This window comes from Lysobacter dokdonensis DS-58, assembly GCF_000770795.1.
GTDB lineage: Bacteria > Pseudomonadota > Gammaproteobacteria > Xanthomonadales > Xanthomonadaceae > Noviluteimonas > Noviluteimonas dokdonensis.
Genome location: NZ_JRKJ01000004.1, coordinates 56828 through 101616, shown reverse-complemented (window position 1 = coordinate 101616; position 44789 = coordinate 56828). Strand labels below are relative to the sequence as shown.

Annotated in this window: 39 protein-coding genes (1 of these 39 cut by a window edge); 29 read left to right on the top strand and 10 right to left on the bottom strand. The window is 67.4% G+C overall.

Annotated elements, in window-relative coordinates:
- A partial coding sequence (locus LF41_RS04410; RefSeq protein WP_036166419.1) for an acetyl-CoA C-acyltransferase occupies positions 1 to 831 on the bottom strand: 831 nt, incomplete at its 3' end.
- Entirely contained in the window at positions 828 to 1643 is an 816-nt protein-coding gene (locus LF41_RS04405) for an IclR family transcriptional regulator domain-containing protein (RefSeq protein ID WP_036166416.1), read from the bottom strand. The genes LF41_RS04405 and LF41_RS04410, both read right to left, overlap by 4 nt.
- A 123-nt stretch (positions 1644 to 1766) precedes the next feature.
- Here LF41_RS04405 and LF41_RS04400 point away from each other — a divergent pair, with 123 nt between their 5' ends.
- The 14 genes from LF41_RS04400 to LF41_RS04335 are packed head-to-tail and all read left to right on the top strand — an operon-like array spanning position 1767 to position 21603.
- Positions 1767 to 3104, top strand: coding sequence for an aminotransferase family protein (locus tag LF41_RS04400; protein WP_036166415.1), 1338 nt, complete (start codon positions 1767 to 1769; stop codon positions 3102 to 3104).
- Positions 3101 to 4669, top strand: a complete 1569-nt coding sequence (locus LF41_RS04395) for an aldehyde dehydrogenase family protein (protein WP_036166412.1) — start codon at positions 3101 to 3103, stop codon at positions 4667 to 4669. Before LF41_RS04400 ends, LF41_RS04395 begins: the two co-directional genes overlap by 4 nt.
- 5 nt (positions 4670 to 4674) lie before the next feature.
- On the top strand, positions 4675 to 5523 hold the full coding sequence (locus LF41_RS04390; RefSeq protein WP_036166410.1) for a CoA transferase subunit A: 849 nt from the start codon (positions 4675 to 4677) through the stop codon (positions 5521 to 5523).
- A complete protein-coding gene (locus tag LF41_RS04385; RefSeq protein WP_036166408.1) occupies positions 5520 to 6308 on the top strand; it encodes a CoA-transferase subunit beta in 789 nt (262 codons plus the stop codon). Before LF41_RS04390 ends, LF41_RS04385 begins: the two co-directional genes overlap by 4 nt.
- The gene (locus LF41_RS04380) at positions 6305 to 7642 is read left to right on the top strand and encodes an acetyl ornithine aminotransferase family protein (RefSeq protein WP_052116134.1); all 1338 of its coding nucleotides are present in this window, start codon (positions 6305 to 6307) and stop codon (positions 7640 to 7642) included. The genes LF41_RS04385 and LF41_RS04380 overlap by 4 nt, the downstream gene beginning before the upstream one ends.
- A gap of 20 nt (positions 7643 to 7662) precedes the next feature.
- On the top strand, positions 7663 to 10161 hold the full coding sequence (locus tag LF41_RS04375; protein ID WP_036166403.1) for a CehA/McbA family metallohydrolase: 2499 nt from the start codon (positions 7663 to 7665) through the stop codon (positions 10159 to 10161).
- Positions 10161 to 12149, top strand: coding sequence for a S9 family peptidase (locus LF41_RS04370; RefSeq protein ID WP_152599883.1), 1989 nt, complete (start codon positions 10161 to 10163; stop codon positions 12147 to 12149). The genes LF41_RS04375 and LF41_RS04370 overlap by 1 nt, the downstream gene beginning before the upstream one ends.
- Positions 12149 to 13333 (top strand): DmpA family aminopeptidase, encoded by a 1185-nt coding sequence (locus LF41_RS04365; RefSeq protein WP_036166400.1) that lies wholly within the window; start codon positions 12149 to 12151, stop codon positions 13331 to 13333. The genes LF41_RS04370 and LF41_RS04365 overlap by 1 nt, the downstream gene beginning before the upstream one ends.
- On the top strand, positions 13330 to 14658 hold the full coding sequence (locus LF41_RS04360) for a Xaa-Pro dipeptidase (protein ID WP_052116133.1): 1329 nt from the start codon (positions 13330 to 13332) through the stop codon (positions 14656 to 14658). Before LF41_RS04365 ends, LF41_RS04360 begins: the two co-directional genes overlap by 4 nt.
- On the top strand, positions 14648 to 15955 hold the full coding sequence (locus LF41_RS04355; protein WP_237577644.1) for an amino acid permease: 1308 nt from the start codon (positions 14648 to 14650) through the stop codon (positions 15953 to 15955). Before LF41_RS04360 ends, LF41_RS04355 begins: the two co-directional genes overlap by 11 nt.
- Before the next feature lie 9 nt (positions 15956 to 15964).
- Positions 15965 to 17290 (top strand): aromatic ring-hydroxylating oxygenase subunit alpha, encoded by a 1326-nt coding sequence (locus LF41_RS04350; protein ID WP_084073376.1) that lies wholly within the window; start codon positions 15965 to 15967, stop codon positions 17288 to 17290.
- Between the two features lie 22 nt (positions 17291 to 17312).
- Positions 17313 to 18509 (top strand): aminomethyl transferase family protein, encoded by a 1197-nt coding sequence (locus LF41_RS04345; protein WP_036166399.1) that lies wholly within the window; start codon positions 17313 to 17315, stop codon positions 18507 to 18509.
- Entirely contained in the window at positions 18506 to 20089 is a 1584-nt protein-coding gene (locus tag LF41_RS04340; protein WP_036166397.1) for a phytoene desaturase family protein, read from the top strand. Before LF41_RS04345 ends, LF41_RS04340 begins: the two co-directional genes overlap by 4 nt.
- On the top strand, positions 20089 to 21603 hold the full coding sequence (locus LF41_RS04335) for a phytoene desaturase family protein (RefSeq protein WP_036166394.1): 1515 nt from the start codon (positions 20089 to 20091) through the stop codon (positions 21601 to 21603). Before LF41_RS04340 ends, LF41_RS04335 begins: the two co-directional genes overlap by 1 nt.
- On the opposite strand, the gene LF41_RS04330 is transcribed toward LF41_RS04335, so the two are convergent.
- Positions 21604 to 22092: a MarR family winged helix-turn-helix transcriptional regulator gene (locus tag LF41_RS04330; protein WP_036166484.1), complete on the bottom strand. Its 489-nt coding sequence runs from the start codon at positions 22090 to 22092 to the stop codon at positions 21604 to 21606.
- A 79-nt stretch (positions 22093 to 22171) separates the two neighbouring features.
- Here LF41_RS04330 and hppD point away from each other — a divergent pair, with 79 nt between their 5' ends.
- From hppD to LF41_RS04280, 10 genes are all read left to right on the top strand, one after another.
- The gene (hppD, locus tag LF41_RS04325; protein ID WP_036166481.1) at positions 22172 to 23263 is read left to right on the top strand and encodes a 4-hydroxyphenylpyruvate dioxygenase; all 1092 of its coding nucleotides are present in this window, start codon (positions 22172 to 22174) and stop codon (positions 23261 to 23263) included.
- A 9-nt stretch (positions 23264 to 23272) separates the two neighbouring features.
- A complete protein-coding gene (gene hmgA / locus LF41_RS04320) occupies positions 23273 to 24571 on the top strand; it encodes a homogentisate 1,2-dioxygenase (protein WP_036166391.1) in 1299 nt (432 codons plus the stop codon).
- A 46-nt stretch (positions 24572 to 24617) separates the two neighbouring features.
- A complete protein-coding gene (locus LF41_RS04315; protein ID WP_084073374.1) occupies positions 24618 to 25298 on the top strand; it encodes a hypothetical protein in 681 nt (226 codons plus the stop codon).
- Positions 25299 to 25352: 54 nt separating this feature from the next.
- Positions 25353 to 26306, top strand: coding sequence for a sodium:calcium antiporter (locus tag LF41_RS04310; RefSeq protein ID WP_036166388.1), 954 nt, complete (start codon positions 25353 to 25355; stop codon positions 26304 to 26306).
- A complete protein-coding gene (gene nhaA, locus LF41_RS04305) occupies positions 26270 to 27496 on the top strand; it encodes a Na+/H+ antiporter NhaA (RefSeq protein ID WP_202594018.1) in 1227 nt (408 codons plus the stop codon). Before LF41_RS04310 ends, nhaA begins: the two co-directional genes overlap by 37 nt.
- Before the next feature lies 1 nt (position 27497).
- Positions 27498 to 28361, top strand: a complete 864-nt coding sequence (locus LF41_RS04300; RefSeq protein ID WP_052116132.1) for an NAD-dependent epimerase/dehydratase family protein — start codon at positions 27498 to 27500, stop codon at positions 28359 to 28361.
- A 23-nt stretch (positions 28362 to 28384) separates the two neighbouring features.
- Positions 28385 to 28762, top strand: coding sequence for a DUF5329 family protein (locus LF41_RS04295; RefSeq protein ID WP_036166381.1), 378 nt, complete (start codon positions 28385 to 28387; stop codon positions 28760 to 28762).
- A gap of 379 nt (positions 28763 to 29141) precedes the next feature.
- A complete protein-coding gene (locus LF41_RS16015; RefSeq protein WP_052116131.1) occupies positions 29142 to 32966 on the top strand; it encodes an RHS repeat-associated core domain-containing protein in 3825 nt (1274 codons plus the stop codon).
- Between the two features lie 10 nt (positions 32967 to 32976).
- Complete coding sequence (locus LF41_RS16660) at positions 32977 to 33393, top strand: DUF4279 domain-containing protein (protein ID WP_152599882.1); 417 nt, start codon at positions 32977 to 32979, stop codon at positions 33391 to 33393.
- 107 nt (positions 33394 to 33500) lie between these two features.
- Complete coding sequence (locus LF41_RS04280; protein ID WP_036166376.1) at positions 33501 to 34355, top strand: hypothetical protein; 855 nt, start codon at positions 33501 to 33503, stop codon at positions 34353 to 34355.
- Here LF41_RS04280 and LF41_RS04275 read toward each other — a convergent pair.
- From LF41_RS04275 to LF41_RS04265, 3 genes are read right to left on the bottom strand one after another with little or no spacing between them, the layout of a single operon-like run.
- Complete coding sequence (locus LF41_RS04275; RefSeq protein ID WP_052116130.1) at positions 34352 to 35269, bottom strand: DMT family transporter; 918 nt, start codon at positions 35267 to 35269, stop codon at positions 34352 to 34354. The two genes, LF41_RS04280 and LF41_RS04275, sit on opposite strands and share 4 nt — an antisense overlap.
- Entirely contained in the window at positions 35263 to 35748 is a 486-nt protein-coding gene (locus tag LF41_RS04270) for an Mpo1 family 2-hydroxy fatty acid dioxygenase (RefSeq protein WP_036166468.1), read from the bottom strand. Before LF41_RS04270 ends, LF41_RS04275 begins: the two co-directional genes overlap by 7 nt.
- 22 nt (positions 35749 to 35770) lie before the next feature.
- Positions 35771 to 36682: a phosphoribosylaminoimidazolesuccinocarboxamide synthase gene (locus LF41_RS04265; RefSeq protein ID WP_036166372.1), complete on the bottom strand. Its 912-nt coding sequence runs from the start codon at positions 36680 to 36682 to the stop codon at positions 35771 to 35773.
- Positions 36683 to 36751: 69 nt separating this feature from the next.
- Between LF41_RS04265 and LF41_RS04260 the strand changes: the two genes are divergently transcribed.
- From LF41_RS04260 to LF41_RS04245, 4 genes are all read left to right on the top strand, one after another.
- The gene (locus LF41_RS04260) at positions 36752 to 37096 is read left to right on the top strand and encodes a J domain-containing protein (RefSeq protein WP_036166369.1); all 345 of its coding nucleotides are present in this window, start codon (positions 36752 to 36754) and stop codon (positions 37094 to 37096) included.
- An 11-nt stretch (positions 37097 to 37107) separates the two neighbouring features.
- A complete protein-coding gene (gene rpe, locus LF41_RS04255; RefSeq protein ID WP_036166365.1) occupies positions 37108 to 37782 on the top strand; it encodes a ribulose-phosphate 3-epimerase in 675 nt (224 codons plus the stop codon).
- 117 nt (positions 37783 to 37899) lie between these two features.
- Positions 37900 to 39375, top strand: a complete 1476-nt coding sequence (gene trpE / locus LF41_RS04250; protein ID WP_036166465.1) for an anthranilate synthase component I — start codon at positions 37900 to 37902, stop codon at positions 39373 to 39375.
- A gap of 104 nt (positions 39376 to 39479) precedes the next feature.
- Entirely contained in the window at positions 39480 to 39917 is a 438-nt protein-coding gene (locus tag LF41_RS04245; protein WP_036166361.1) for a PepSY domain-containing protein, read from the top strand.
- A 3-nt stretch (positions 39918 to 39920) separates the two neighbouring features.
- On the opposite strand, the gene LF41_RS04240 is transcribed toward LF41_RS04245, so the two are convergent.
- Positions 39921 to 40688, bottom strand: a complete 768-nt coding sequence (locus LF41_RS04240) for a hypothetical protein (RefSeq protein WP_036166358.1) — start codon at positions 40686 to 40688, stop codon at positions 39921 to 39923.
- Between the two features lie 122 nt (positions 40689 to 40810).
- Here LF41_RS04240 and LF41_RS04235 point away from each other — a divergent pair, with 122 nt between their 5' ends.
- Positions 40811 to 42454 (top strand): mechanosensitive ion channel family protein, encoded by a 1644-nt coding sequence (locus LF41_RS04235; protein ID WP_052116129.1) that lies wholly within the window; start codon positions 40811 to 40813, stop codon positions 42452 to 42454.
- On the opposite strand, the gene LF41_RS04230 is transcribed toward LF41_RS04235, so the two are convergent.
- The 3 genes in view from LF41_RS04230 to LF41_RS04220 are tightly spaced (at most 16 nt apart) and all read right to left on the bottom strand, a layout consistent with a single transcriptional unit that may run on beyond the window.
- Positions 42451 to 43350 (bottom strand): DUF2950 domain-containing protein, encoded by a 900-nt coding sequence (locus LF41_RS04230; protein WP_036166355.1) that lies wholly within the window; start codon positions 43348 to 43350, stop codon positions 42451 to 42453. The two genes, LF41_RS04235 and LF41_RS04230, sit on opposite strands and share 4 nt — an antisense overlap.
- The gene (locus LF41_RS04225) at positions 43347 to 44690 is read right to left on the bottom strand and encodes a DUF3300 domain-containing protein (protein WP_161786914.1); all 1344 of its coding nucleotides are present in this window, start codon (positions 44688 to 44690) and stop codon (positions 43347 to 43349) included. Before LF41_RS04225 ends, LF41_RS04230 begins: the two co-directional genes overlap by 4 nt.
- A 16-nt stretch (positions 44691 to 44706) precedes the next feature.
- On the bottom strand, positions 44707 to 44789 hold the final stretch of the coding sequence (locus tag LF41_RS04220) for an OprD family outer membrane porin (RefSeq protein ID WP_161786913.1). The gene runs 1240 nt beyond the window's last position; the window shows 83 of its 1323 coding nt (coding positions 1241–1323); its start codon lies off the right edge, out of view — the gene reads right to left on this strand; the stop codon is at positions 44707 to 44709.

The window sequence follows — 44789 nt, the reverse complement described above, 5'->3', positions numbered from 1 at the left end:
GAGGACACGCGCGCGGGGCGTCAGTCCGTGGCGTTCGACCGCCGCTGCGGACGCCAACAACAGCGCGCATGCGCCGTCGTTCAGCCCGGACGCATTGCCCGCGGTCACGGTGCCGCCTTGGCCGAGGAGCGGCGCGAGCGTCGCGAGTTTCTCGCGCGAGGTGTCGCTGCGCGGTTGTTCGTCGGCGACGCATTGGCCGACCGGCATCAGTTCATCGGCGAAGCGGCCATTCGCGATGGCCCGCGCCGCGCGCTGTTGGGAGCGCAGGGCGAATGCATCCTGGTCTTCGCGCGAGATCGCGTGTTCGCGCGCGAGGATCTCCGCCGTCTGCGCCATCGACTCCACGCCGTGCAGCGCCCGCATTGCGGGATTGACCAGGCGCCAGCCCAGGGTCGTGTCTTCGAGGGTCTGTTCGCGCCCGAACGGCGCATCGGCCTTTGCCATCACGTACGGCGCGCGCGACATGCCTTCCACGCCGCCAGCGACCACGACATCGGCTTCGCCGAGTGCGATCGCCCGCGCGGCTTGCCCGACCGCCTCCAGGCCCGACGCGCACAGGCGATTGACCGTCACGCCGGGCACGGAGACGGGCAAGCCCGCGAGCAAGGCGGCCATGCGCGCGACGTTGCGGTTGTCCTCGCCGGCCTGGTTCGCGCAGCCGAGGAGGACCTCGTCGATGGACGCAGGATCGAGCCGTGGATTGCGTTCCAGCAACCAGCGCAGCGGCAGCGCGGCCAGATCGTCGGTGCGGACCATCGACAGGCCGCCGCGGTGGCGGCCGAAGGGCGTGCGCACGCCGTCGCAGAGAAAGACGGCGCGCGCGGTGTTCATGCAGCGACCGCCGGGAGCCGATGCGATGGCGCGCAGCCTTCGATGGCCGCGGCCGTCAGTTTCAATTGCGGCAGGATCGTGCGCGTGGCGTCGCGTTCGACGTCCGGGTAGTACGGCATGCTCACGTTGATCGCCGCGGCCACGCGCCCGTCGCCGTTGTGCACGGGGACGGCGATCGAACACAGGCCCATTTCCAGTTCCTGTTCGACCCACGCATGCCCCTGCCGGCGCACGTCTTCGACGATGCGGCGCAGCCGCCGTACGTCCGTGACCGTATGCGCAGTGAGCTTGGCCGGCTTGCAATGCGTCAGCCAGGCGTCGAGCGAGTCTTCGTCCAGCCCCGAGAGCAGCACGCGGCCCATCGAGGCGGTGGAGGCCGGTAGCCGCGCGCCGACGCCGAGCGTCACGCTCATGATCCGGCGGCCGGGCGATCGTGCGACGTAGACGATGGACTGGCCGTCGAGCACCGCCATCGAGCTGCTCTGGTTGACGGTGCGCGCGAGTTCTTCCAGCAGCGGCTGCGCGAGGTCGGTGAGATTGAGCGAACCCAGGTAGCCGAACCCGAGTTCGAGGACGCTCGGGCTGAGCACGTATTCACGCCCGCTCAGGCGCACATAGCCCAGGTGCTCGAGCGTCATGATCAGGCGTCGCGCGGCGGCCCGGGAGGTCGACGCGCGGTGCGCGATCTCCGCCAGGCTCAGGCGGGTGTGTTCGGCGTCGAAGGCGCGCAACACCGCCAGTCCGCGGGCGAGGGACTGGACATAATCGCGGCTGTCCTCGAAGGCCGGTTGGGCGCGTGCCGACTTCGCCATGCGTCTGTCGTTCGACTGTTTGGACGGATTGACGTCGAGGGTAAGTGCTTCATAGAGTGGTGCGCAATACGCACATTGCGTGCGCATAGCGCACAAATGCGAGTCCCCCGGGAGAGGTTCGCGATGTCGATCGACGAACGCCAATCGGTGTTGCACAGCTGGTCGGTCCAGGCCGACTGGCGCGCGCCGACGGTCGTCGGTGGCGCAGGCGCATGGTTGCGGTTGTCCGACGGGCGCCGCGTGCTCGACATGAGCAGCCTGGCCGAATGCAGCAACCTCGGGCACCAGCATCCGAAGCTCGTCGAGGCGATCCGCGCGCAGGCGCAGCGCCTGTGTTACGTCAGCAATGCGTGGGGCGCGGAGCCGCGGGCGCGGTTGGCGGACATGCTGCTGGAGCGTTCCGGCTTCGAAGGCGGCCGGGTGTTCTTCACCCTCGGCGGCGCGGACGCCAACGAAAACGCGGTCAAGATCGCGCGGCAGGCGTCGCGCAAACCGCGCGGCACCATCATCGCGCGCGATCGCTCGTACCACGGCGCCACGCACCTGGCGATGGCGTTGTCGGGGGATTCGCGGACGCAGGCGCAGGTCGATGCGCAGGGGATGGGCGTCTCGCACGTTCCGCCGCCCTATGCGTATCGGTGCCCGTTCGACAGTGCGGACGCGGACGACTGTGGCCGCCGCGGCGCAGACGCCGTCGCGCGACGCATCGACGAAATCGGCGTCGACCGCGTGGCCGCCGTGCTCATGGAACCCAACGCGGGCACGAACGGCATCGTCGCGCCCGATTCGTACTGGCCGGCGTTGCGCCGCGCGACCGCGCAACGCGCCGTGTACCTGATCGCTGACGAAGTGATGAGCGCCTTCGGCCGTTGCGGCGAATGGTTCGCCTGGCAGCGGCATCGCGACACGTGCCCGCCCGACATGATGACGCTCGCCAAGGGCCTCACCGGCGCGGCGGTGCCGCTCGGCGCGGTCGTGCTGTCGCACGCCATCGCCTCGCGCCTCGAACACGAAATGCTCTACACCGGCCTGACGTATTGCGGCCATCCGCTCGCGTGCGCGGCCGGCGTCGCGGCGCTGGAGGCGTATGCCGACGAGAACCTGATCGAACGTTCGCGCACGCTCGGCGCGCAATTGCTCGCGCAAGCCAAACGCTTGCAGCAACGGCACGAGGTCATCGGCGACGTGCGCGGCGGACACGGCTTGTTCGTCGTGATCGAACTCGTCGCCGATCGCGACACGCGCGCACCGCTCGCATCGTGGCCGCACACGCCGCCTGCGCTGAAGGCGCTGGTCCACGAGGCGATGGCCGAAGGGGTGTCCTTCGCCACGCGCGGCAACCTGATCCTGCTCGCGCCGCCGCTGGTCATCGAGGAAGACGCGCTCGACCACGCGCTCACGCTGCTCGATCGCCTGCTCGAACGCCATTTCGCATCGACCCCCGTCGAGGTCCACCCATGAGTTTCCGCCTCACCTACGCGACGATGTTCAACCCGCCGGCCGAAATGCACGTGCAATTCGAAGACGCGCTCGCGCGCCTCGAAGCACGGTTCGGGCAGCGGCATCCATTGTTCGTCAATGGCGCGGATCGCGCGCCCGCGCATTGGTCCGCCAAGCGCACGCCGATCGACACCGACGTGATCCTCGGCGAGTTCCCGTTGGCCGATGCCGGCGACGTCGATGCCGCGATGCAGGCCGCGCACGCCGCGTATCCGAAATGGCGCGCGCTGCCCGTCGCGCAACGCGCCGCGTTGCTGCGCAAGGCCGGCGACTTGATGCAGCAGCGCGTGTACGACATCGCCGCCGCCCTGACGCTGGAAGTCGGCAAGAACCGGATGGAGGCGCTTGGCGAGGCGCAGGAAACCGTGGACTTCTTCCACCACTATGCCGACGACTTCGAGCGGCACGCGGGCTTCGAAAAGCCCTTGCCCGACGATCCCATCGAAGGCATGGCCTCGCACAACCGCAGCGTGATGCGGCCCTACGGCGCGTGGGTGGTGATCGCGCCGTTCAATTTCCCCTTCGCGCTCGCGGGCGGGCCGGTCGCCGCGGCGCTGGTCACCGGCAACACCGTGGTCTTCAAGTCGGCGACCGACACGCCATGGTCCGGGCGCCTGCTTGCGGAAGTGTTACGCGACGCCGGCTTCCCGGCGGGCACGTTCAACTATCTCTCGGGCAGCGGCAGCGAAGCGGGTGACGCACTCGCCAAGCATCCGCTCACGGCGGGCATCACCTTCACCGGCTCGGTGCCGGTGGGCCGCAATCTCATGCAGCAGATGGCGGGCGGTGCGTACCCGCGGCCGTGCATCGCGGAGATGGGCGGCAAGAATCCCTGCATCGTCACCGAGCATGCGGATCTCGACCGCGCGGCGGCCGGCATCGCGCGTTCGGCGTTCGGCATGGGCGGGCAGAAATGTTCCGCGCTCTCGCGGCTGTACGTGCACGAATCGGTGGCCGATGCATTGGTCGGGAAACTCCTGCAACAGATCGATGCCATCCGCATCGGCGATGCGCGCAAGCGCGAGCATTGGCTCGGGCCCGTCGTCAACGCCAGCGCCTACGCCAACTACGCGCGCTACGTGCTCGACCTCGAAGCCGGAGGCGCGCGCCTGCTGCGCGGCGGCAAGCAGTTGCGCGAGAACGGTGGCGGCAAGGGCTATTACGTCGAACCTGTGCTCGCCGAGGCCGACGTCTCGCACCCGTTGTGGAAGCAGGAGATGTTCTTGCCGATCGTGATGCTGCATCGCTACCGCGACCGCGACGATGCGATGCGCCTGGCCAACGACACCGACATGGGCCTCACTGCGGGCTTCTACGGTGGCGCCGACGAAGTGCCGTGGTTCCAGGACCACATCGAAGCCGGCGTGACCTACGCCAATCGCCCGCAGGGCGCGACGACGGGGGCCTGGCCCGGCTATCAACCCTTCGGCGGGTGGAAGGGTTCGGGTTCGACGGGCAAGGCGATTGCGTCGTTCTACTACCTGCAGCAATACCTGCGCGAGCAGTCGCGCACGGTGGTGGAGTAACGCACGTGCACGCGGCGTCGCTCCATGACGCGATCGCCGCGCACGTCGACGACGGCGCGAGCGTCGCGCTGGAAGGCTTCACGCACCTGATCCCATTCGCCGCAGGGCACGAATTGATCCGGCAGGGCAAGCGCGAGTTGCACCTGATCCGCATGACCCCGGACCTGATCTACGACCAGCTCATCGGCATGGGCTGTGCGCGCAAGCTGACGTTCTCGTGGGGCGGCAATCCCGGCGTCGGTTCGCTGCATCGCTTGCGCGACGCGGTCGAGCACCAATGGCCGCGGCCGCTCGAACTCGACGAACACAGCCACGCCGGCATGGTCGCCGCGTTCTGCGCCGGCGCCGCGCGCCTGCCGTTCGGCGTGTTGCGCGGGTATCTCGACAACGATCTCGACCAGGCGAACGCGCGCATCCGCCGCATCGAGTGCCCGTTCACCGGCGAGCGCCTGGCGGCGGTGCCCGCGTTGAATCCCGACGTGACGATCCTGCACGCGCAACGCGCGGATCGCGCGGGCAACGTCGCGCTGCACGGCATCGTCGGTGCGGCGCGCGAAGCGGCGATGGCGGCGTCGAAACTGATCGTCACCGTCGAGGAAATCGTCGATGCCCTGCCGCCCGCGATGAACGGCATCGTGCTGCCGCACTGGGTGGTCACCGCCGTGGTGCATTGCCCGGGCGGCGCGTATCCGTCGTACGCGCAGGGCCACTACGCGCGCGACAACGGGTTCTACCAGCGCTGGGACGCCATCGCGCGCGACCGCGACACGTTCCGCGCGTGGATGCAGGGCAACGTGCTCGACACCGCCGACCACGCGGGCTTCCTCGCGCGCCTCGACAGGCAGGCCGCATGACGGCCGCGACGCGCGACGAGTGGATGACCATCGCCGCCGCGCGCATGTTGCGCGACGGTTGCGTGTGTTTCGTGGGCATCGGCTTGCCGAGCGCGGCATGCAACCTCGCGCGCCTGACGCATGCGCCGGACATCGTGCTGATCTACGAATCGGGGACGATCGGGACGAAGCCCGACGTGCTGCCCTTGTCCATCGGCGACGGCGAGCTTGCGGAGACCGCGGCGTTTGTCGTACCGATGCCGGACGTGTTCGCGTACTACCTGCAGGCCGGGCGCGTGGATGTCGGCTTCCTCGGTGCCGCGCAGATCGATCGCTTCGGCAATCTGAACAGCACGGTCATCGGCCCGTACGATGCGCCGTCGACGCGCTTGCCCGGCGCGGGCGGCGCGCCGGAGATCGCCGCGCATGTGCGCGAGACCTTCGTCCTGTTGAAGGCCACGCCACGCAGCTTCGTCGAAACGCTCGACTTCCGCACGACGGCCGGCTTCGGCGACGGCAACGGCGCACGCGCCCGCAGCGCCGCGCAGGGCGGCGGCCCGCGCGCGGTGATCACCGACTTCGGCATCCTCGCGCCACACGCGCAAACCGACGAGTTGCAGCTGACCGCGTTGTTCGAAGGCGCGAGCGTCGAAGAAGCGCGCGCGGCCGTCGGCTGGCCGCTCGCCGTGGCAGATGTGATCACGCAAGTGGCCCCGCCGACTTCGCACGAACTGACCACCCTGCGCGCCTTGCATGCGCGTACCCGCGACGCCCACGCACGCGCCGTCGTGCTGCCGACGCCATGAACGGAACCGCCATGGACATGAACCACATCCGCATGCCGCTCCCCGGCCCGAAGGCGCAAGCGATGCTCGCGCGCGACGCCGAGGTCATTTCGCCCTCGTATCCGCGCGACTATCCCTTCGTGATGTCGCACGGCCGCGGCACGCAGGTGTGGGACGTCGACGGCAATCGGTTCCTCGACTTCGCCGCGGGAATCGCGGTGTGCAGCACGGGACACGCGCATCCGCAGGTCGTCGCGGCGGTGCAGGGCGCCGCCTCGCAGTTCCTGCACATCTCGAGCGATTACTGGCACGAGGAGATGATCGGTCTGGGCGAGCGTCTTGCGCGCATCGCGCCGATGGGCGAGCCGGCGATGAGCTTCCTGTGCCAGTCGGGCACCGAAGCGGTCGAAGCGGCGATCAAGCTGGCGCGTTACATCACCGGGCGTTCGCGGTTCATCGGCTTCCTCGGCGGTTTCCATGGGCGCACGATGGGCTCGCTCGCCTTCACCTCGAGCAAGTACACGCAGCAGAAGGGCTTCTTCGCCACCATGCCGGGCGTGGTGCACGTGCCTTATCCGAATCCCTATCGCCCGTTGTTCGCCGGCGACGACCAGGGCGTGGCGGTGCTCGATTACATCCGCATGTTGTTCGAACGCAGCGTGCCGCCGTCGGAAGTCGCCGCGATCCTGGTCGAACCGATCCAGGGCGAAGGCGGCTACGTCGTGCCGCCCGACGGCTTCCTCGCCGGCCTGCGCGCACTGTGCGACGAACACGGCATCCTGCTGATCTTCGACGAAGTGCAGTCGGGCACTGGCCGCACCGGGCGCATGTTCGCCAGCCAGCACTGGGGCGTATCGCCGGACATCATGACGCTCGCGAAGGGACTGGGCTCCGGTCTCCCCATCGGCGCGATGGTCGCGAAGAAGCGCCTGATGGCGCAGTGGAAGCGCGGCGCGCACGGCAACACCTACGGCGGCAATCCGATCGCATGCGCCGCGGCGAACGCGACAATCGATCTCGTCGAAGGCGGGATGGTCGGTAACGCGGCCACGGTCGGCGCGCATTTCATGAGCGCGCTGAACGACTTGGCCCGCGACTACCCGTGCATCGGCCAGTTGCGCGGCAAGGGCCTGATGATCGGCATGGAGCTGATCGAGGCCGACGCGGCGCGCACGCCGGCACGGGCGCTGTGCGATGCGGTGGTCACGCGCGCGTTCCACAACGGATTGCTGCTGTTGTCCTGCGGCGCGAGCACGGTGCGCTTCATGCCGCCGCTCAACGTCACGCGCGAGGAGATCGACGAGGCGATGGGGCTGCTGCGCACGAGCCTCGACCAAGCGCTGGCCGGGGCCTGAGGCCGATGCGCACCGGGGGGATGCGCATCGCCTGTGTGTTCGGCGTGCTGGCGCCGTTGGCCGTCGTGGCGGGTGGCCGCGAACCGGTGCTGAAGCAGGTGGACCTGCCGCACAACTATTACTGGCGCGAGTTGTACCTGCCGCAACCGACGACGGGGCCGTCGTCCGTCGGTTTCCTGCCCGACAGCGAGACGCTCGTGTACAGCATGGGCGGGTCGTTGTGGCGGCAGCGCGCTGCCGACGACGAAGCCGTCGAGCTCACGCACGCGCAAGGCGTGTACGACTACCAGCCCGACGTGGCGCGCGACGGCCGCAGTGTCGTGTTCACGCGCTACGACGGGCGCGGCATGGCGTTGTGGCGGCTCGACCTTGCGAGCGGCAAGACGCAGGCGCTCACCTCGGGCGCCGATGTCGATGTCGAACCGCGCCTGTCGCCCGACGGCAAGCGCATCGCATGGGTGTCGACGCAGGGCACCGGCCATTTCAATCTCTTCATCGCCGACATCGACGCGGCCGGGTTGCACAACGCGCGTCCGCTGCTCGGCGAACGCCGCAGCAAGCTCGATCGCTACTACTACGCGCCGTTCGACCACGCGATCAACCCGGCCTGGTCGCCCGATGGCAAGTCGCTGCTGTACGTCGGCAACCCGGAAGTCGCGTGGGGCACGGGCGATCTGTGGATCGTGCCGGTGGATGCACCCGCGCAACGCCGGAAGCTGGTGTCGGAAGAGACGAGCTGGAGCATGCGGCCCGAGTTCGCACCCGATGGCAAGCGCATCGTGTTTTCGAGCTACCACGGCCGACAGACGCACCAACTTTGGCTGACGACGCCGCAAGGTGCAGCGCCGCTGCCGCTCACGTTCGGCGATACCGAGCGCCGCAACGCACGCTGGTCGCCGGACGGCAAGCGCATCGCGTACATCGGCAATGCGGGCGAGGGCGGCAACACCGAGCTGGTCTTGCTGGAACCGCTGGGCGGCGCGCACCAGGTGCTGCGCGCGAAGACGCTGCGCCCGCTCGCACCGGCCGCGCGCCTCACACTCGAGATCCGCGACGAACAGGGCAAGCCCGTCCCCGCGCGTGTGTCCGTGCAAGGCAGCGACGACCGCGCGCATGCGCCGCGCGATGCGTGGATGCATGCGGACGATGGATTCGACCGTGCGCACCGGAAGACCGAAGCGCACTACTTCCACTGCGCGTCGCGCTGCGTGGTCGACGTGCCCGCAGGCGCCACGCAGGTCGTCGTGCAGCATGGGTTTGCGTACAAGCTCTGGAATCGCACGCTCGATGCGGCCGCCGGACGCGAGGCGAAAGTCGATGTCGCCCTCGTGCCGAACGCGCTGCCCGACGAATACGGCCAATTCACCAGCGCCGACCTGCATGTCCACATGAACTACGGCGGCCACTACCGCAATACGCCGGCGCATCTGGCATGGCAGGCGCAAGCGGAGGACCTCGACGTCGTCGAGAACCTGATCGTCAACAAGGAAGAACGTATTCCGGATGTCGCGTGGTTCGGCATGCCCGGCATCGCGACGCGGCCGCGCGTGGCGCACGCGCAGGAATTCCACACGAGCTTCTGGGGACACCTGGGGTTGCTGAACCTGCGCGACCGCCTGGTCACGCCGGATTTCTCGGCCTATCGCCACACCGCGCTGGCCAGCCCGTGGCCGCATAACGGCGTGGTCGCCGATCTCGCGCATGCGCAGGGTGGGCTGGTGGGGTACGTGCACCCGTTCGATACCGTGCCCGACCCTGCGAAGGACGCATCGCTCACGCATCAACTCCCTGCCGATGTCGCGCATGGCAAGGTGGATTACGTGGAAGTGGTCGGCTTCTCCGACCACAAGGCCACTGCGTCGGTCTGGTATCGCCTGATGAACCTCGGGTTTCGACTGCCTGCGGGCGCGGGGTCGGACACGATGGCGAACTACGCGTCGTTGCGCGGCCCGGTGGGATTGAACCGCGTGTTCCTCGACACGGGCGGACGCATCGATGACGGGACGCTGTTCGCCACGTTGAAAGCGGGCCGCGGATTCGCGACGAACGGGCCGATGCTCGGCTTGCAGGTCGAGGGACGCAAACCCGGCGATACCATCGAGGGTGCGCATCGTGCGTCATATCGCATCGCGCTGCGTTCGCCGGTCGCGGTCGATCACCTCGAACTGGTGTGCAACGGTGCGGTGGTGAAGCGCTTCGACCTCACCGGCGATCGCATGCAGCTCGACAGTGCGGGCATGCTCGACCTTCCGCAGGGCGGTTGGCTCCTCCTGCGCGCATGGAACGACAACGCCGATCCGCGACTGCTCGATCTCTACCCGTACGCGACGACCAACCCTGTCTGGATCGACGGCCCCACGCCCGACGCAAGCGCCGACGCCGACTACTTCATCGCCTGGCTCGATCGCGTCATCGAAGCGGCCAGTGCGCGGGACGACTACAACACCGCCGCGGAGAAGGACGCGACGCTCGCGTACCTGCGGCAGGCGCAGTCCGTATTCCGCGGGAGGGTCCGCTGATGCGCATGCTCTGGCTGCTCGCATTGCTCAGCGCTTCGGCGCATGCGCAAGCGCCGTTCACCGCGGACGACCTGTCGCAACTGGTCGACCTCACCGAGCCCGCGTTCTCGCCCGACGGCCGCACGATCGTCTACACCGCGACCGCCGCCGACATCGCGGACGACGCGAGCCAATCCGACCTCTGGCGCGTCGAGTACGCCACCGGCAAACGCACGCAACTCACGCACACGCCGAAGAAGGACGAGTCGCGCCCGCAATGGTCGCCCGACGGCAAGTCCATCGCCTTCCTCTCCGACCGCGGCGGCGAGGAAGCGAAGACGCAGGTGTGGCTGATGCCTGCGCAGGGCGGGCAGGCCAGGCGCATCACGCGCTTCGGCGAGGACATCAGCGACTTCGTCTGGTCGCCCGACGGCAAGCGCATCGCCTTCATCGCGCGCGACCCGGAACGGCCGTTCGGTGCAAAAGAACCGAAGAACCCGCCGCCGATCGTCACCGAGCGCTATCAACTGCGCGAGGACGGCGTCGGCTACCTCGGGAATCGCCGCACGCACTTGTACGTGCTCGACATCGCGACGGGACAGGTCGACCTGCTCACGCCGGGCGCGCACGACGAACTGCTGCCCGCCTGGTCGCCTGACGGCAAGCTGCTCGCGTATGTCACCAAGCGCGGCGTCGATCCGGACCGGCACCTGAACTTCGACATCTGGGTGATCGAACCGAAGGCCGGTGCGCAGGAACGACAGCTCACGACCTTCGCGGGCTCCGACCTCGATCCGTACTGGGAAACGCGGCCCACGTGGAGCCCCGACAGCACGCGCATCGCGTACCTGCGCAGCGGCGAGGACAAGTGGATCTACTACGCGCCATGGCAGTTGGCGATTGTCGACGTCGCCACGGGAACGGAAACGCTCCCGGCGCCGATCGACCGCTGCTTCACCAAGCCGCGCTGGTCGGCCGATGGCAAGAGCGTTTATGCCCTGGTCGAACAACCGCAGGTGACGCATCTGTCGCGCATCGACCTCGCGGGCGGTAGGGTGACGCCGCTGACGACGGGTCCGCGTTTCGATTACGACCTCGACGTCTCGCGCGACGGCCGCATCGTCGTGCTGGGCGGCGGGGCGCTGCGGCCTTACGACATCTCGGCGGTCGAAGACGGCGGGCTGCGCACGCTTGCCGACCACAACACGTTCCTCGCGCAACGCACGCTCGCCCCGGTCGAGGAATTCCACTATCGCAATGGCGATGTCGACCTCGATGGCCTGCTCGTGAAGCCGGTCGGTTACGTCGAAGGCCGTCGTTACCCGACGATCGTGCGGTTGCACGGCGGCCCGGTCTACCAGTTCAGCCACGAATTCATGCCCGATTGGCAGGCGTACGCGGCGCAGGGGTTCGCGGTCGTCGCGTTGAATCCACGCGGCGGCTCGGGCCGCGGGTTCGATTTCGCGAAGGCGATCTACGCCGATTGGGGCAACGTCGATGCCAGCGACGTGCTTGCCGGCGTCGACCACGTCGTCGCGATGGGCATCGCCGATCCGGATCGCCTCGGCATCGGTGGGTGGAGCTACGGCGCGATCCTCACCAACGCGGTGATCGCGCGCGATCCGCGCTTCAAGGCCGCGATCAGTGGCGCGGGGGCGTCGAACATGTACGGCATGTTCGGCCACGACCAGTACATCCGCGAATACACGCTCGAGCTCGGCACGCCATGGGCGAACCGGGAGATCTACGACCGTGCGAGCTTCCCGTTCCTCCACAGCGATCGCATCGTGACCCCGACGTTGTTCCAGTGCGGCGAGGACGATGCGAACGTGCCGTGCCTGGGCGCGGAACAGATGTACCAGGCCCTGCGGTCGCGCAACGTGCCCACGCAGTTGGTCGTCTACCCCGGCGAATCGCACGGCCTCACTGTTCCGAGCTACCTGAAAGACCGCATGATGCGGAACCTGGGGTGGTACACGCGGTTCCTGAAAGCCAAGGGAGGGGAGTGATGCCGACGATCGCCGTGCGCATGTTCGCGTTGGCCCTGTTCGTCGCCTCGGCCGCGCAAGCGGGCGAACGCGCGCGCGACATCGGCATTCCGTTCGACGGCACGCCGGGCGCGCGCAACGCGATCACCGACGTCGCCGGCGTCACCGTCGGCCAGGTCACGCTCATCGCGGATGCCGCGGGCGACCACAAGGTCCGGACGGGCGTCACCGCGATCCTGCCGCGCGGGCGCGGGACGTTCGACAACTGGGTCTTCGGCGGTTGGTTTGCGCTCAACGGCAACGGCGAGATGACGGGCACCACGTGGATCAGCGAATCGGGCCAGCTCGAAGGGCCGGTGTTGCTCACGAACACCCACAGCGTCGGCGTCGTGCGCGATGCGGTGATCGCGCAGCGCGTGCAGGCGGGCGGCGCGGATTCGAGCGGCTACTGGTGGTCGCTGCCCGTCGTCGCGGAGACCTGGGACGGCCACCTCAACGACATCAACGGATTCCACGTGAAGCCCGAGCACGTCGCACAGGCGTTGCGCGAGGCGAACGACGGTCCGGTCGCCGAAGGCAACGTCGGCGGCGGCACCGGCATGATCTGCCACGAATTCAAATGTGGCATCGGCACGGCGTCGCGCACGGTGCAGCAGGATGGGCGCGCGTACACCGTGGGCGTACTCGTGCAGGCGAACTACGGCATCCGCGACACGCTGCGCATCGCCGGCGTGCCGGTCGGGCAGCAGTTGCGCAACGACCGCGTGTACACCGATCCGGCGCTCGCGGTCGAAGGCCACGACGTGCCGGGCGGCGACACGGGTTCGATCATCGTCGTGGTGGCGACCGACGCGCCGTTGCTGCCGCACCAGCTCGACCGCGTCGCCAAGCGCGCGGGCATGGGGCTGGCGCGCATGGGCAGCTACGCGGGCAACGGGTCCGGCGACATCTTCGTCGCGTTCTCCACGGCCAATGCCGATGCGGCGAAGGGCGGGGCGGTCAAGGAGGCGAAATTCATCGGCAACGATGACCTCGACCGGCTCTTCCTCGCAACGGTGCAGGCCACCGAAGAAGCCATCGTCAACGCGATGATCGCCGCGAAGGACATGCGCGGCGAAGGCGGGCGGTATGCGAAGGCCATCGACCACGTGGCGCTGGTGCGCTTGCTGAAGCAGTACAACCGATACGAGCCTGCCAAACGATGAAGACCGGATTCGTCATCACGGTGCTGGCGCTGGCGCTTTCGACGCCTGCATTCGCACAAACCACGATCGTCCACGCCGGCCGCATGGTCGATGTCGACCGCGGCGCCGTCGTGGCCGACCGTGCCATCGTCATCGAAGACGGTCGCGTCGTGCGGGTCGAGCCCTGGAGCGACGCGCTCGCGAAGCACGCGAGGGTCGTCGACTGGTCGCGTTACACCGTGCTGCCCGGCCTGATGGACATGCACACGCATCTCTCGGACGAGGCGCAGTCGGCCGATCCCGGCGCACCGCTGAAGAGCAATCCGGCACGCGACGCGTTCATCGGCGCGAAGAACGCGTGGGACACCGTGCGCGCGGGGTTCACCACCGTGCGCGACGTCGGCACGTATCGCGGCTTGTCCGACGTGCAACTGCGCAACGCGATCAACGCCGGCCTGATCCCGGGGCCGCGCATGTTCGTCGCCGGTGCGTACATCACGGTCACTGGCGGCGGCGGTGAAATCACCGGGTTGCCGAAAGGCACCGTCGTCCCCGACGTCTTCCGCCTCGGCGTCGCCGACGACGAGGAACAAGTCAGGAAGAAGGTGAACTTCCTCTTCGACAACGGCGTGGACTTCATCAAGGTCATCGCCACCGGCGCCGTGCTCGCCGAAGGCACCGAACCGGGGCAATCGGAATACAGCGAGGCGGAGATCCGCGCCGCCGTCGAGGAAGCCGCGAAGCGCCACAGCTTCGTCGCCGCGCACGCGCACGGCGCCGAAGGCATCAAGCGCGCGACGCGCGCCGGCGCGCGGTCGATCGAACACGGTTCGCTGATGGACGACGAAGCCATCGCGCTGATGAAGCAGCATGGCACGTGGCTGGTCGCCGACATCTACAACGGCGACTTCATCGACACCGTCGGCCGCGCACAGGGCTGGTCCAAGGACATCCTGCGCAAGAACACCGAAACCACCGACACGCAGCGCGAGGGCTTCCGCAAGGCGGTCGCCGCGGGCGTGAACATCGCCTTCGGCACCGATAGCGGCGTGTACCCGCACGGCGACAACGCGCGGCAGTTCGCCTACATGGTCCGCTACGGCATGACGCCGATGCAGGCGATCCAGTCCGCGACGATCCAGCCTGCGCGGCTGCTCGGGCGCGAGCAGGAACTGGGCTCGATCGCGCCCGGCAAGTTCGCCGACCTCATCGCGGTCGACGGCGACCCCACCGCCGACATCGAGGTGCTGCGCAAGGTGCGCTCGGTGATCAAGAATGGCCAACGGGTCTGCGACGGCCCCGACGAATGCGGCCCGCCGGCCGCGGAGCACGACGATGGTGAATGACGGCGAGCGCAAGCTCGGGTTCTGGATGTGCACCGCGCTGGTGGTGGGCAACACCATCGGCATCGGGATCTTCCTGTTGCCCGCGTCGCTGGCGCCGTACGGCTTCAATGCGACGATCGGCTGGTTCGTCACGGTGCTGGGGTGCGTGGCGCTGGCGAGCGTCTTCGCGCGGCTGGCGCGGTCGATGCCCAATGCCGACGGCCCGTACGGATTCATCCGCGCGACGCTCGGCGACGTCCCGGCCTTCATCGCGATGTGGTGTTACTGGGTATCGCTGTGGATCACCAACGCGGCGATCGCCACGGGCGTCGTCGGTTACCTCGGTGCGGTGTTCCCGTCGGTGGCCGCGCTGCACCCGGCGCTGGTCGCGCTGGCGTTGTTGTGGACGTTCGTGATCATCAATCTGTTCGGCGTGCGCACCGGCGGGCGCGTGCAGGTGGCGACAACGGCGCTGAAGCTGCTGCCCATGGTGGCCGTCGCGCTGCTGGGCGTATGGTTGCTGCTGACGGCGCCCGCGTCGTACACCGCGCACCTGCCGACCGCGGCGATCGACCTGCCGCACGTCGTCACGGCCTCGACGATCGCGTTGTTCGCGATGCTCGGCCTGGAGTCGGCGACGGTGCCCGCCTCGCGCGTGCAGGACCCGGGCCGCACGATTCCGCGCGCGACGATCGCCGGCACCGTGCTGACCGCGGTGATCTACATCCTCGTCTCCACCGTGCCGATGCTGCTGATCCCGGAAGCGGAACTGGCGAAGTCGAACGCGCCGTTCGCGCTGGTGATGGAACGCTTCGCCGCCGCGGGCGCGGGCCAATGGCTGGCGTTGTTCGTCGTGATCAGCGGCCTGGGCGCGCTGAATGGGTGGACGCTGCTGGTGGGTGAACTCACGCGTTCGATGGCGATGAACGGCGTGATGCCTGCGCCGCTGGCGCGCAACAATGCCCGTGGCGCTCCCGCGATCGCGCTGATCGTCACCGGTGTGCTGGGCAGCGGCATGGTGGTGATGACCTACAGCAAGTCGCTCGTCGACAGCTTCACCTACATCACCAATGTCGTGACCGCCGCGAACCTGCCCCTGTACCTGTGCGCATCACTGGCGCTGGCCGTGCTCTGGCGCCGCGGCGACAAGGCCGGCGTGCGCGGGATGCTGCCGGTGGCCGTGCTGGGTACCGCGTACGTCCTCTTCGCCTTCGTCGGCCTGGGCCACGAGCCGTTCCTGCTCGGGCTGGTGCTGGCCGCGGCGGGCCTGCCGCTCTATGTCTTCATGCGCCTGCGCCGCAGGGCGGCCGTGGCTTAACATCGCACCATGACGCACCAGCCCTTCATCGCCGACAGCGAAGACGACCAGGCCCGCATGCGCGAGGCCGTCGCGGTGCAGATGCGCGACCGCGACGCCGGCCTGATGCAGTACTTCTACCGCTCCGACGTCGTGTACCAGCGCGAGCTGGACACGGTGTTCTTCAAGAGCTGGCTGTGGGCCGGGCACGTGAGCCAGGTGCGCAATCCCGGCGATTACTTCCTGTACGAGATTGCCGAGGAGTCGGTGATCGTCGCGCGCGGCAACGACGGCACGATCCGCGCGTTCGTCAATTCCTGCCGCCATCGCGGTTCCCGCGTGTGCGAGCAACGCGAAGGCAACTGCAAGACCTTCGTGTGCCCGTACCACGGCTGGGTGTACGGCACGGACGGCGCATTGCGCGGCGCGCGGCACATGGACGTGGTCCCGGATTTCCGCAAGGAAGACCACGGCCTCAAGCAGCTGCGCATCGCCGAGCGCTTCGGGCTGATCTTCATCAACTTCGACGCCGATGCGTACGACTACGACGTCTGCCTGGCGCAGCTCGACGCGCAGTTGGGGCCGTATCGCCTGGACAGGGCAAAGATCGCGCATCGCGAAACGTATTCGGTCGACGCCAACTGGAAGATCGCACTCGGCAATTACCTGGAGTGCTATCACTGCGAGACCGCGCACCGCGCGTATTCGAAGCTGCACACTTTCAAGGACCGTGAAGAAGTGGCCGCGCCGATCAATCGCGCCATGTGGGAGCGCGCGCAGCGCGAAACCGGCGTGCCCGACATCGAGAAGGCCGTCTACCGCATGTTCCGCGAAGCGCCGGGCTTCGGCGCGTGCGTCTACACCAGCCGTTACGCGCTGTTCGACGGCTACCTCACCGGCAGCCGCGACGGCACGCCCGTCGCGCCGCTGATGGGCGAGTTCAAGGGCTACGACGGTGGCGCGGGCGACTATCAGCTCGGCCCGTTGACCTACATGCTCAACTATCCGGACCACTGCCTCCTGTTCCGCTACGTCCCCTTCGGGAAGGACAAGACGGACATGGAGATCGTGTGGTTCGTCGACGGCGATGCCGTCGAAGGCGTCGACTACGACAAGGCCTCGCTGATCTGGCTGTGGGACGTCACCACGGTCGAAGACAAGAGGATCATGCAGTTGAACGCCGCCGGCGTGAATTCGCGCTTCTTCGAGCCCGGCCCGCAGCATCCCGAGTTCGAAGACACGCCCAAGCGCTTCGTCGACTGGTACATGCACGCGCTGTCCGGCGATTTCAGCGTGGTGCCGCCCACCGTGCGCGCACACCGCACCAGTTCCTGCGAAATGACCGAACACCCCTGATCCAGCAGCGGAATCCCTGTCGATGTTCCAGTTGAAACACACGCCCTTCCATGAGCGGACGTCGAAGCTCAGCCTGCCGCAGAACTGGCGGCGCTGGGCGGGCCACATCGTCGTCGGCTCCTACGACCTGCACGTCGAGCGCGAGTACTGGGCGATCCGCGACGCGGTCGCGCTGATCGATGTCTCGCCGCTGATGAAGTACATGATCGAAGGCCCCGACGCCGCGCGCCTGCTCGACAAGCTCGTGCCGCGCGACATCGCCAAGATGTCCGTCGGCCAGGTCGGCTACACCGGATGGTGCGACGACGAGGGCAAGCTGCTCGACGACGGCACGATTTCGCGGCTGGGCGAGAACGTCTTCCGCCTGACGTCCGCCGAGCCGTCGCTGCGCTGGCTGTCGATGAACGCCGTCGGCCTCGACGTGTCGATCCGCGAAGTCACCGAACGGATGGGGGCGCTGAGCCTGCAGGGCCCGAAGGCGCGCACCGTGCTCAACAAGGTGTGCGGCAAGACACTCGACAAGCTCAAGTACTTCCGCGTCATGGAGAACTCGCTCGACGGCCGCAAGGTCACCATTTCGCGCACCGGCTACACGGGCGACCTCGGGTACGAGATCTGGATGGACGTTGCCGATGCGTTGCATGTGTGGGATGCGTTGATGGCGGCGGGCCACGACTACGGCATCGTGCCGTGCGGGATCCTGGCGATGGACATGGCGCGCGTTGAAGCCGGCCTGTTCATGATCGACGTCGATTACACAGCGGCCAACCATGCGTGGATCGAAGGGCAGAAGTCCTCGCCGCTGGAAATGGGCCTGGACTGGGCGGTGCACCTCGACAAGCCTGGTTACTTCGTCGGCCGCCGCGCGCTCGAACGCGAACAGCGCGAAGGATCGGCGTGGAAGCTCATGGGCTTCGAGGTCGATTGGACCGGGATGGAACCGTTGTTCGCCGCCGTCGGCCTGCCGCCGCAGATTCCCGCGATGGCGGTGCGCGGCAGCCTGCCCGTCAAGCATGGCGACACGCAGGTCGGGTACGCATCGACCAGCACCTGGTCGCCCGTGCTGAAGAAATACATCGCGCTCGTCCACCTGCAGCGCCCGCATTACACGCCCGGGACGGAACTGACGATGGAAGTCACCGTCGAGCACAAGCGCCTGCAGGCGCCGGGCAAGGTGGTGAAGCTGCCGTTCTACGAGCCGGAGTGGAAGAAGAAATGACGTCCAACCAGTACGACGCCATCGTCATCGGCGCCGGCCACAACGGCCTGATCGCGGCCGCGTACCTCGCGCGCGCGGGCAAGAAGGTCTGCGTGCTCGAACGCCGCGAAGTCGTCGGCGGCGCGGCGGTCACCGCCGAGCCGTTCCCCGGCTACCGCTTCAGCCAGTTCTCCTACGTGGTGAGCCTGCTGCGTCCGGAAATCATCCGCGACCTCGAGTTGCCGAAGCACGGGTTGAAGATCCTCCCGTTGCCGAGCACGGTGACGCCGATGGACAACGGCGATTACCTCGCCGCGTGGGACGACCACGACCTCACGCGCCAGGAGTTGTATCGCCATTCGCCTCGCGATGCGGAAGCCTCCGACGAATACGGCCGCGTGATGGCGCGCGCGGCCAAGGCGATCAAGCCGATCCTCGGCCTGGTGCCGCCCGATCCCTCGTCGCTGAGCCTGCGCGACATGCAGGGCCTGCTGAAGGTCGGCCAGTACGCGAAGAGCCTGTCGGAAAAGGAGCTGTACCAGATCGCCAAGCTGCTGACGATGTCGGCGGCGGACCTGCTCAACGATTGGTTCGAGTTCGATCCGCTCAAGGGCACCAAGTCGGCGAGCGGCATCATCGGCACGTTCCTCGGCCCGCATTCGCCGGGCACCGCGTACGTGTTGCTGCACCACTACATGGGCGAGATCGACGGCGCGTTCCGCGCGTGGGGCTTCGCGAAGAACGGCAACGGTGGCGTGTCGGCGGCGATCGCCAGTTCGGCGCGCGCGCTCGGCGTCGAGGTCCGCACCAACGCATCGGTGCAGCAGGTGATCGTGAAGGGCGGTCGCGCGGCGGGCGTCGCATTGGCGAACGGCGACGAGTTGCGCGCCAAGGTCGTCATCTCCGCGGCCGACCCGAAGCGCAGCTTCCTGCAGTTCGTCGAACGCAAGCACCTGCCGGGCGAGTTCGTCGAGCAGATCCAGCAGTTCCGCGTGCGCGGTTCGTCGGGCAAGGTCAACATCGCCCTGAGCGAACTGCCCGACTTCACGTGCCTGCCGGGCGAAGGCCCGCTGCACCGCGGCGCGATCTCGATCAGCCCGAGCATGGAATACATCGAGCGCGCCTACGACGAGGCCAAGTACGGGCAGTTCGCGAAGAACCCGTACATCGACATGATCATCCCGTCGATGATCGATCGCGACATGGCGCCGCCCGGCCACCACGTGATGTCGTGCTTCGTGCAGTACGCGCCGTACGACATCGAAGGCGGATGGGACGATGCCAAGCGCGATGCGTTCGGCGAGACCGTGATCTCGACCATCGAGCGCTACGCGCCGAACATCCGCCGCGCGATCGTCGGCAAGCAGGTGATCACGCCGAAGGACATCGAGGCCATCGCCGGCATCACCGGCGGCAACATCTTCCACGGCGAACTGCTGCTGCACCAATTGTTCTTCCTGCGCCCGGCGCCGCAATGGGCCGATTTCCGCACGCCGCTGCCGGGCTATTACTTCGGCGCGTCGGGTGCGCATCCGGGCGGTGGCGTGATGGGCGCGGCCGGCAAGCTGGCCGCACAGGAAGTGCTCAAGGATTGGAAGTGATGACGACCGCGAACAAGCATGACGTGATCATCGTCGGCGCCGGCCACAACGGCCTGGTCGCCGCGAACTATCTCGCGAAGGCGGGCCGCAAGGTGCTCGTGCTGGAACGCATGGCGCACGCGGGCGGGCAGCTGGTGACGTTCGACATCGGCGGCGTCGCGGTCGATGCGTTGCATGCCGGCGCGCAGCTGCGGCCCGACATCGTGCGCGACCTGGACCTGGGCAGGCACGGGCTGAAGACGGGCACGCCGGCGCCCTACGTCTCGCTGCTGCCCGACGGCCGTCGACTGGTGCTGTCGACGCACGATGCCGCCGCCACGCGCGAATCGATCCGCCAGTTCTCCGAGGACGACGCGAAGCGCTGGCCCGACTTCGTCGCCTTCATGGACCGCGCCGCGGCGTTCCTCGATGTCGCCTATCGCACGCCGATGCCGCGCCTGCCGCACGTCGGGTGGGAAGCAGGCTGGCCGCTCGCGAAACTCGCGTGGGCGCTGCGCCGCCTCGGCGGCAAGGACATGTTCCGCGTCATCCGCATGATGTCGATGTCGACGGTGGAGTTCACCGAAGAGTGGTTCGAGTCGGAAGAAGTGAAGGCCGCGGTCGCCGCGGTCGGCATCCACGGCTACACGCTGGGCTCGATGTCGGCGGGCACCGGCTACACGCTGATGCACAACTGGCTGCATCGCGGCGGCCTTGCGCATCGGGCGATCGAAGGCGGCACCGCGAACATCACCCATGCGCTCGTCGCTGCGTTGAGGGCGAATGGCGGTGAATTGCGCACCTCGTCCGATGTGGAACGGATCCTCGTGGAGAAGATGCGCGCCGTCGGCGTGCGCCTGGCCGACGGCGAGGAGATTCGTGCCGGCGCCGTGTTCTCCGCCGCCGATCCGAAGCGCACGCTGCTCGGCCTGGTCGGCGCGCCGGAACTGCCGACCGAATTCGTCTGGCACGTGCAGTCGATCAAGATGCGCGGCTGCGTCGCCAAGGTGCACCTGCGCACGAGCGGTGCGCACGGCCTGCCGGCGGGCACGCTCGCCATCGCGCCGACCTTGAAGTACCTCGAGCGCGCCTACGACGCCGCGAAGTACGGCGAGCTCGCGCAGCGCCCCTATCTCGAAGTCACGACGAGCGGCGGCATCGTGTCGATCCACATGCAATCGGCTCCGTACGCATTGCGAAACGCCGACTGGGATTCGGCGGCCGCCGACGTGGCGCGCATCGCCGTCGACACGCTCGCCGAGCAGTTTCCTTCGCTGCCGGATACGATCCAGGAGGCGCGTGTCATCACGCCGCAGGTCCTGGAACGCACGTGGTCGCTGACCGAAGGCGATCTCAGCCACGGCCAGCCGATCCTCGACCAGATGTTCTTCATGCGCCCGTTGCCGGGCTGGTCGAACCACGCCACGCCGGTCGATGCGTTGTTCCTGTGCGGCAACGGCATGCACGGCGGCGCGGGGATCAGCGGTGCGCCGGGGCGGAATGCGGCGCAGGCCTTCCTGAAAGCCTCGAAGTAGCTACTCCAGCATCGCCGGCAAGCCCTCGTTCGCGAGCTTGTCGAGGATGCGCTCGAGCTGCCGGCGTTCGTCGGCATCCAGGGTCGCGAGCAACTTGCGCTCGCGGCCCAATGCGAGCGGCACGATTTCGTCGTAGATCCGATAACCCGCTTCGCTCAGCGTGAGCACCGACCGGCGTCGGTCGTCGCCGTGCATCTCGCGCGTGATCAGGTGCCGTTCCAGCAGGTGCGCGACCGCGCGACTGACGGCGACCTTGTCCATCGCCGTGCGTTCGGCCACCGCGTTCGCGCTCAGGGCGGGGTAGCGGCCCAGGACGGCGATGACCCGCCATTCGGTGATGCCGAACCCGAAACGCGCCTGGTACAGCTTCGCGATGGCCTGCGAAATGCGGTTGGACAGCACGCTCATGCGATAGGGCAGGAAGCGGTCGAGGTCCAGTTCGGCGTGGTCGTGGCCTTCGTGGCCGGGCGGGTCGGTTTCGGCGTTCATGAACATCCCCCGGGGTATGGTTTCATCTGAAACTATGGGGTGTAGAATGCGCCTTTCCCCTTCGCGCGAAAAGAATGCCATGAACGCCCAGCCCAACGTCGGCATGACGGTCACCACCTTCGAGAACCCGATGGGGATCGACGGGTTCGAGTTCGTCGAATTCGCCGCGCCCGCCGGCAAGGGGGAGATGCTCCACGACTACTTCCGCCGCATGGGGTTCACCGCCGTGCTGCAGCACAAGACGCGCCCGATCACCGTGTATCGCCAGGGCGGTGTCAATTTCCTCGTCAACGAGGATCCGGATTCGTTCGCCGCCGACTTCGCGCAGGCACACGGCCCGAGCGCGTGCGGCTTCGCGATCCGCTTCAGGAAGCCGGCGGACGAAGTCTGCAAGCTGGTGATCGCCAACGGCGGCGAAGCGCCGACGGACAAGGCCGACACCAAGGCGGTCGACGCACCGGTGGTGAAGGGCATCGGCGATTGCATGCTCTACCTGATCGACAAGTACGGCGACAACGGCTCGATCTACGAAGACTTCCTGCCCGTGCAGGGCGCCGACCAGAATCCCAAGGGGTTCGGCCTGACGTTCATCGACCACCTCACGCACAACCTGTATTTCGGCAACATGCAGCAGTGGTCGGATTACTACGAGCGCCTGTTCAACTTCCGCGAGATCCGCTACTTCGACATCAAGGGCGCCAAGACCGGCTTGGTGTCGAAGGCGATGACCGCGCCGGACGGCATCGTGCGCATCCCGCTCAACGAATCGAGCGACCCGAAGTCGCAGATCAACGAATACCTCGACGCCTACAAGGGCGAGGGCATCCAGCACATCGCCTGCTTCACCGACAACATCTACGACACGGTGGAAGCGATGCGCGCGCAGGGCGTGGAGTTCCTCGACACGCCGGAGACCTACTTCGACGTGATCGACCAGCGCGTGCCCGACCACGGCGAAGACGTGCAGCGCTTGGCGCGCAACAAGATCCTGATCGACGCCGACCCGGAAACCAAGCAGCGCAAGCTCCTGCAGATCTTCACCCAGAACGCGATCGGCCCGATCTTCTTCGAGATCATCCAGCGCAAGGGCAACGAGGGCTTCGGCGAGGGCAACTTCCAGGCGCTGTTCGAAAGCATCGAACGCGACCAGATGCGTCGCGGCGTGCTGTAAGGCCGGGCAATGATCGAATCGACCGGTTACCAATCAGGGTTCGCCAACGAGTTCGCGACGGAAGCCGTCGCCGGTGCGTTGCCGATCGGCCGCAATTCGCCGCAGAAAGTGGCGCACGGGTTGTACGCCGAACAAGTGAGCGGCACGGCGTTCACCGCGCCGCGGCGCGAGAACCGGCGCAGTTGGCTCTACCGCATTCGCCCGGCAGCGATGCACGGTGCGTTCGCGCCCTTCGCGCAGCCGCGGTTCCACAACGACTTCAACGCAGGCCCGGTGTCGCCGGACCAGTTGCGCTGGAGCCCGTTGCCGATGCCGGCCGATGCAGTCGATTTCGTCGATGGCCTCTTCACGATGGCGGGCAACGGGTCGGCCGAATCACAGCACGGCGTCGGCATCCATCTCTACGCGGCGAACCGCGACATGGACGGCCGCTATTTCTACGACGCCGACGGCGAGTTGCTGGTCGTGCCGCAGCAAGGCCGCCTGCACATCGAAACCGAGCTCGGCGTCCTCGACGTGGAACCGCAGGAAATCGCACTGATCCCGCGCGGCATCCGCTTCCGCGTCGCGTTGCCGGACGGCGAATCGCGCGGTTACGTGTGCGAGAACTTCGGTGCGCTCGTGCGCTTGCCGGATCTCGGCCCGATCGGCAGCAACGGCCTGGCGAATCCGCGCGATTTCCTCACGCCGACCGCGGCGTACGAAGACCGCGAAGGCGACTTCGAACTGATCGCGAAGTTCCAGGGCCACCTGTGGCGCGCGACGATCGGCCATTCGCCCCTCGACGTCGTCGCGTGGCACGGCAACTACGCGCCGTGCAAGTACGACCTGCGCCACTTCAACACCATCGGTTCGATCAGCTTCGATCATCCCGATCCGTCGATCTTCACCGTGCTCACCTCGCCGAGCGACACGCCCGGCACGGCGAACCTGGATTTCGTCGTGTTCCCGCCGCGCTGGCTGGTGGCGCAGGACACGTTCCGCCCGCCGTGGTTCCACCGCAACATCGCCAGCGAATTCATGGGCCTGGTGACCGGTGTGTACGACGCGAAGGCCGAAGGCTTCGCACCCGGCGGTGCGTCGCTGCACAACAGCATGACCGGGCACGGGCCGGATGCGGCGACGTTCGAGAAGGCGTCCAACGCCGATCTGTCGAAGCCCGACGTCATCAAGGACACGATGGCCTTCATGTTCGAAACGCGCGCCGTGATCCGCCCGACGCAACAGGCCATCGACGCCGCGCATCGCCAGCGCGACTACCAGGCCTGCTGGGCCGGCCTGAAGAAAGGCTTCGTGCCGCCGCGTTGACATCGATCCGCTAGGCTGCGCGGGTTGCCTGACAAGGAACCCGCACATGCACGCCAAGCCGATGTTCGCCTGCCTCACGCTCGCTCTCGCGTGCGGTGCCTGCACGCAGCGCGACGCAGCGTCGACCGACACCGTCGCACCGTCCACCGCCGCGCCCGCCACGACGACCGCGATGCCCGCAACCGCGTCGACGTACGTCCCGCCGCCCGGCGCGTCGACGGTGATCATGCCGATGCCCTCGTCCACTGTCGCCGCACCTGGCGGCGTCATGCCCGCCGCGGGCGCGATCACGTTCGCCGGCTTCGGCCCCGCGCATTGGGGTGCAAGCGAAGAACAGGTGCGCCAGTCGTGGGGCAAGGACCTCGACGACATGCCGAAGGCGCACGACGGTTGCTACTACCTGTTCCCCGAACCGCGCCGCCCCGACGGATATCGCCTGGCCTTCATGATGGAAGCCGGACAGTTCGGCCGCATCGACGTGCGCACGCCCGACATCGTCGCGCCCGGCGGCGGCAAGGTCGGCATGCAGGCGTCGGCGTTGAAGGCGCTCTATCCCGGAATGACGGAGATGCCGCACAAGTACGTCGAAGGCGGGAAGGTGTTGCGCATTCCCGATCCGAAGGGCGGCAAGGGCGTTCTCGTTTTCGAAGTGGAACCGTCCGGCAAAGCGACGGATTGGCGCATCGGCGTCCCGCCGCAGGTCGACTACGTCGAAGGTTGCTCCTGACAGGCGCGCCCTCGCGCTAGACTCCCCGCGCCGACAACGCACGGGAGCGCGACGATGCTGGAGACCTTTGGGCTGTTCCTGCTCGGGCTGGTGTTCCTGGCCCTCGGCGGCGACTCGGTGGTGAAAGGCGCCTCCGGCATCGGCCGCCATTACGGGCTCTCACCGTTCGTCACGGGCCTGGTGCTCGTGGCATTCGCCACGTCGATTCCCGAACTCGCGGTCAATGCGCGCGCCGCGTTCGTGGGCGCGCAATCGCTCGCGCTGGGCAACGCCGTCGGCAGCAACCTCGTGAACTTCGGCCTCACGCTCGGCCTTGCGGCCATCGCCGCGCCGCTGATCGTGCGCTGGCGCGTGCTCGCGCCGCTGCTGGTGTGTTTCATCGTGCTGTCACTGGCCATCGTCGGCATGGGCCTGGACGGCGTGCTCTCGCGCATCGACGGGATGCTGCTGTTGCTCGCGTTCGCGGCGGTTGTCGCATTCGCCGTCGCGCGTTCGCGTCGCGAAACCGCCGACGTGCAGACAGTCCTCGAAGGCTTCACCGAAACGCGCGGCGGCCTCGCGCTCAACGGCGCGCGCATCGTCATCTCCGCGATCGTGCTGTTCTACGGTGCGAAGTGGGTCGTGCAATCCGCGCCGCTGATCGGCGCATCGATGGGCATGGCGCCGTTGCTCACGGGCCTGGTGCCCGTCGCCATCGGCACGGCGTTGCCGGAGATCGCCGCGGCGGTCCTCGCCGCGCGGCGCGGGCAGGGCGAACTCGTCGCGGGCCACGTCATCGGGTCGAGCCTGTGCAACCTCACGCTGGTGCTCGGCGGCATGGCGGCGTTCCGTGCGCTCGCGGTGCCGGCCTCGTTCGTCAAGTTCGAAGTGCCGGCGGCGATCGCCTTCGCCGTCGCGCTCTATCCGATGTTGCGCGGCGACCTGCGCGTCAGCCGCGTGGAAGGCGGCATCCTCGTCGCGGCGTACGTCGCATGGCTCGTGTTCGTGCTCGCGACGGGCACGCATTGATGCCGGCGCGCGCGCTGCGGGCCTTCGCCGAATTCTTCCGCCTGGAGGCGGCGGGCGGCATCGTGCTGATCTGCGCGGCCGCGCTCGCGCTGGTCTGCGTGAACTCACCGCTCGCGGAGGGGTATCGCGCGTTCATCGACATGCCTGCGGCGGTGACGCTCGGCCCGTTCGGCATCGACAAGCCGTTGCTGCTGTGGATCAACGACGGCCTGATGGCCATCTTCTTCCTGCTCGTCGCGCTGGAGATCAAGCGCGAACTGGTCGGCGGCCAGCTGCAGACGCGGGCGCAACGCGTGTTGCCGATGGTGTGCGCGGCGGCCGGCGTCGTGGTCCCCGCGCTGATCTTCGCGGCATTCAACCACGACAACGCCGCCGCGATGCGCGGCTGGGCCGTGCCCACCGCGACGGACATCGCCTTCGCGCTCGGCGTGCTCGCGCTGCTCGGGTCGCGCGTGCCGATGGGCATGAAGTTGTTGCTGTCGACGATCGCGGTCGTCGATGACCTGATCGCCATCGTGATCATCGCGGTGTTCTATTCGCACGGCATGTCGTACGCCGCGCTGGGCGGGGCTGCGCTCGCGCTCATGGGGATGTTCGCGATGAACCGCATGGGCGTGAAGTCGCTCGCGCCGTATCTGATCCTCGGGGCGGTGCTGTGGGTGCTGGTACTGAAGTCGGGCGTGCACGCCACGCTGGCCGGCGTCGCCACCGGACTGATGATCCCGCACGTCGACAAGCGCAACGCGATCGACGACGAGATCGAGCACTCGCCGCTGGAAACGCTCGAGCATGCGTTGCACCCGTGGGTCGCGTTCGCGATCCTGCCGATCTTCGCGTTTGCCAATGCGGGCTTGGAACTGCGCGACTTGAACATGTCGCAGGCGCTCGCCGCGTTGCCGTTCGGCGTCGCGGTGGGCCTGGTCATCGGCAAGCCGATCGGCATCTGCGGCGCGGCATGGCTGCTGCGCAAATTCAAATGGGCGCGCTATCCCGATGGCATGGATGGACGCGCGATGCTCGGCCTCGGCCTGTTGTGCGGCATCGGCTTCACGATGAGCCTGTTCATCGCCTCCCTGGCGTACATCGATCCGATCCTCTACGAAGAATCCGTCCTCGGCATCTTCGTCGCCTCCGTGGTCTCCGCGCTGCTCGGCGTCGCATGGCTCCGCGCGGTGTTGCCGGCGCGCTGAGATGCGACATGCACTCGTCTTCGGCGCAACCGGGCAGATCGGCTGGCCGCTGGTCGACCGCCTGCAGGACGACGGTTGGCGCGTCACCGCGGTCTCGCGCGAGACGCATCGCGATCATCCGGGACTGCATTGGGTCGAAGGCACGCTGCCGTCGGTCGGCGCATCGATGCCCGACGACTTCGACGTGATCTTCAGTTGCGGGCCGCTGGATCTGTTCGCGCAGTGGTACGCGCAGGCCGATGTCGAATGCCCGCGCGTGGTGGCCTTCGGTTCGACGAGCATCGACGTGAAGCGCGGCTCCTCCGACAAGCGCGAACGCGACGTCGCGCAACGCCTGCGCATCGCCGAACAGCAAGTGTTCGATGGCGCGGCCGCGCGCAACGCGCAGGCCACGCTCCTGCGCCCGACGCTGGTCTACGGCGCAGGCCGGGATCACACGCTGACGCGCATCGCCGAGTTGGCCCTGCGCTGGAATCGCTTCGTGCTGCCGCGCAACGCGACCGGCTTGCGCGAACCCGTGCACGTGCACGACCTGGCCGACGCGGCGTTCGCCGCGTGCGATGCGCCCGCCACGCACGGCAAGTCGTACGCGCTGCCCGGTGGCGAACGGTTGCCGTATCGCGACATGGTTGCGCGCGTGCTCGCGGTGCTCGATCCACCGCCGCGGTTGATCGAAGTCCCCGCGCCGGTGTTCGGCCTGGCGTTGCTCGGCGCGCGCGCGTTGGGGAAGGTGGGCGGGTTCAACGCCGCGGCCGTCGCGCGGATGCGCAGCGACCTGGTGTTCGATTCGGCGCCCGCGCGCAACGACTTCGGCTACGCACCGCGGGACTTCCGGCCGACGGCGCCGATGTTCATGGCGCGTTGAGCGCGACCCCGCAGACTCGACGCATGCGCACCCTCCTGCTCGCCGTCTTTCTCGCCGCCATCGCGCCCGCGATGGCCGCGCAGCCCGCCGCGACGACCACCGTCGCCCGCACGCCCGCCGCCGAGATCGACGCGCTGATCGAACGCGTCGGCCACTCCAAGGGCGTCGTGTTCATCCGCAACGGCACCGAATACAGCGCCGCCGACGCCGCGGCGCACCTGCAGCGCAAGCGCAAGGCCGCCGGCAATCGCATCAAGACGCCGGAGCAATTCATCGACAAGCTGGGCGCGCGCTCATCGATGACGGGCAAGCCGTATCGCGTGCGATTGGCGAGCGGGACGGAAATGGACAGCGCGGCCTGGCTCAACGGGCTGCTGCGCGAGGTGCGTGCGGGACGCTGATACCGCGATCGGAGACGATTCGCTGTAGCGACAACGACAAAGAACGTCCAGCTCGCGGCCTGCATGCGCGACGCTCCGCGCTCCATCAAACGGGGTCGGAGCGATGCGGTTCGAACGACGATGGCTGGCACTTGCACTGATCGCGGTCTCCCATATCGCACATGCGGCACAGGCCGACCAGGACTGCAGGACGGATGCGGGCGGAAATCGGGTGTGTACGCCGACGTCGGCACCGGCGCCCACACCGCCTGGGCCGCTGCAGGAATTCGATAGCGTCCCCATCCAAGCGACTCACATCTATCGACCAGAATGGGTCGCCCGCGCCGAGTACGCGTTCTACAACACCTTTACCGGTCAGCGGCCACTCGTCCGCGACGACATGGGCGGTGCGGGCACCGAAGGCAACGACGGCGACCCGGATTCGACTTCCTGCGACGCTCGTGATGGCAGCGTCGGCAATCCGATCATTCCCGCGACCGGGAACAAGGTCGAGACCGAGGTGGAGTTTGCCACGGCAGGATCGATGGCGTTGGCTCTCGTCCGCACGTGGAACCAGCACAACGGCGTCGGCCGCGTCTTCGGCACGCAATGGGCCAGCAACTTCGACTACGCGCTCGAGGTCCCGCAGGACGGCCAGTCGATCTTCGCGCACCGCCCGGATGGGGCGCGAATCAAATACGTTCATCGAACGACGCCATCCCATGCGTGGTGGGAGGATCGGCCGGGGAGCCGTTCGCGCATCGTCGCCGACGGGCAGGGCGGCCACATCCTCTACGCATCGGACAACACGATCGAGACGTACGGTGCGCACAGGCGCATCACGAGCCAGCGCAATCCCCGCGGCGTGGGGCTGACATTCGAATACCGCACGCATGCGCAACACTGGACACCGCTGCTGGAACGCGTGGTGCACACCAACGGCCGGACGATCCACTTCACGTGGACCGACTCGGTGACCGGCCCTCTGATGACGCGCGCGCTGGACCCGGCCGGCAACCGTTACGACTACGCCTACGACGCGTACGAGCGCATCGCCAGCGTCACCCAGCCCGGCACACCGGGCACGTCCATCACCTATCACTACGCAGGCAAGCAGCAGCGCCTGCTCGGCAAGAGCCTCAACGGCGTGCGCTACTCCACGTTCGGCTACGGCGCGCATGGGCGCGCGACGCTGACCGAGCACGCCGCCGGCATCGACCGCCACACGCTCGCCTACACGGATCACGCGGACGGCACGTTGCAGGTCGAGCACGTCAATCCGCTCGGGAAGCGCACCACTTCGACGTATCGCGACGGGAAGCTGTTGTCGGTGGCGGGGCACGCGTCGGCGTCGTGCGCTTCGGCCTATCGCGAGATCACCTACGACGCCAACGGGCACATGGATCTCGCCGCCGACTTCGCGGGCACGTTCACCGACTACGACCATGACGCATCCGGCTTGCTGCTTCGCAAGGTGGAAGCCGTCGGCCTGCCGGAAGAACGCACCACGACATACGAGTGGGACGCGAACGGGCGTACGACACGCATGACGCTCGCTGGCGTGCTGCAAACCGATTACGCCTATCGCGATGACGGTCTGCTGTCGCGCGTCACCGAGAAGAACCTGTCGCCGCACGGTGTCAGGGACCAGGCGCGCAGCGTCGAGTACCGCTACACGTTCCATCCGAACGGGTTGATGGCGAGCGCGGTGACCGACGGGCCGCTCGCGGGGACCGGCGACGCGATCACGCAGACCTTTGACGCGATGGGCAACCTCGTGCGGCGCGAGAACGCGCTCGGACACACGGTGCGTTGGGAGCAGCACAACGTCTTCGGCCAGCCGGGGAGGGAGATCGACCCGAACGGTGCCGTCGTCGAACGCACGTACGACGCGCGCGGTCGCCTGCTGACTGAAACGCGCTACCACGAAGGGAGCGCCCGAACGACCACGTTCGCCTACGACAATCGCGGCAACCTCGTGACGCGCTCGACGCCGGAGGGGGTGCGCACGCGATTCACCTACGACGCCGCGAGCCGGCTTGTCGAAGCCGTGGCCGAGCGGCCGGGCGCGCCGGCCGAGTTCCAACGATTCACGTACAACACGAATAGCCAGGTGACGGTGGCGGACATCGGTCGCATCACGTCCGGCATCGCGACGGTGACACGTCGCAGCCGCGTGGAGTACGACGAGTTGGGCCGCGTGCGGGTGGCGCTCGGCAACGCAGGCCAGCACGTCACGACGACCTACGACGCGAACGACAATCCTGTTACGTCGGTCGATGCGACGGGACGCGTGCGCACCTTCCGGTACGACGCACTCGACCGTCTTGTGGAATCGACGGACGCCGCCGGCGGCACGACACGGATCGAATACGACGCAGCAAGCCGCATCACGCGGGTGATTGACCCGCGCAACCTGCCGACCACCTACGTCCATGACGGATTCGGCCAACGCTGGGCGCAGCACAGCCCCGACAGCGGTACGACGCAATTCCAGTACGACGCAGGCGGGCAGCGGACGCTGCTGACGCGCGCCGACGGCAGCCAATTGGGATATGCATACGACGCACTCGGTCGCTTGTCGATGGTCGGCAACGCGGTGCAGTCGCGGCGTTACTGGTACGACTTCTGCGCCAACGGCGTCGGTCGGATGTGCCAGAGCGCCAACCTGACACCACCGGGTGCGACCCTCCTGTCGAAATACGCATACGCCGTGCACGGCGGCCCGGCGAGTCTGCGGCAGACCGTCCATTCCGTCGAGGACACACTCCAATACACGACGGACGCCGACGGCCGACGCATCGCCGTCACGCATCCCAGCGGAACCGTCGTGCGCTACACCTGGCTCGGCGACCGCGTGGCATCGATCCATGCCGTGATCGGCGGCGTGGAGCGCGTGGTTGCATCATCGATCGAGCATGACGCACCCGGCTTCGTGTCGGGCTGGACCGATGGGAACGGGCTGAGGCGCAAGTTCGAACGCGACCTCGATGGCCGCATCACCGGCATCAGCGCGGGTGATGCCGCCCAGGTGCGACACAGCCTGACCTACCTGCACGACATCGCCGACCGCATCACGCGCATCACCAACGGCGTGGATGCCACGCGCAGCCAGGCGTACGCCTACGACACGTTGAACAGGTTGGTGCAGGCGAATGACGAAGGCTTCGCCTACGACCTCACCGGAAACCGCACGGCGACGTCGCGATCGACCTACACCACGGCATCGAACAGCAACCGCCTGCTGTCGGCTCACGGCGCCGCCATCGCCACGTTCACCCACGACGCCAACGGTAACGTCACAGACTGGACGCACGCCGGCCAATCGCACTCGGCGGAGTACGACGCGATGAATCGCGTGGCGCGCCACAACCGCGACGGCGCGGTGACCCACTACGACATCGATGCCTTCGATCAGCGCATCGCCAAGTCATCGGCGGACTACGACAACCAGCGCTTCCTCCACGACGGCCACCGCCTGATGGCGGAGAGCGACCGCAACGGCCACTGGACCGACTACATCTGGCTGGGTAACGAGCTCGTCGCGCTGGTGCGGAATGGGCAGTTGTATGCCATACACAACGACCACCTGGGCCGGCCGGAAGTCGTCACCGATGCGCAGAAGAACGTCGTATGGCGCGCGGCCAACGAAGCGTTCGGACGCGGAGCGGTGCTCGTCGACACCATCGGTGGATTGAATGTCGGGTTTCCGGGGCAGTACTACGACGGCGAATCGGGTACTTGGTGGAATGGTCATCGGAATTACTTGCAGGAGGCAGGCCGTTACCTGCAGAGCGATCCGATCGGCTTGGGTGGCGGGCTCAATACCTATGCCTACGCTTACCAAAACCCCGTCAGCTTCGTAGATGTAGACGGACGCTTTGCGTTCCTGCTGCCATTGGTACCGCCGGTCGTCACCGCTGCGGGTAAGGCAGCCGTATTCGTTGGAAGTGCGGCTGCCGCGTCTTGGGCGGCCAATGGCCTGTATCAGCAGGCAAATAATGCCTCGGGCCAAAAGCCGGCAGACTGTCCGACTGGAACGCTACCCATCGATAAGCTAAAGAAGAAGCTGGGAATCGACAGGGAGGATGTGCATGACATCAAGCGTGGGGCGCGTGCCAAACCGAACGATTGGACGGGAATCACGCCGGATGGAACGGTTTGGGTCGGCACGCCCGATGGGAAGGGTCGTGAGGAAGGAAAGTACTGGGAGCACCTCCCTTGAGGACGAACGCATGAAGGAATACAGCATCTCGCTCAGGATCAAGCACCCAACGGCCCCTGGCGACGACATTGCTGCCCTCATTGGACGACCGCCGCTCGTCGTTCAGAATGTCGGCCGACAACGTGTAACTCCAAAAGGCAATCTGGTTGGGCGCATCAATGACGAGTCATCCTGCGTTTTTCGTTTGCTCGACCACGGAAGAGGTGTTTTCGTGGACGGCATCGAAGCAATGCTGCCCGAGCTATTGCAACTTTCTGGAACCTTCGCGTGGATCGCTGAAACTGGCGGTGTCGCCGAGTTATACGTCTTCATCTTCCCGGAAGATGACAACAACCTGGGATTTACCTTGAGCCCAGAGGTCATTGCCGACCTGAATCGTTTGAGGCTTGAGTTGTCGGTCGAGATTCTCTTGCTGGACGACGATTGACGCGCTTCTTGCGAGACACTTCGCCCCTAGGTGGGGTCCAATTCTGTCGTTCCATTCGCTGAGCAAGCGCCACAATCGCCGACCCCTCAAGAGAGCAAGGGTCGGACATGCACCGCTTCCAGCGTGCTTTGTGCATTGCAATCCTCGCGTCGCCGGTTGTGGATGCGTATGCGTCCGACACCCGCCCTGCCGGCGAGCAGCTGGTGACGATGCAGGTTAACGGCGAAATCGAGATCGATCCGCAGGGACGCGTGACGGCACACTCGATCGAAACCGATGTCCTGCCCGCGATAAGGGAAGTGATTGCGCGCGCCGTGGCTGGATGGTCGTTTCACCCGCCGACGAAGGACGGCGTACCCGCCATCGCTCGCGGAAGGATGCAGATCACGCTCTCCGGACGAGGCCGCGGTAAGGACTACGCGATCCGCGTCGACAACGTGCGTTTCCCGGACGCCAGGTCCAGCCAATCCAGATGGCAAGTGGATTGGCCCAACACGGGCTGGTATCGGGAGCCGCTAGGTGCAGCCATGCTCACGGCTGATATCCGGATTGCGCCGGACGGTCGCGTTCTTGATTTTTTCACCACCCAATGCGTCGTGTTCGCTAGGAAGCCGGGCACATCTGACGCAAAAGTCTGTCGTGCCCTCGAAAGCTTCGTCGCGCGGCGAAGTGGAGGTATCAAGATGGTGCATCGGCCAGGAAGCGGCGAAGCACCCTCATCCGAACCGATCACGGGAACGCTGCCGATCCATTTCCAGGTAGAGAAAGCGACTTTCGACCACGTGCCGGGCCGGTGGCGTGTCGAATGGCGTACGCCCTACAGACGTGCGCCATGGCTCGAGAAGGACGCCCCGCGCATTGGAGCCTCGGATGTCGTCGCGACCGATGGCTTGCTGGCTGATTCCTCTAATCTTCGTTTACTCACGGTCGTTTCGTCGGAGTCGAAGTCAAGCTCGCCCTAAATCTCTTCCACCGCCACCACCGGCCGCGACTTCTGCATCGCCCGCATCGCGATGATCAGCACGCCGCCCAGCACCATCGCGCCGCCGATCCACAGTCGCGGACCGGGGCGGTCGCCCCAGAAGACGATGCCCAGCACGATCGCGCCCACCGGCGCGAGCAGCAACCATGGCGTCACCTGCGCGACCGGGTGGCGTTGCACCAATACGTAATACAACCCGTGTCCGAGCATCGAGGCGAACAGCGCCGAGTACAACGCGCCACCCCAGCCGATCCACGTCGCGTCGCGCAGGGCCTGCCAGTTGCCCGGTTCGAACACCACGCTCAACGCGAGCAGCGGCAGCACGCTGATGATCGCCGTCCAGCCTTGCTGGCTGATCATGTCCACGCCGCTCAGGCGCCGCATCAGCACGGTGCCGATGGCGAGGAACAAGGCCGACACCAGCATCAGGATCAGCGACATCGGGGCATCGAGCACGATGGGATCGAACCCCAGCACGAGCACGCCGGCGAAACTGATCGCGATCGCCAGGCCCGTGCGCCAGCCGAAGCGTTCGCCGAGGAACCGCCACGCGAGCAACGCCGCCATCGGCACGTAGCTTTGCATCGCAATCGCAGGCGACGATAGATCGCCCGCCAGGTGCAACGCCCAGAAGCTCAATCCGAAATGCAGCACGCCGTTGAACAGCGCCACGGCGATCATCAACGGCCATTGCCCTTTCGGGGGGCGTTTGACGAACGCGAACAACGCGATCGCCAGGATCGACAGGCGCACCGCGGTGAACAGGAACGGCGGGATCTCGCGCAACGCGAAGGCCGAGGTCAGGAAATTGCCGGCCCACACGATGCAGACGATGGCGACGAGCGCGAGGTCGCGGCCGCGCAGGCCGCCGCCGCGCGCCGGCGTGTTCACCATGCGATGCCCAACTTGCGCAGGCCCTTCGCCAGCACCCAGGCCGGGCCGATCAGCAGATAGGTCAAATCCGTGAGGAAACTCGGCTTGCGGCCTTCGTACTTGTGGCCGATGAACTGCGCGATCCACGCCACGACGAACACCGCGATGGCCGCCCACAACAACGTGCGCATGCCGGAGGCGGAGGCGATCCACCAGCACGCCGCGCCCATCGCGACGAACATCGCCAGCATGCCGAACCCCAGCACGCGCGATGCGCGGAAATAGAACATGCTCGCCAGCACCATGCCGAAGGCGGCGCATACGCCGGGCTTGAACCAGCCGTCGACGGGCACGGGGATGCACCACAGCAACGCGATCACGCTCCACAGGATCGCCGGCACGGCGATGGTGTGGATGCGTACGTTCAGCGGATTGCGATGGTCGGCCGAATAACTGTCGAACCAGCGGTCGATCGGACGAGGCAGTGCGTCGTCGTGCATGGCGGCCATCGGTGTGCTCCGGTCAGTCGACGGAAATTCCCGCGAGGCGTTGCAGGGCTTCGGCGTACTTGGCGCGCGTGCGTTCGATCACCTCGGCCGGCAGGCGCGGGCCGGGCGGAGTCTTGTCCCAGCCGACCTGTTCCAGCCAGTCGCGTACGAACTGCTTGTCGTAACTCGGCGGGCTGATGCCGACCTTGTATTCGTCGGCAGGCCAGTAGCGCGACGAGTCCGGGGTGAGCATTTCGTCCATGACGTAGAGGCGGCCGTCCTCGTCGGTGCCGAACTCGAACTTCGTATCCGCGAGGATGATGCCGCGCGCCGCCGCATGGTCGCGCGCGAATGCGTACAGGCGCAGCGTTGCGTCGCGTACCTGCTCGGCGAGGTCGGCGCCGACGGTTTTCACCATCGTGTCGAAGTCGATGTTCTCGTCGTGGTCGCCGACGGCGGCCTTCGTCGAGGGCGTGAAGATCGGCTGCGGGAGTTGTTCGGCCTGGCGCAGGCCGTCGGGCAGCGCGATGCCGCTCACGCGGCCGGTGCGCTGGTAATCCTTCCAGCCGCTGCCGATCAGGTAACCGCGCGCAATGGCTTCCACCGGCACCGGCTTGAGCTTCTTCGTCACCACCGCGCGCTTGGCGTAGCGGGCTGCATCGACACCCGCCGGCAGCACGCTGGCGACATCGACGCCGGTGAGGTGGTTGGGCATCAGGCCGCGCGTGCGGTCGAACCAGAAGTTGCTGATCTGGCAGAGCATCTCGCCCTTGCCGGGGATCGGATCGGGCAGCACGACGTCGAAGGCCGAGAGGCGGTCGGTGGCGACGATCAGCAGCCGGTTGCCGGGCAGCTCGAACACATCGCGCACCTTGCCGCGGTGCCGCAGGGGCAGGCCCGGGAGGTCGGCCTCGAGGAGGGACGGGCGGGTGTCGGAAGCTTGCATCGCCTTGCACGTCTGGCAGGGCGGCGTAGTGTACGCCGGGCCCCGCCGCCGCGCCTGTAGACTGCGCCGATGAAACGTTGGTACGGCAAGGTGCTGGGGGTCTTCGCGGGCGCTGCCCTGCTGCGGTCGAACCCGTTGCTGGGTGCGCTGATCGGCCTGCTGCTCGGCCACGCCCTCGACAACGACTGGTTCCGCGGCAAGCGGGAGAACCCCTACGCGGTCCTCGGGCTCGACGAAGAGGCCACCGACGCCGAGGTCGACCTGGCCTACCGGCGGCTGATGTCCCAGTACCACCCCGACCGCGTCGCCGGTGCGGGCACCGACGTGCAGCGCCACGCCGAAGTCCGCGCGCGCGAGATCAACGCCGCGTACGACCGCATCCAGGCCCTGCGCAAAAACAGCAACAAACCCTGACGGATCCGACCATGCAATCGACAGTCATCGCGCCTTCCATCCTCTCGGCCAACTTCGCCAAGCTCGGCGAGGAAGTCGACAACGTGCTGCGCGCGGGCGCCGACTGGGTGCACTTCGACGTGATGGACAACCACTACGTGCCCAACCTCACCATCGGGCCGTTGGTGTGCGAGGCATTGCGCAAGCACGGCGTGACCGCGCCGATCGACGTGCACCTGATGGTGGAACCGGTCGACCGCATCGTCCCGGACTTCGCAAAGGCCGGCGCCACGATGATCACCTTCCACCCCGAGGCCAGCCGGCACGTGCATCGCACCGTGCAGTTGATCAAGTCGCTCGGGTGCCAGGCCGGCCTGGTGCTCAATCCCGCCACTCCGGTCGAAGTGCTCGACTACGTGCTGGAAGAACTCGACATGGTGCTGCTGATGTCGGTCAATCCGGGCTTTGGCGGGCAGGCCTTCATTCCCTCGGCGTTGACGAAGCTGCGCGCGGTGCGCGAGCGCATCGACAACAGCGGCAAGGCGATCCGCCTGGAGATCGATGGCGGCGTCAAACCCGACAACATCGCGGAAATCGCGGCGGCGGGCGCGGATACGTTCGTCGCCGGTTCGGCGATCTTCGGCCAGCCCGATTACGCCGACGTGGTGAGGCGCATGAAAGACGCAGTGGCGGCGACGCGCCGTTGACGCAAAAAGAAAGCCGACACCTTTCGGTATCGGCCCTCGTGGAAGCAATCCCGCTTCCGTCCGTCGTCCTTGCGATGGCCTTCGATTTTCCGGACACAGCGTGACGCCCGCGTGACAATTTCGCCCGAACGATTCCAGCAATTGACTGAAGACGGTTACACGCGCATCCCCGTCGTGCGCGAAGTCCTGTCCGACCTCGATACGCCGTTATCCGTCTATCTGAAGCTGGCCGATGGCCCGCACACCTACCTGTTCGAATCGGTCGAAGGCGGCGAACGCTTCGGGCGTTACTCGATCATCGGTCTTCCCGCGCGACGCGTGTACGCCTTCGCGGGCAACACGTTCTATGCGACCGAACTGGGCGAACTCGTCGACTTCCGCGAGATCGACGATCCGTTCGCCGAAATCGAGCGCCTGCGCGCCGAGCACCGCGTGCCGGAGATCCCGGGGTTGCCGGGATTCACGGGCGGGCTGGTGGGGTGGTTCGGTTTCGAGTGCGTGCAGTACATCGAGCCGCGCCTGAAGACCGGCAACGAAAAGACCGACGAACTGGGCACGCCCGACATCCTGCTGATGCTCAGCGAGGAAGTCGCCGTGTTCGACAACCTCAAGGGCCGCCTGTATCTCATCGTGCACGCGGACCCGCGCGAACCCCAGGCGTGGGCGAAGGCGAATCGCCGGCTCGACGCGCTCACGCATCGCCTGCGCCACGCCGGTGCGAGTTATCCCGAGACGCTGGTACCCGCCGCGCTCGACGAAAGCCATTTCGTCAGCGGCTTCACGCGCGAGGGGTTCATCGCGGCCGTGGAGAAGAGCAAGGAGCTGATCCGCGCCGGCGACATTTTCCAGGTCGTGTTGTCGCAACGGTTGTCGGTGCCCTTCCAGGCGCGGCCGGTCGATGTGTACCGCGCGCTGCGGGCGCTCAATCCTTCGCCCTACATGTATTTCCTCGATGTCGGCGGGACGCAGGTCGTCGGTTCGTCCCCGGAGATCCTCGTGCGCCTGCAGGGTGGCGAAATCACCGTGCGCCCGATCGCGGGCACGCGCCCGCGCGGCCGCACGCCGGAAGAAGACCTCGCACTGGAAGCCGAACTGCTCGCCGACCCGAAGGAACGCGCCGAGCACCTGATGCTCATCGACCTCGGCCGCAACGACGTGGGCCGTGTCGCGAAGCCGGGCACGGTGAAAGTCGGCGAGCAATTCGTCATCGAGCGCTACAGCCACGTCATGCACATCGTCAGCGAAGTGACGGGCCAGTTGCAGGACGGCCTGGGCTACGCGGACGTGCTGCGCGCGACCTTCCCCGCCGGCACCGTCAGCGGCGCGCCGAAAGTGCGCGCGCTCGAAGTGATCGCCGAACTCGAACCGATCCGCCGCAACGTCTATTCCGGCGCGGTGGGATACATCGGCTGGCATGGCGACGCCGATACCGCGATCGCCATCCGCACCGCCGTCATCCAGGACGGCCGCCTGCACGTGCAGGCCGGCGCGGGCATCGTCTACGACTCCGACCCCGAGAAGGAATGGGAGGAGACGATGAACAAGGGACGCGCGTTGTTCCGTGCGGTGTCGGAAGCGGCCAAGGGCTTGTAGCGCGTGATGGTGGCGGGAAAGCAGGCCGACAAGCCGAGAACAATCGCGTTGATCGCATCGTCCGCGGGGACGCAACGTGCGGCGCCCCCCGTGGAGATTCCCCCATGCGCATGTTCCTGTTCGCCTCGCTCCTGGTTCCCCTCGTCGCGATCGCGACCACGCCCGCGGCCGCGCCGGTCCGCACTCCGACGCAGCTCCAAGCGGTGCTGCACGCCGCCGGCTACCACAACGTCTTCGACATCGATCTCGACGATGGCCTGTGGGAAGCCAAGGTCCGCAAGTCGGGCAGCGTGACGTGGCGCGAGGTGGCGGTCGACCCGCAGACCGGGCGCATCTTCGACGGCGCCGGCACGCGGTCCATCGACGCGCTCAATTCGGTCTCGCAACTCGTCGCCGACAAGGGCTACACGATGATGGAGCTCGCCGAATACGAAGGCGGCTTGTGGGAAGTCGACGCGATGGATGCACAGGGACGCTGTGTGTCGCTGCGCGTGGACGCGGGGTCGCAGTCGATCGTGCAACGCCTGCCCGACGGCTGCTGACCGTCACTGCCCCTTCGGGCGTTCCAGCAACGCGGCGTGGCCTTCCTGGATCGCCCAGAGGCCGCGCGGCGTATGCACGTACATCGGGGTCTTCGACCACAGTTGCCAGAACACGTGCACGTCGGTCGGCGTCGCGTCGCCCTCGCTCGTCACCATGGTCGCCACCGTGCCGGGCTTGGTGTCGAGGGTGATGCAGGTCTTCGCGTATGCGCGCTGGGACGCCACCGCGCCGTCGGCGACATCGATGCGATACGAACCTCCGAAGGGCACGACGGCTTCCTTCGTGGTCACGGGCAATAGATAGACGGACCAGCGCGCATCGCCCGAGGGCAATGCAAGGCTGCGGTAGCTTTCCGTGCACGTCGGCTGCACGAGCGGCACCGCGACCGCGAGGGCGCGGGCCTGCGCCGCCTCGTCGGGCGTGAGCGCCGCGGGGGTTTCCAGTGTTTCCAGCTCACCGGCCACGCCGTCTGCGCCGACGCGCACGCGGTAGAGCGCGACCGGGGTCGTGTCGACCCACGACACGACGATCGCATCGCCGTCCTGCCGGGTGGTGAAACCGGTGACGCGCTCGTCCTTGCGGAACTTGCGCGTGTCGTTGGCGACGACTTCGGCGGCGACGGCCGCGCGATCCAGGCGCCACAGGGCCACGCCCCGCGTGGCAGCGGTGGCGAGCGCATCGGTTTCCTGTTCGGTGGGCGTCGGCGCGTCCTGGGCGCAGGCGGACGCGCAGGCGCCGGCCAGCGCCAGGGCAAACAGGAAACGGTGCATCGTGGTTCTCCCCGTGGTCTGGCGTGAAGCGTAGCGCCAACCCCGCGCGCCGGGCATGCGTTGCGTAGCAGAAACCCGAAGCAACACGGCCGCCGGCGCACCGATTGCCCGTTCCATCCGCCATGCGGGGACGCACTTCCATCGGGCGGATCGGCTGGCTGCGCGGGCTCGCGCTGGCCTGCGTCGTGCTCGTGGCCGGGCTCGCGCACGCGACGCCCGCGACGAGCGTTCCCACGCCGGCGACCACCGCGCCTGCCGCCAGTCTCCAGGACACCGCCACCGCGCGTTTCTTCAACCGCGACATCGTCACCTTCCGCTCCCGCTTCCTGGGCAACACGCCGCAGATGCGCGCGCGCGCCGCGGAAGCCAACATCGAGCGCATCGTCGAACACCACGGCGTGGCGAAGGCGACGTCCCAGGACGCGCCGCAGGGCGTGGTCATCCTGCTCGACGGGCAACTGGTGACCGTCGTGACGCCGGCCGATGTCGACACCTTGCGCAACGAAACGCTGGCCGGCGCCCGCGATGCGATCCTCGCGCGCCTGACCGACGCCGTCCGCGCCTCCGAAACCGCGCGCGCGCCGGCACGCCTGGCGCGCGGCATCGGCTGGAGCCTGATCGCGACCGTCGCGATGCTGCTCGGGTTGTGGATCCTGCGCTGGTCGCTCGCGCGCCTGCGTTCGCGGGTGGATGCGTGGGCGACCGCGCGACTGACGCGCATCCCCAACGAATCCGCGCGCCAGATGGCACTCGCCTTCCTCGCCAGCGGGCGCGGCCTTGCGCGCGTGTTCGCCTGGATCCTCGTGCTCTTCGTCATCGAGGAATGGCTGCGGTTCTGCTTCGCGCAATTCGTCTGGACGCAGCCGTGGGCCGGCGCGATGACGCAATGGATGGCGGGCCGGCTGTCGAAGTGGGGCAACGCCATCCTGCACGCGGTCCCCGGACTGGTCACGGCGATCGTCATCCTGCTGGTCGCGCGCGTGTTCGTGCAGGCCATCCGCCTGGCGTTCCAGGGCGTCGAGCACGGGCGCTTCCGGTTGGTCGGCATCGACTCGCAGCTCGCCGAACCCACGCGCAAGATCGTCGTCGCGATCGTCTGGCTGTTCGCGCTCGCGATGGCCTATCCGTACCTGCCCGGCGCGGAAACCGATGCGTTCAAGGGCTTGAGCCTGTTCGTCGGATTGATGGTGTCGCTCGGCGCGTCGAGCATCGTCGGGCAGGCGGCGGGCGGCTTCACGCTGCTGTACTCACGCATGATGAGCGTCGGCGACGTCGTGCGCGTCGGTGACGTCGAGGGCACGGTGCAGCAAATCGCGTTGTTCACCACGCGCATTCGCACGCCGCTGGGCGTGGAGGTGAGTTTCCCGAACAGCGTGGTGATGGCGGGCAAGCTGGAGAATCTGTCGCGCGCGCCGGAAGGGCCGGGCGTCTGGCTGCAGGCCGTCGTGGTGATCGGTTACGACGTGCCGTGGCGCCAGGTGCATCGCCTGTTGCTCGACGCCGCGCGCGGCACGCCCGACGTGATCGAAACGCCGCCGCCGATGGTGTTGCAGACCGCGCTCGGCGACTTCGGCATCGAATACCGCCTGCGCGCGCGCATCGGCGACGTGCAGCAACGCTGGATCGCGCTGAGCGCGTTGCACGCGCAGATCCAGGACGTGTTCAACGGCGCCGGCGTGCAGATCATGACGCCGCATTACGAAGGCGACCCGGAGACGGCGAAGGTCGTCCCCAGGGCGCATTGGGAAGGCAGCGCCGACGGTTAGTCGGCGCCCGCGACTTTCACTTCGGGCACGTCCTTCCACTCGCTGTCCGGATCGTATTGCGTCATCGCGCGCACGATGGACTCGGTGTCGTCGCCAAGGTTGCGCTCGAACACCTGCCCGTCGTAACCGATGACGAAGGTGACCAGGCCGGTGTCGCCGTACTTCGCGGGCCAGGCGACCAGCGCGAAGCCGCGCATCATGTCCTTGCCGACCATGAAGTCGCGCGCGCCACCGGGCGCCGACGGCCCCTGCTTCGTCAGGATCTTGTAGTGGTAGCCAAGGTAATCGCCCTTCGGCGTGTCGTCGCCGAACAGCGGCCCCAACGGACTGACTTGCCCGCTGTCGTCGGGCGCCCAGAACAGGCCGTCGTGCGTGCCGTCGGTGCTCACCAGTTTCTGCGCGTATTCGAGCACGCCGTCGCCATCGCGATCGGCCTCGGCGTAATCCATCTGCGCGTCGTGGTAGGCCCGGATCGCCTGTTCCACATCGAGCTCGTTGCGGCCGATGCGTCGCGCGCGGATTTCGTCGGCGCCGGCGGCGAGGTCGAAGCGCCAGCCGCCTTCACCGTGTTCGAGCGGCACCGGGAAGGTCCATTTGTCGGCGCCGGCCACGAGCGTGCGGCTTCCGGGCTTGCCTTCGGTGAACGCATGCGAGGCGCGATATTTTTCGAGGAAGGCATCGACATCCTTGCGGTCGATGCTGTCCTCCGGCACGTAGTCGCGCCAGTCGTTACCGAACACCTGCGCGAGCTTGGTCGCGTCGGCCTTGGTCGTGCCGAGCGCATCGACGAGCGCATCGGCCGCCGCCTGCGGCGTGGGATAGGCCTGTTGCGCGAGCGCGGGAAACGCGAGCGCCGCAAGGGCCAGGCACAACGTTGTTTTCGCGAACGTGTTCATCGACGACGCCCTCCACCGCCGCCCCGCGAAGGACGGCTCATCGAACGCCCGGCGCTGCTGCCGCGCGACATGCCCTGGCTCGAACGCCCGCGGCTGGCCGCCTGGCGCGACGCTCCCGAATTGCTCGCGCCGGAGAACGCGTTGTTGCGCGAGTTGCCGTAATCGCCGCGTCCGCCGCTGCTGCGCGCGAGATCGCGCGAGCCGGCGTTGTTCGCGCCGCTCTGGCGATATTGCGACGCCGAGCCGCCGGGACCGCGATCGACGCGCCCACCCTCGGCCATCGACGAACGCGGATCGCGCGAGGCCGTCTGCGCACGATCGCGCGCCTGCTGGTTGTTGCGCGCCGGGTCCATGCCCTGGCGTTCCATCTGTTGCCGCGCCTGTTCGCGCGATTGCGTGCGCCCCGCGTCCTCGCCGCGGAACTGACCGCGCGACTCGCCGCCCGCCTGCCGGTTGCCGTACTTCTCGCGACTGGCCTGGTCGCGATAGGGCACGCCATCGCGGCGCGATCCGTCGTGCTGGAAGCGCTGGTTGCCGCGATCGCCCGTCTGCCGATCGCCGCGATCGATGTTTCGGTTGAACTCGTTGTAGCGATTGGAATTGATGTTGACGTCGCCGCCGCCCCAATCGCAATCGCCCCAGAAGCCGATCGAAATGCCGATGGCCGCGCCCCAGAACACGCCCGACGCGAACGCGTAGCCCGGGTAGTACGCAGCCGGCGGGTAGTAGTAGGGCGGGTACCCGTAGCCCCAGCTGCCGTAGACGACGTTGGTGTCGTAGGCCGGCACGTAGACCGTGTTGGTCTGCGTGGGCTGGATGACGACGTTCTGGCCTTCGCTGGAGACTGTCTGGTACTCGTTTGACTTCAGGTTCCCGGTGGATTGCGCCTTCTTGCGCAGTTCCTGCGCCGTGGCCATCACGTCATTGGGCTGCGCGAGGAACGCATCGCCGAGCTTCTGCACCCACGCGATGTCCTGGCCCATCATCAGGATCGCGGCGGGGAAGGCGACCAGCGATTGCACGCTCGCGTCCCAGTCTTCCTTCGCGACCGCCTTCACCGCGGCGTCGCCCTTCATGTCGGGATGGGCCTTCGCCCACGCGGCCGCATCGGCCACGTCGCCGGGGTACGTGGAGGCCATCAGCACTTGCGCGAGCAGCGAGTCGGGATACAGCGCGACCGGTGCGACGAGCGCGGCGATCTCCTCCTTTGCGAACGCCGCGCTTTGCGTTGCGGCCGGTGCGGACTGCGACGACGATGCGCGTTCGGTCGGCGCCGTCTGCGCGGCGGCGCCTCCCGCCACCGTCAGCATGCAGGCCAATGCCAGGATCGTGCGTTGCATCGCCATCATCCTCTCCTCAGAACGGCAGGTCGTAATAGACCATCACGCGCAAGTCGTTGAGATCCGTATCGCCCGGATCGTCCTGCGCGACATGCGCGT

What these genes read in the sequence shown, in the direction of transcription:
- hppD (WP_036166481.1), top strand. Translation starts at nt 22,172, where the DNA reads ATGAACGCCCAGCCCAACGTCGGCATGACGGTCACCACCTTCGAGAAC.
- LF41_RS16015 (WP_052116131.1), top strand. Translation starts at nt 29,142, where the DNA reads ATGGGCGGTGCGGGCACCGAAGGCAACGACGGCGACCCGGATTCGACT.
- LF41_RS04230 (WP_036166355.1), bottom strand. Translation starts at nt 43,350, where the DNA reads ATGAACACGTTCGCGAAAACAACGTTGTGCCTGGCCCTTGCGGCGCTC.
- LF41_RS04405 (WP_036166416.1), bottom strand. Translation starts at nt 1,643, where the DNA reads ATGGCGAAGTCGGCACGCGCCCAACCGGCCTTCGAGGACAGCCGCGAT.
- LF41_RS04245 (WP_036166361.1), top strand. Translation starts at nt 39,480, where the DNA reads ATGCGCATGTTCCTGTTCGCCTCGCTCCTGGTTCCCCTCGTCGCGATC.
- nhaA (WP_202594018.1), top strand. Translation starts at nt 26,270, where the DNA reads ATGGCTCGTGTTCGTGCTCGCGACGGGCACGCATTGATGCCGGCGCGC.
- LF41_RS04310 (WP_036166388.1), top strand. Translation starts at nt 25,353, where the DNA reads ATGCTGGAGACCTTTGGGCTGTTCCTGCTCGGGCTGGTGTTCCTGGCC.
- LF41_RS04370 (WP_152599883.1), top strand. Translation starts at nt 10,161, where the DNA reads ATGCGCATGCTCTGGCTGCTCGCATTGCTCAGCGCTTCGGCGCATGCG.
- LF41_RS04240 (WP_036166358.1), bottom strand. Translation starts at nt 40,688, where the DNA reads ATGCACCGTTTCCTGTTTGCCCTGGCGCTGGCCGGCGCCTGCGCGTCC.
- LF41_RS04365 (WP_036166400.1), top strand. Translation starts at nt 12,149, where the DNA reads ATGCCGACGATCGCCGTGCGCATGTTCGCGTTGGCCCTGTTCGTCGCC.
- LF41_RS04355 (WP_237577644.1), top strand. Translation starts at nt 14,648, where the DNA reads ATGGTGAATGACGGCGAGCGCAAGCTCGGGTTCTGGATGTGCACCGCG.
- hmgA (WP_036166391.1), top strand. Translation starts at nt 23,273, where the DNA reads ATGATCGAATCGACCGGTTACCAATCAGGGTTCGCCAACGAGTTCGCG.
- LF41_RS04375 (WP_036166403.1), top strand. Translation starts at nt 7,663, where the DNA reads ATGCGCATCGCCTGTGTGTTCGGCGTGCTGGCGCCGTTGGCCGTCGTG.
- LF41_RS04300 (WP_052116132.1), top strand. Translation starts at nt 27,498, where the DNA reads ATGCGACATGCACTCGTCTTCGGCGCAACCGGGCAGATCGGCTGGCCG.
- rpe (WP_036166365.1), top strand. Translation starts at nt 37,108, where the DNA reads ATGCAATCGACAGTCATCGCGCCTTCCATCCTCTCGGCCAACTTCGCC.
- LF41_RS04380 (WP_052116134.1), top strand. Translation starts at nt 6,305, where the DNA reads ATGAACGGAACCGCCATGGACATGAACCACATCCGCATGCCGCTCCCC.
- LF41_RS04225 (WP_161786914.1), bottom strand. Translation starts at nt 44,690, where the DNA reads ATGCAACGCACGATCCTGGCATTGGCCTGCATGCTGACGGTGGCGGGA.
- LF41_RS04260 (WP_036166369.1), top strand. Translation starts at nt 36,752, where the DNA reads ATGAAACGTTGGTACGGCAAGGTGCTGGGGGTCTTCGCGGGCGCTGCC.
- LF41_RS04395 (WP_036166412.1), top strand. Translation starts at nt 3,101, where the DNA reads ATGAGTTTCCGCCTCACCTACGCGACGATGTTCAACCCGCCGGCCGAA.
- LF41_RS04400 (WP_036166415.1), top strand. Translation starts at nt 1,767, where the DNA reads ATGTCGATCGACGAACGCCAATCGGTGTTGCACAGCTGGTCGGTCCAG.
- LF41_RS04280 (WP_036166376.1), top strand. Translation starts at nt 33,501, where the DNA reads ATGCACCGCTTCCAGCGTGCTTTGTGCATTGCAATCCTCGCGTCGCCG.
- LF41_RS04360 (WP_052116133.1), top strand. Translation starts at nt 13,330, where the DNA reads ATGAAGACCGGATTCGTCATCACGGTGCTGGCGCTGGCGCTTTCGACG.
- LF41_RS04275 (WP_052116130.1), bottom strand. Translation starts at nt 35,269, where the DNA reads ATGGTGAACACGCCGGCGCGCGGCGGCGGCCTGCGCGGCCGCGACCTC.
- LF41_RS16660 (WP_152599882.1), top strand. Translation starts at nt 32,977, where the DNA reads ATGAAGGAATACAGCATCTCGCTCAGGATCAAGCACCCAACGGCCCCT.
- LF41_RS04345 (WP_036166399.1), top strand. Translation starts at nt 17,313, where the DNA reads ATGTTCCAGTTGAAACACACGCCCTTCCATGAGCGGACGTCGAAGCTC.
- LF41_RS04350 (WP_084073376.1), top strand. Translation starts at nt 15,965, where the DNA reads ATGACGCACCAGCCCTTCATCGCCGACAGCGAAGACGACCAGGCCCGC.
- LF41_RS04330 (WP_036166484.1), bottom strand. Translation starts at nt 22,092, where the DNA reads ATGAACGCCGAAACCGACCCGCCCGGCCACGAAGGCCACGACCACGCC.
- LF41_RS04315 (WP_084073374.1), top strand. Translation starts at nt 24,618, where the DNA reads ATGCACGCCAAGCCGATGTTCGCCTGCCTCACGCTCGCTCTCGCGTGC.
- LF41_RS04295 (WP_036166381.1), top strand. Translation starts at nt 28,385, where the DNA reads ATGCGCACCCTCCTGCTCGCCGTCTTTCTCGCCGCCATCGCGCCCGCG.
- LF41_RS04235 (WP_052116129.1), top strand. Translation starts at nt 40,811, where the DNA reads ATGCGGGGACGCACTTCCATCGGGCGGATCGGCTGGCTGCGCGGGCTC.
- LF41_RS04385 (WP_036166408.1), top strand. Translation starts at nt 5,520, where the DNA reads ATGACGGCCGCGACGCGCGACGAGTGGATGACCATCGCCGCCGCGCGC.
- LF41_RS04270 (WP_036166468.1), bottom strand. Translation starts at nt 35,748, where the DNA reads ATGCACGACGACGCACTGCCTCGTCCGATCGACCGCTGGTTCGACAGT.
- LF41_RS04340 (WP_036166397.1), top strand. Translation starts at nt 18,506, where the DNA reads ATGACGTCCAACCAGTACGACGCCATCGTCATCGGCGCCGGCCACAAC.
- LF41_RS04335 (WP_036166394.1), top strand. Translation starts at nt 20,089, where the DNA reads ATGACGACCGCGAACAAGCATGACGTGATCATCGTCGGCGCCGGCCAC.
- LF41_RS04265 (WP_036166372.1), bottom strand. Translation starts at nt 36,682, where the DNA reads ATGCAAGCTTCCGACACCCGCCCGTCCCTCCTCGAGGCCGACCTCCCG.